This window comes from Janthinobacterium sp. SUN176 (assembly GCF_030587335.1).
Taxonomy (GTDB): Bacteria; Pseudomonadota; Gammaproteobacteria; order Burkholderiales; family Burkholderiaceae_D; genus Janthinobacterium; species Janthinobacterium kumbetense.
Genome location: NZ_JAPWIA010000001.1, coordinates 1 through 57,275, shown reverse-complemented (window position 1 = coordinate 57,275; position 57,275 = coordinate 1). Strand labels below are relative to the sequence as shown.

The 57,275-nt window shown below is 63.7% G+C and carries 53 protein-coding genes and 2 pseudogenes (1 of these 55 running past the window's edge); 37 read left to right on the top strand and 18 right to left on the bottom strand.

The window, feature by feature from the left end:
• The 4 genes and pseudogenes from O3299_RS00275 to O3299_RS00260 form a co-directional block, all read right to left on the bottom strand.
• Positions 1 to 244, bottom strand: partial view of a PEP-CTERM sorting domain-containing protein gene (locus O3299_RS00275; RefSeq protein ID WP_305061242.1) — the start only. The gene continues 440 nt to the left of window position 1, outside the view; 244 of the gene's 684 nt are visible here — the first part of the coding sequence; its start codon is at positions 242 to 244; the stop codon falls past the left edge of the window.
• A gap of 240 nt (positions 245 to 484) precedes the next feature.
• A pseudogene (locus O3299_RS00270) lies at positions 485 to 652 on the bottom strand (transposase); the annotation flags it as partial.
• A gap of 130 nt (positions 653 to 782) precedes the next feature.
• Positions 783 to 1,414 (bottom strand): annotated as a pseudogene (locus O3299_RS00265) (IS5 family transposase); the annotation flags it as partial.
• Positions 1,415 to 1,649: 235 nt separating this feature from the next.
• The gene (locus O3299_RS00260; protein WP_370385257.1) at positions 1,650 to 2,453 is read right to left on the bottom strand and encodes a helix-turn-helix domain-containing protein; all 804 of its coding nucleotides are present in this window, start codon (positions 2,451 to 2,453) and stop codon (positions 1,650 to 1,652) included.
• A 66-nt stretch (positions 2,454 to 2,519) separates the two neighbouring features.
• Between O3299_RS00260 and O3299_RS00255 the strand changes: the two genes are divergently transcribed.
• Together O3299_RS00255 and O3299_RS00250 are read left to right on the top strand one after the other, a co-directional pair.
• On the top strand, positions 2,520 to 2,777 hold the full coding sequence (locus O3299_RS00255) for a hypothetical protein (protein ID WP_305061240.1): 258 nt from the start codon (positions 2,520 to 2,522) through the stop codon (positions 2,775 to 2,777).
• A 67-nt stretch (positions 2,778 to 2,844) separates the two neighbouring features.
• Complete coding sequence (locus O3299_RS00250; protein ID WP_305061239.1) at positions 2,845 to 3,453, top strand: YigZ family protein; 609 nt, start codon at positions 2,845 to 2,847, stop codon at positions 3,451 to 3,453.
• 260 nt (positions 3,454 to 3,713) lie between these two features.
• Here O3299_RS00250 and O3299_RS00245 read toward each other — a convergent pair whose 3' ends face one another.
• The 3 genes from O3299_RS00245 to O3299_RS00235 are packed head-to-tail and all read right to left on the bottom strand — an operon-like array spanning position 3,714 to position 5,133.
• A complete protein-coding gene (locus O3299_RS00245; protein WP_099664985.1) occupies positions 3,714 to 4,319 on the bottom strand; it encodes a hypothetical protein in 606 nt (201 codons plus the stop codon).
• Between the two features lie 33 nt (positions 4,320 to 4,352).
• Complete coding sequence (locus O3299_RS00240; protein ID WP_305053556.1) at positions 4,353 to 4,742, bottom strand: hypothetical protein; 390 nt, start codon at positions 4,740 to 4,742, stop codon at positions 4,353 to 4,355.
• 13 nt (positions 4,743 to 4,755) lie between these two features.
• Positions 4,756 to 5,133: a nuclear transport factor 2 family protein gene (locus O3299_RS00235; protein ID WP_305053557.1), complete on the bottom strand. Its 378-nt coding sequence runs from the start codon at positions 5,131 to 5,133 to the stop codon at positions 4,756 to 4,758.
• A gap of 262 nt (positions 5,134 to 5,395) precedes the next feature.
• Between O3299_RS00235 and O3299_RS00230 the strand changes: the two genes are divergently transcribed.
• The 6 genes from O3299_RS00230 to O3299_RS00205 all read left to right on the top strand — a co-directional run bounded on the left by O3299_RS00230 (position 5,396) and on the right by O3299_RS00205 (position 11,423).
• Positions 5,396 to 6,796: an L-cystine transporter gene (locus O3299_RS00230; RefSeq protein WP_251350914.1), complete on the top strand. Its 1,401-nt coding sequence runs from the start codon at positions 5,396 to 5,398 to the stop codon at positions 6,794 to 6,796.
• Between the two features lie 75 nt (positions 6,797 to 6,871).
• Positions 6,872 to 7,048 carry a histidine phosphatase family protein gene (locus O3299_RS00225; protein WP_257218695.1) on the top strand — a complete coding sequence of 59 codons (177 nt, stop codon included), beginning with the start codon at positions 6,872 to 6,874 and terminating at the stop codon, positions 7,046 to 7,048.
• A gap of 47 nt (positions 7,049 to 7,095) precedes the next feature.
• On the top strand, positions 7,096 to 7,293 hold the full coding sequence (locus tag O3299_RS00220; protein WP_251350957.1) for a histidine phosphatase family protein: 198 nt from the start codon (positions 7,096 to 7,098) through the stop codon (positions 7,291 to 7,293).
• 112 nt (positions 7,294 to 7,405) lie between these two features.
• Positions 7,406 to 9,919, top strand: a complete 2,514-nt coding sequence (locus O3299_RS00215; protein ID WP_305061238.1) for a TonB-dependent siderophore receptor — start codon at positions 7,406 to 7,408, stop codon at positions 9,917 to 9,919.
• 20 nt (positions 9,920 to 9,939) lie between these two features.
• Entirely contained in the window at positions 9,940 to 10,863 is a 924-nt protein-coding gene (locus tag O3299_RS00210) for an S-adenosyl-l-methionine hydroxide adenosyltransferase family protein (RefSeq protein ID WP_305061237.1), read from the top strand.
• Between the two features lie 236 nt (positions 10,864 to 11,099).
• Complete coding sequence (locus tag O3299_RS00205) at positions 11,100 to 11,423, top strand: hypothetical protein (RefSeq protein WP_305061236.1); 324 nt, start codon at positions 11,100 to 11,102, stop codon at positions 11,421 to 11,423.
• 100 nt (positions 11,424 to 11,523) lie between these two features.
• Here O3299_RS00205 and O3299_RS00200 read toward each other — a convergent pair whose 3' ends face one another.
• The 3 genes from O3299_RS00200 to O3299_RS00190 form a co-directional block, all read right to left on the bottom strand.
• Complete coding sequence (locus O3299_RS00200) at positions 11,524 to 14,745, bottom strand: efflux RND transporter permease subunit (protein ID WP_305061235.1); 3,222 nt, start codon at positions 14,743 to 14,745, stop codon at positions 11,524 to 11,526.
• Between the two features lie 3 nt (positions 14,746 to 14,748).
• Complete coding sequence (locus tag O3299_RS00195) at positions 14,749 to 15,921, bottom strand: efflux RND transporter periplasmic adaptor subunit (protein WP_077401247.1); 1,173 nt, start codon at positions 15,919 to 15,921, stop codon at positions 14,749 to 14,751.
• A 240-nt stretch (positions 15,922 to 16,161) separates the two neighbouring features.
• Complete coding sequence (locus O3299_RS00190) at positions 16,162 to 16,587, bottom strand: divergent PAP2 family protein (RefSeq protein ID WP_289899324.1); 426 nt, start codon at positions 16,585 to 16,587, stop codon at positions 16,162 to 16,164.
• Between the two features lie 234 nt (positions 16,588 to 16,821).
• Between O3299_RS00190 and O3299_RS00185 the strand changes: the two genes are divergently transcribed.
• The 11 genes from O3299_RS00185 to O3299_RS00135 all read left to right on the top strand — a co-directional run bounded on the left by O3299_RS00185 (position 16,822) and on the right by O3299_RS00135 (position 27,456).
• Entirely contained in the window at positions 16,822 to 17,904 is a 1,083-nt protein-coding gene (locus O3299_RS00185; RefSeq protein ID WP_305061234.1) for a DUF475 domain-containing protein, read from the top strand.
• A gap of 225 nt (positions 17,905 to 18,129) precedes the next feature.
• Positions 18,130 to 18,705: a TerD family protein gene (locus O3299_RS00180; RefSeq protein WP_086146096.1), complete on the top strand. Its 576-nt coding sequence runs from the start codon at positions 18,130 to 18,132 to the stop codon at positions 18,703 to 18,705.
• A 131-nt stretch (positions 18,706 to 18,836) separates the two neighbouring features.
• A complete protein-coding gene (locus tag O3299_RS00175) occupies positions 18,837 to 19,553 on the top strand; it encodes a TIGR00266 family protein (protein WP_070224704.1) in 717 nt (238 codons plus the stop codon).
• A gap of 99 nt (positions 19,554 to 19,652) precedes the next feature.
• Entirely contained in the window at positions 19,653 to 20,690 is a 1,038-nt protein-coding gene (locus tag O3299_RS00170; RefSeq protein ID WP_305061233.1) for an ATP-grasp domain-containing protein, read from the top strand.
• Positions 20,687 to 21,844: a phosphoribosyltransferase domain-containing protein gene (locus O3299_RS00165; protein ID WP_305061232.1), complete on the top strand. Its 1,158-nt coding sequence runs from the start codon at positions 20,687 to 20,689 to the stop codon at positions 21,842 to 21,844. Before O3299_RS00170 ends, O3299_RS00165 begins: the two co-directional genes overlap by 4 nt.
• Positions 21,822 to 22,574, top strand: a complete 753-nt coding sequence (locus O3299_RS00160; RefSeq protein ID WP_305061231.1) for an HAD family hydrolase — start codon at positions 21,822 to 21,824, stop codon at positions 22,572 to 22,574. The genes O3299_RS00165 and O3299_RS00160 overlap by 23 nt, the downstream gene beginning before the upstream one ends.
• Entirely contained in the window at positions 22,571 to 23,671 is a 1,101-nt protein-coding gene (locus tag O3299_RS00155) for a cysteine protease StiP family protein (protein ID WP_305061230.1), read from the top strand. Before O3299_RS00160 ends, O3299_RS00155 begins: the two co-directional genes overlap by 4 nt.
• Positions 23,664 to 24,650, top strand: coding sequence for an HpcH/HpaI aldolase/citrate lyase family protein (locus tag O3299_RS00150; protein ID WP_305061229.1), 987 nt, complete (start codon positions 23,664 to 23,666; stop codon positions 24,648 to 24,650). The genes O3299_RS00155 and O3299_RS00150 overlap by 8 nt, the downstream gene beginning before the upstream one ends.
• Entirely contained in the window at positions 24,647 to 25,885 is a 1,239-nt protein-coding gene (locus tag O3299_RS00145) for a TerD family protein (protein ID WP_305061228.1), read from the top strand. The genes O3299_RS00150 and O3299_RS00145 overlap by 4 nt, the downstream gene beginning before the upstream one ends.
• Before the next feature lie 33 nt (positions 25,886 to 25,918).
• Positions 25,919 to 26,293, top strand: coding sequence for a hypothetical protein (locus O3299_RS00140; RefSeq protein WP_046682297.1), 375 nt, complete (start codon positions 25,919 to 25,921; stop codon positions 26,291 to 26,293).
• Between the two features lie 209 nt (positions 26,294 to 26,502).
• Positions 26,503 to 27,456, top strand: a complete 954-nt coding sequence (locus O3299_RS00135; protein ID WP_305053567.1) for a hypothetical protein — start codon at positions 26,503 to 26,505, stop codon at positions 27,454 to 27,456.
• A 123-nt stretch (positions 27,457 to 27,579) separates the two neighbouring features.
• Here O3299_RS00135 and O3299_RS00130 read toward each other — a convergent pair whose 3' ends face one another.
• Both O3299_RS00130 and O3299_RS00125 read right to left on the bottom strand, forming a co-directional pair.
• Complete coding sequence (locus O3299_RS00130; RefSeq protein WP_305061227.1) at positions 27,580 to 30,027, bottom strand: hypothetical protein; 2,448 nt, start codon at positions 30,025 to 30,027, stop codon at positions 27,580 to 27,582.
• Positions 30,028 to 30,259: 232 nt separating this feature from the next.
• Positions 30,260 to 31,273, bottom strand: a complete 1,014-nt coding sequence (locus tag O3299_RS00125; protein WP_305061226.1) for a serine/threonine protein kinase — start codon at positions 31,271 to 31,273, stop codon at positions 30,260 to 30,262.
• 104 nt (positions 31,274 to 31,377) lie between these two features.
• On the opposite strand from O3299_RS00125, the gene O3299_RS00120 reads away from it, so the two are divergent.
• From O3299_RS00120 to O3299_RS00095, 6 genes are all read left to right on the top strand, one after another.
• Positions 31,378 to 32,076, top strand: coding sequence for a UPF0149 family protein (locus O3299_RS00120; RefSeq protein WP_034785080.1), 699 nt, complete (start codon positions 31,378 to 31,380; stop codon positions 32,074 to 32,076).
• 78 nt (positions 32,077 to 32,154) lie between these two features.
• Positions 32,155 to 33,075 carry a LysR family transcriptional regulator gene (locus O3299_RS00115; RefSeq protein WP_305061225.1) on the top strand — a complete coding sequence of 307 codons (921 nt, stop codon included), beginning with the start codon at positions 32,155 to 32,157 and terminating at the stop codon, positions 33,073 to 33,075.
• Positions 33,076 to 33,177: 102 nt separating this feature from the next.
• On the top strand, positions 33,178 to 34,713 hold the full coding sequence (locus O3299_RS00110) for an MFS transporter (protein ID WP_305061224.1): 1,536 nt from the start codon (positions 33,178 to 33,180) through the stop codon (positions 34,711 to 34,713).
• A gap of 27 nt (positions 34,714 to 34,740) precedes the next feature.
• The gene (locus O3299_RS00105) at positions 34,741 to 35,811 is read left to right on the top strand and encodes an HlyD family secretion protein (protein WP_305061223.1); all 1,071 of its coding nucleotides are present in this window, start codon (positions 34,741 to 34,743) and stop codon (positions 35,809 to 35,811) included.
• Positions 35,808 to 37,247 carry an efflux transporter outer membrane subunit gene (locus tag O3299_RS00100; protein WP_305061222.1) on the top strand — a complete coding sequence of 480 codons (1,440 nt, stop codon included), beginning with the start codon at positions 35,808 to 35,810 and terminating at the stop codon, positions 37,245 to 37,247. Before O3299_RS00105 ends, O3299_RS00100 begins: the two co-directional genes overlap by 4 nt.
• Positions 37,244 to 37,678, top strand: coding sequence for a hypothetical protein (locus O3299_RS00095; RefSeq protein ID WP_305061221.1), 435 nt, complete (start codon positions 37,244 to 37,246; stop codon positions 37,676 to 37,678). The genes O3299_RS00100 and O3299_RS00095 overlap by 4 nt, the downstream gene beginning before the upstream one ends.
• Positions 37,679 to 37,703: 25 nt before the next feature.
• On the opposite strand, the gene O3299_RS00090 is transcribed toward O3299_RS00095, so the two are convergent.
• The 5 genes from O3299_RS00090 to O3299_RS00070 all read right to left on the bottom strand — a co-directional run bounded on the left by O3299_RS00090 (position 37,704) and on the right by O3299_RS00070 (position 42,700).
• Complete coding sequence (locus O3299_RS00090; RefSeq protein ID WP_305053575.1) at positions 37,704 to 38,492, bottom strand: ATP-binding cassette domain-containing protein; 789 nt, start codon at positions 38,490 to 38,492, stop codon at positions 37,704 to 37,706.
• A gap of 10 nt (positions 38,493 to 38,502) precedes the next feature.
• The gene (locus O3299_RS00085) at positions 38,503 to 39,555 is read right to left on the bottom strand and encodes an iron ABC transporter permease (RefSeq protein ID WP_305061220.1); all 1,053 of its coding nucleotides are present in this window, start codon (positions 39,553 to 39,555) and stop codon (positions 38,503 to 38,505) included.
• Complete coding sequence (locus O3299_RS00080) at positions 39,552 to 40,490, bottom strand: hemin ABC transporter substrate-binding protein (RefSeq protein WP_099665009.1); 939 nt, start codon at positions 40,488 to 40,490, stop codon at positions 39,552 to 39,554. The genes O3299_RS00085 and O3299_RS00080 overlap by 4 nt, the downstream gene beginning before the upstream one ends.
• Positions 40,478 to 41,575, bottom strand: coding sequence for a hemin-degrading factor (locus O3299_RS00075; protein WP_305062931.1), 1,098 nt, complete (start codon positions 41,573 to 41,575; stop codon positions 40,478 to 40,480). Before O3299_RS00075 ends, O3299_RS00080 begins: the two co-directional genes overlap by 13 nt.
• Before the next feature lie 225 nt (positions 41,576 to 41,800).
• Positions 41,801 to 42,700, bottom strand: coding sequence for a DMT family transporter (locus O3299_RS00070; RefSeq protein WP_305061219.1), 900 nt, complete (start codon positions 42,698 to 42,700; stop codon positions 41,801 to 41,803).
• Between the two features lie 303 nt (positions 42,701 to 43,003).
• On the opposite strand from O3299_RS00070, the gene gcvA reads away from it, so the two are divergent.
• Together gcvA and O3299_RS00060 are read left to right on the top strand one after the other, a co-directional pair.
• Entirely contained in the window at positions 43,004 to 43,948 is a 945-nt protein-coding gene (gene gcvA / locus O3299_RS00065; protein WP_099665012.1) for a transcriptional regulator GcvA, read from the top strand.
• A complete protein-coding gene (locus O3299_RS00060) occupies positions 43,945 to 44,283 on the top strand; it encodes a hypothetical protein (RefSeq protein ID WP_305061218.1) in 339 nt (112 codons plus the stop codon). The genes gcvA and O3299_RS00060 overlap by 4 nt, the downstream gene beginning before the upstream one ends.
• 138 nt (positions 44,284 to 44,421) lie before the next feature.
• Here the strand turns inward: O3299_RS00060 and orn are convergent, their stop codons facing one another.
• On the bottom strand, positions 44,422 to 45,018 hold the full coding sequence (gene orn, locus O3299_RS00055; protein WP_289899341.1) for an oligoribonuclease: 597 nt from the start codon (positions 45,016 to 45,018) through the stop codon (positions 44,422 to 44,424).
• Positions 45,019 to 45,074: 56 nt separating this feature from the next.
• Here orn and O3299_RS00050 point away from each other — a divergent pair, with 56 nt between their 5' ends.
• From O3299_RS00050 to O3299_RS00005, 10 genes are all read left to right on the top strand, one after another.
• The gene (locus tag O3299_RS00050; RefSeq protein WP_305061217.1) at positions 45,075 to 46,355 is read left to right on the top strand and encodes a M48 family metallopeptidase; all 1,281 of its coding nucleotides are present in this window, start codon (positions 45,075 to 45,077) and stop codon (positions 46,353 to 46,355) included.
• Positions 46,352 to 46,717: a 4a-hydroxytetrahydrobiopterin dehydratase gene (locus O3299_RS00045; RefSeq protein WP_305061216.1), complete on the top strand. Its 366-nt coding sequence runs from the start codon at positions 46,352 to 46,354 to the stop codon at positions 46,715 to 46,717. Before O3299_RS00050 ends, O3299_RS00045 begins: the two co-directional genes overlap by 4 nt.
• A complete protein-coding gene (gene rsgA, locus O3299_RS00040) occupies positions 46,714 to 47,619 on the top strand; it encodes a ribosome small subunit-dependent GTPase A (protein ID WP_099665016.1) in 906 nt (301 codons plus the stop codon). The genes O3299_RS00045 and rsgA overlap by 4 nt, the downstream gene beginning before the upstream one ends.
• A gap of 282 nt (positions 47,620 to 47,901) precedes the next feature.
• Positions 47,902 to 48,318 (top strand): hypothetical protein, encoded by a 417-nt coding sequence (locus O3299_RS00035; protein ID WP_305061215.1) that lies wholly within the window; start codon positions 47,902 to 47,904, stop codon positions 48,316 to 48,318.
• Positions 48,319 to 48,558: 240 nt separating this feature from the next.
• Positions 48,559 to 51,408 (top strand): ATP-binding protein, encoded by a 2,850-nt coding sequence (locus tag O3299_RS00030; RefSeq protein ID WP_251350943.1) that lies wholly within the window; start codon positions 48,559 to 48,561, stop codon positions 51,406 to 51,408.
• Between the two features lie 285 nt (positions 51,409 to 51,693).
• A complete protein-coding gene (gene argF / locus O3299_RS00025) occupies positions 51,694 to 52,614 on the top strand; it encodes an ornithine carbamoyltransferase (protein WP_077401165.1) in 921 nt (306 codons plus the stop codon).
• A gap of 69 nt (positions 52,615 to 52,683) precedes the next feature.
• On the top strand, positions 52,684 to 53,919 hold the full coding sequence (locus O3299_RS00020) for an argininosuccinate synthase (protein WP_034759383.1): 1,236 nt from the start codon (positions 52,684 to 52,686) through the stop codon (positions 53,917 to 53,919).
• 187 nt (positions 53,920 to 54,106) lie between these two features.
• A complete protein-coding gene (locus O3299_RS00015) occupies positions 54,107 to 55,918 on the top strand; it encodes a methyl-accepting chemotaxis protein (RefSeq protein WP_305061214.1) in 1,812 nt (603 codons plus the stop codon).
• A 4-nt stretch (positions 55,919 to 55,922) separates the two neighbouring features.
• Complete coding sequence (locus O3299_RS00010) at positions 55,923 to 56,378, top strand: chemotaxis protein CheW (RefSeq protein ID WP_099665020.1); 456 nt, start codon at positions 55,923 to 55,925, stop codon at positions 56,376 to 56,378.
• Positions 56,375 to 57,275, top strand: a 901-nt coding sequence (locus O3299_RS00005; RefSeq protein ID WP_305061213.1) for a protein-glutamate O-methyltransferase CheR, incomplete at its 3' end; no start/stop codon positions are given. The genes O3299_RS00010 and O3299_RS00005, both read left to right, overlap by 4 nt.

Genomic DNA, 57,275 nt, shown 5'->3' with positions numbered 1-57,275 from the left:
TGAACTGGGTACTCTCAACGCCACTCGGAACTATTCCATCATTCAACGATCCTTTACCTCCACTGTAATCATAAATCAAATCCAATGTGGGATGAACTCGCGTTAGCGTTCCATCGTAATTATTATTCCAGTTCCCTGCATCCTTTGCACGCCCATTTTTTATATCATATGTGACAATTGTTTGAGCATTGGCAGAAGCGCATGTCAGTGCTAAAAAAATCGCCGCAACTCTCAAAAAAATCATAGTATACATTTCCTTATATTTACATTAACAAATATATGTTAACTGAAATGAAACACACTATCAATTATTATTTCAACACTACCGATTTTTAAAAATACAACCTCACTTGATAGCTTCCACACACTCACTATCCTATCGCCGCAGGAAAATACTTCACTGAACTCAATTAAATACGATAATTTTCCAAAAAAATATGAATTAACCAAATAAAAAACAAACCTGGATTGAGACTTAGAACGCCTAACAAAACCTCTGAATGTATCTCCAGCAGATGAGTATGCAGGCAAGCGAGAGGAATGCCTGATGGATATCGGCACGGCGCTCGTAGCGGATGCGTAATCGGCGAAAGCGGTGCAGCCAGCCCATTGTGCGTTCGACCACCCATCGCCATTTACCTAAGTAATTCTCAGGAAATTATTGTGAATTTATGACGAACAGAACTGGATGCTATGCAAGGCGCCCGCTGCGACGCAGAGCGCCGGTTATGGAAGTCAGAAATCACAATAATTTATTGGGGGTTACTTAGGCGTTCGCGCGACTCAATGCCGTAGCGGGCTATGCGTGGAACGATGCCACGGCTGCGCAACCAGGCCCGATGGGCACGCGAAGCGTAGGCCTTGTCGGCATGCAGTTTGGCAGGACGTTTGCGTGGACGGCCAGCAAGACCTGCTACTGGAAGGACGGCATCAAGCAGGGGAATGAGCATTCGGGAATCATGTACCTGAGCCCCCGATATGCTCGCCACCAGAGGCAGACCGCGTTGATCGACGAGCAGATGGTGCTTGCATCCGAGCTTGCCGCGGTCGGTGGGATTGGGGCCGGTATGCTGTCTGCCGAGGGGGATGGCACGCTGGCCGAGTCGACACTGGCGCGTTCCCACTGAATTTTGTCGTATTCCCGCAAGTGCTGCAGCATGGCGTCATGGATGCGTTGCCACGTGCCGGTTTGTTGCCAGGTATGTAGACGCCGCCAGCAACTCATGCCGCTGCCGCAACCGAGTTCACGGGGAAGATATTCCCAAGGCAAGCCGGTCTTGAGGACGAACAGGATGCCGGTCAAGGCGGCACGGTCGTCAATACGAGGACGCCCGCCTTTGGGAGAGGGACGATGTGCTGGCAGCAAAGGCTGAATCAGCGCCCACAGGTCATCAGGAAAAAGTGCTTTGGCCATGGCGCGGCCCTCGAAAATGATGTCAGGTAGGTTTGACCAGCATCGGTGCCCTTTGTTTCCGGGGACGACGTTTTGTTAGGTGCTCTTACCCTCTCTCAAACGATCAAAAGACAAGCCGTCGAGCGTCAACATCGGAACAGCACAAAATCAGGAAGGACGAGGGATAGGGATCAAGTCCGGCATTCGCACACGACATCAGCCTTGGCCGCCTCTATCAACAGCAAGGTGCGCTTTATCAAATACCGATATTGCTCGATTCACCGCCATGTCCGTCCCCATACCTGCCCGGCGTCACGCCCATCACGCGCTTGAACATGGCGATGAAGGCGCTGACGGTGTCGTAGCCCAGGTCCAGTGCAATCGTCGTGACGGGCTGGCCGGTGGCCAGCAGCTCCAGGGCGCGCAGGATGCGGGCGCGCTGGCGCCAGGCGGACGGAGTAAAACCGGTCTCGATCGTGAAACGGCGCGCCAGGGTGCGCGGCGAGACGCCGGCCCAGGCGGCCAGCGCTTCCACGCCCCGTTCGTCGGCCAGGTCATCGAGCACGGCGCGCGCCACGCGCAGCAGGCGCGGGTCCGTGGGTAGCGGCAAACCGAACGGCTCGTGCGGCGCCGCGGCGATCTCGTCGAGGATCACGCCCGCCACCCGGGTCTGCCTCGCGTCCAGCGCACCGTCGTCCCAGGCGCTGGCGCGGCCCACCGCTTCGCGCAGCAAGCCCGAGACGCGCATCACGCAAGGCGCGGCGGGCAAATCGCCGCAACTGGCCTCGTCCACATACACGCTCCAGCCCGCAAACGGTCCATGCGAACGCAGCGCATGGACGTGATGGGGCGGCATCCACACGCAATGGCTGGCCGGCACCACCCACTGCCCGCGGTCGGCAGCCACGGAGAGCAGGCCCCGCTCGGCGCCGAACAGCTGGCCGCTGGCATGGCGGTGCGCCGCCGTCACCCTTTCCTGCGGCTGGGACAAGCGCATGGCGCGCAGCGGCGATGGCGGCGACGCTGGAAAAATTGGCGGATTTGACGTATCGATAGTCATAAACAACGCAGGCAAGACAATCCGTCCATCATACAGTGGAATCTTTCCAACATTGAGGAGTGCACCATGCGAGCAGAAGACGTATTGCCGGATCAACAAAACCAGGGCCAGTTCAATGGCGTCACCGTGCGCAAGGGAACGGTGGGCGCCTTCCTGGCGAATGCCAGGCTATGGCTGGACGACGCCAGCAGCGACGCCGAGCGCAGCATCGCTGAACGCGACATCCTCGACGCCCTCCCCGCCCTGCACGCGCTGGGGCTGTTCGACATCGTGCAAGTGCGCGATGCTGCGCTGCGCGAACTGGTATCGCCATCGGCCGCGTAGGCGGCACTGGCTCGTCGCGGGCGCGCATTTCCTCTATCATGCTGCTTTGCCCGCCTCCGCACCCGCCATGCCGTTTACCATTGCCGCCCCCGTCCACAGCGAACTGATCATCAAGAAAAGCCGTTTCATCGGCTGCGTGCAGCCGATGACGGACCGCGCCAACGCGCAGCAAGTGGTCAACGATTTGAAGGCGCAGCATCCGGGCGCCTGCCATGTGTGCTGGGCGCTGCTGGCGGGCGGGCAATCGGCAGCCGTCGACGATGGCGAGCCGAGCGGCACGGCCGGGCGGCCCATGCTCGACGTGCTGCGCCACCAGGACCTGGAAGGCGTGCTGGCGACCGTCGTGCGCTACTTTGGCGGCATCAAGCTGGGCGCGGGCGGCCTCGTGCGCGCCTACACGGACAGCGTGGCGCAAGCGTTGTTGCAGGCGGAAAAGACGGCCATCGTGCGTCAAAGGTCCCTGCGCTGCACGGTGCCGTATGCGATGGAAGGCATGCTGCGCCGCGAACTCGACGGCGCCGGCGCCACCCTGCTGAACGTGGAACACGGCGCAGACGTACTGTTCGACTTCAGCTTGCCTGAAACGGCGGCCACCGCCCTGCTCGCCCACCTGCTGGAGGCGGGGAATGGACGGATACAGTGGCTGGACGCGCAGGATTGCGACGGCCAGTCATAGTCAGCGGGTGCAGTCTGGCCGACATGATGGACGGCGATAAGCGCCCCATGGAAAACATATCCGCTTTTGCCGGAATACGCTGATCCACGACCACGGCGAAATCGCCTTCACTCCCGGGCATGTAATTTCCGCAGTCTGTACAGATGCCCGCACCGGCATGCCCGCTCGCCCACGCTGCATTGGCGTCCACCACATCTGTCCCACCATAATACAGATGCCACATGTGTTTTTTCATGGCCTTGCCTTAAAAACCACCATCGTCATGGATAGCGCTGCTCCTGATATCCATTCGCAAACACATGGAAAATATTCTCCATCTGTCCGCCCACATAGCCGAACAGGATCTGATATCCGGTATGGTTTTCCTGGCCATGCTCTCTCTGCCGGACCACGATGGAATGGAGGCGATCATCCTCATACAGGTAATCGTAAGTCCCTTCGCCAAATTTTCCGAAATTAATGTCCTGCGCGATGCGTGCCCCGTCAAGAAAACTGAGCATGACATTCCTCAAGCTCCCTCCCGCATTGAAATGCACGCTTTTCAGTTCGCCGCGCTCATGAAAATAGAAACTCCTGTTGATGACGGCAGCAGATCCGCCATAGCTTTCCACCAGGATGACCCTGCCTTCCCCATCGAAATAGTAGACATGAGTATCTTTCAGCGTCGCGGGCAGCGACTTCAGCTCTTTTCCCGGCTTGAAGCCGGCCCTTTGGGCATCGAATGGCCTGACGTTACATAACGGCCCTTTGCTGATCTGCGTTCGCGCCACGCGCAGTTTGACGGCATCCACATACGTCGCCATGAAAAAGTCGGATTTCGACGCTATCGCGTGGAATTGCTCGCCCAGTTTTTGGATTGCACTCATGCTATATCGCTCCCGCTACGACACTTCCAGCAATCAAGCCTTGCGCGGGCGCTTGATCTGCAACAAGATGAAATGCGTCCACGCCAGCGCCGGCAGCATCATCAGCAACAACATCAGTCCGGCCGGCATGTCCGGCACGAAACGCACGAAGCAGGCGAGAAAACTGGCGATGGCCAGCCAGAAGCGCCAGTTGAACGCGTATGCCTTGCGCGCCACCGTCGCCAGGGCGATGCGCCAGAATTCCAGCAAGGCCCACAGGCCGCCCGTCAGCAGCAACGCGGCCAGCGCATTGGCGCCGGGGGCGTCGGCCCAGGTGCGCACCAGGTTGTACAGCAGCACGGGATAGCCGGCCGTGATGGCCAGGGTGGCCGGGCCGGCGGCGATGACAGCTTCCAACAGCTGCCCTTTGGAACGATGATCCACTAAATCTTGCTCCTCAAGCCACGACGCCGGAATGGGCGGCGATCACTTGCAGCGCGCCGGCCGCATTGTGCGCCCAGACGCGCGTAAAACGGAAGTCGCCATGCGTTTCCACGTCGTGATAGCTGCCCGTCAGTTGCATGCGCACGGAAACGACGGCCACGTGGCCGTTGACGCGCACATGGCGCTCGGAGGCGCGCAAGTCCGTGATGGTCAGCAAGCGCTGCTCATGCGCGGCCAGGTCCGCATGCTTGCTCAGCAAATGCCCCAGGTGATTGGTGAACAACAAGTCATCGGCCAGCAAATCTTTCAGTACCGCAACGTCGGAGGCCATCATGGCCAGGCGCAAGCGTTCTTCCGCATCGAGTACCTGCACTTCCGTTAAAGCATTCATCTTTTTCCTTGAAATAATTGGCACGATATTAATAAATAGGCAAAACATGCTGGCATGAAATCATGTTTTTCACAATCCGCCGGAAGACTTATGCCTGTGGAGCATATTCATATAGCGTAATATTCGCAGCGGTATTGCGCAAAACGCCACCATAGTACTGTACAGTGCTTGCCCTTTCGCCCGGGGCAAGAACGAAAGTTACTGGTAGCAAAGTTCCACGCGCTCTCCGCAGTCTCGAATAAAACCAAGATAAGGCCCACTTATGGCAATTAACATCATTCTGAACCTGCTCGTTGCGCTGATCGTCTTCGCCTTCATGTTCCACCAGCAACGCAAACACGCGACGTTTACCGTGCGCGTCTTCACGGGCCTGGGCCTGGGCGTGCTGCTCGGTGCGGCCGTACAGTGGCTGTACGGCGCTGGCTCGCCCATCATCGCCGGCACCAATGAATACATCGACATCGTCGGCAGCGGCTATGTGAAATTGCTGCAAATGATCATCATGCCGTTGATCATGGTGTCCATCATCTCCGCCATATTGAAACTCAAGGACGCGAGTTCCCTGGGCAAGATCAGCGCGCTGACCATCGGCACCCTGCTCATCACCACCACGGTCGCGGCCGCGCTGGGCATTTTGATGGCCAAGCTGTTCGGCCTGACGGCTGTCGGCCTGACGTCGAGCGCCGCCGAAGTGGCGCGCGGCGTGCAGCTGCAAGGCTCGCTGGAAACGGCGAAGGCCCTGTCCCTGCCGAAACTGCTGGTCAGCTTTGTGCCGACCAACCCCTTCCTCGACATGACGGGCGCGCGCAAGACGTCGACCATCGCCGTGGTCGTGTTTTCCATCTTCATCGGCATCTCGGCCACGGGCATTGCCGCCAAGAAGCCGGAAATTTTCGCATCCTTCGAAAACTTCATGAAAGTGGCGCACGCCATCGTCATGCGCATGGTCACCCTGGTGTTGCGCCTGACGCCGTACGGCGTGTTCGCGCTGATGTTTGAAGTGGTGGCCTCGTCGAGCTACACGGACATCTTGAAATTGATCAACTTCGTCGTCGCCTCGTACAGCGCGCTGATCTTGATGTTCCTCGTGCACCTGGCCATCATCGCCGGCGTGGGCCTGAACCCGCTGCGCTTCGTGAAAAAAGTCTTCCCCGTGCTGGCCTTCGCGTTCACCTCGCGCACCAGCGCCGGCTCGATCCCGATGAGCGTGCAGACGCAAACCCAGCGCCTGGGCACACCGGAAGGCATCGCCAACTTCGCCGCCTCGTTCGGTTCCACCATCGGCCAAAACGGCTGCGCCGGCATTTATCCCGCCATGCTGGCAGTCATGATCGCCCCCACCGTCGGCGTCGACCCGTTCACGATCAGCTTCCTGCTGCCATTGCTGGCCATCATCACCATCGGCTCCGTCGGCGTAGCCGGCGTGGGCGGCGGCGCCACGTTTGCCGCCCTGATCGTGCTGTCGGCGATGGACTTGCCCGTCGCGCTGGCCGGCTTGCTGATCTCCGTCGAACCGCTGATCGACATGGGCCGCACGGCCCTGAACGTGAGCGGTTCGATCACGGCGGGCACCGTCACCAGCCGGGTCATGGGACAAACCGACCTGGCCGTCTACAACAGCGACGACGCGCCCGACCTGGACGAAGCGGAACACGCCGCCTAGGAAGTTATCCAGCGCCGCGCCTTGCCGCCTCCCTCTATATTGATTGACAATAAACATGGAGGAAGGCGCAAGGCGATGAAACAGAAATGGCCGCAGCACATCTGGATCGTGCGTCACGGCCAAAGTGCCGGTGACGTGGCGCGCGATGCCGCTGAAGCGGAAAAACAGTTACTGATCGCCATCGCCGAGCGCGATGTCGATACCCCCCTCTCCCAACTGGGCGCGCGCCAGGCGCAAGCCCTGGGCGACTGATTCGCCCCCCTGAACAACAGGCAACTGTCGTGCTGTACTCGCCCTACATGCGGGTGCAGCGGACAGCACAAGCCGTGCTGGCGCGCATCGGTGCGGACAGCCTCCCCTGCGTGGTAGCCGACGAGCGCCTGCGTGAAAGGGAGTTCGGCATCCTCGACCGCTGGAAGCGGCCGGCACACAAGTCACGGCCCAGCCCGACATGCCGGCCGCGCCGAAATCCTGAGCGCGGGGTCATAACGGCATAAAAACAACAGCATAAGCATATCCAGAAAGAATCGTTAGCGCGGGCGGGCGCCTCCCTTAAGCTCATGGCAACTGTTTCCACACTGACACTAATCGAGCCCAAAGGACACCGCCTTGCATCCGCGCCATTCATCCGCCCCCGCCCCCCTTCCCGCCACGCCGCTGCGCGCCATCGTGCTGGCCTGCGCCATGCTGGGCGCACCGTCCGCCTGGGCCCAGGACGCGCAAGCCACCGCCGGCACAGGTGCTGCCGCTGAAACGGCGGGCGCCGGCATCGACCAGGTCACCGTCGTCGGCTCGCGCGCGCGCAACCGCACGGTGTTCGACAGCAGCGTGCCCATCGACCGTTTCGGCGCGCGCGAAGTGAGCAATGCGCTGGCGACGGGCGACGTGGGCGCGGCCCTGCAAAACCTGTCGCCTTCGATCAACTTCCCCCGCATCGAGTCGAGCGGCGCGTCGGACTCCGTGCGCGGCATCCAGTTGCGGGGACTGGCCCCGGACCAGGTGCTGGTGCTGATCAACGGCAAGCGCCGCCACACGAGCGCCGTGCTCGACACGGAAAGCAGCTTTGCCGGCACCGTGCCGGTGGACATCAACGCCATTCCGCCGAACGCCATCGACCATATCGAAATCCTGCGCGACGGCGCCGGCGCCCAGTACGGCAGCGATGCCGTGGCGGGCGTGATCAACATCGTGCTGAAGAAGGCCCGCACGGGCGGCGCCGCGTCCATCAGCTATGGCGCCAACCACACGCATTTCGACCCGACCGATCAAACCCTGACGGATGGCCAGACCGTCATCGTCAACGCCGACTATGGCGTACCGCTGGGCGAGGCGGGATTCTTCCGCTTCGGCGCGGAAACGCGGCGCCGCTCGCCCACGGAACGTGCCGGCCCCAGCGACGCGGGCTGGACTTCCTACAACTTCACGCCAGCCGACCAAGCGCTCGACGGCAAGGTGGTATTCAAGTCGGGCGACTCGCGCCAGCGCAACCACTATCTGTTCTACAACACCCAGCTCACCCTGGATAACGGCCTGGACCTGTATTCGTTTGCCACCCTCAACGAGCGCACATCGGACGGCAGCGCCTACTTCCGCTATCCGGGCGACCCGTCGAATGTACTGGCCCTGTATCCGAACGGCTACCGCCCCGTCACCAACGGCGACAAGCGCGACCTCAGCATCGTGGCCGGCGTGCGCGGCAGCTGGGGCGAGTGGAACTGGGACGCCAGCGCGCGCCACGGCAGCGACCGCTTTGACTACGGCGTGAGCCACTCCGTCAACGCTTCGCTGGGCGCGGCCAGCCCCACGCGTTTCAACCTGGCCGGCTTCGACTTCCGCCAGAACGCCTTGAATCTCGATGCCACGCGCAGCATCGACATCGGCTTGCCCGCCCCCTTGAACCTGGCGGTGGGCGCCGAATGGATGCGCGAAACCTACACCAGCTCGGCCGGCGATCCTGCTTCGTATGCGGCCGGCAGCTTCACGGACGCTCCGCCGGGCGCGCAGGCGGGACCGGGCTTGCGTCCCTCGGACGCCTATGACGGCAGCCGCCAGATCCGCTCCGTGTATGCGGACGTGGAAAGCGACCTCACGCCGCGCCTGCTGGTGGGCGCCGCCGCCCGCTATTCCCACTACAGCGACTTCGGCAGCGCCAGCACGGGCAAGCTGTCGACGCGCTATAAAGTGACGGATAACTTCCTCGTGCGCGGCTCGCTGTCGAACAGCTTCCGCGCGCCGGCCCTCGTGCAGACGGGTTTCCGCTTCGCCACCCTGAACTTCAATGCCGATGGCACGGCCCTGCAAACGGCGGCCCTGCTGCCGGCCAGCGACCCGCTGGCGCGCAGCTTCGGCGCGCAACAGCTGAAACCTGAAAAATCGACCAACGTCTCACTGGGCCTGGCCTGGAAACCGGCCGCCGCCACCAGCGTGACGGTAGACGCCTACGTGATCCGCATCCGCGACCGCATCACGCGTTCGAGCGACTTGCAAAGCGACGCCGTCACGGCCTACCTGGCCGCGAATGACCGCAGCGACATCCAGTCCGTCGCCTACCTGGCCAACCTGCTCGACACCCGGACCAAGGGCCTGGACGTGGTGCTGAACCACGACCTGGCGTTCACCTCAGGCAAACTGAACCTGAATGCGGCGCTGAACCTGAACAAGACCAGCCTCGACAAGGTACGCCAGAGTTCCGCTGCGCTGGCCAACATCGATCCCAGTCTGACCCTGCTGACGGAGACGAGTTTGTTCCGCATCAAACATGCGTCACCCTCCAGCAAATTAATCCTCGGCGCCGACTGGCAGGCGGCCGGCTGGGGCGTGCAAGCGCGCGCCACGCGCTTTGGCGAGCTGAAAGACTTTTCGTATGACAGCGATGCGCCCTTGATCGACGGCATCCCCGCACAACGCTTCGGCGCCGTCTGGTCGCTGGACCTGGAAGGCCAATTGAAACTGAGCAAGCAACTGACCTTGAGCGTGGGCGGCAACAACATCCTCGACCGCTATCCGCAGCGCGTGCGGGAAACGAATAACGCCACGTATGGCGGCGCCCTGCCCTACAATTTCATCAACCCCATCGGCGTCAATGGCGCGTACTTTTACGCTAAATTAAGCTACACGTTCTGACACTGGATACAAAGGAAATCATGATCATCAAACGCCTCTCCCACCTCGTCGCCGGCACCTGCCTGAGCGCCCTCCTGCTGTCGTCCGCCCAGGCTGGCGCGCCGCTGGTGCTGATGACGGACTTCGGCACGGCCGATGGCGCCGTGTCGGCCATGCATGGCGTGGCCTATGGCGTCGATCCGCAGCTGACCATTTCGGACCTGACGCACCAGATTCCCGACTACGACATCTGGCTGGGTGCCTACCGCTTGTACCAGACGGCAAATTACTGGCCGCAAGGCACGGTATTCGTTTCCGTCATCGATCCGGGCGTGGGCACGGCGCGTAAGTCGGTGGTGCTGAAAACCAAGGGAGGGCGCTACTTCGTGGGGCCGGACAATGGCCTGTTCACCCTGATCGCCGAGCGCGACGGCGTGGCCGAACTGCGCGAAATCGATGAAAAGGTCAACCGCCTGGCTGGCTCCGCCGAGTCGTACACCTTCCATGGCCGCGACGTGTACGCGTACGTGGGTGCGCGCCTGGCGTCAGGCGCCATCAGCTATGAACAGGTGGGGCCCCAATTGCCGAGCGAATCCGTGGTGAAGATCGCGTATCAAAAGCCTGTACGCGACGGCAGCACGATTCGCGGCATCGTGCCCGTACTCGACGTCAAATATGGCAATGTGTGGACGAACATTCCGAAATCCCTGCTCGACGAGTTGCAGGTAAAACTGCACGACCCGCTGCAAGTACGCATCTTGCACAAGGGCAAGCAAGTGGCCAAGGTCACGGCGCCGTTCGAGCACACGTTTGGCGGCGTCGCCAAGGGCAAGCCCCTCGTCTACCTGAACAGCCTGCTCGACGTGGCCGTCGCCATCAGCCAGGGCGACTTTGCCGCCAAGCATCACGTCGAGTCGGGCGTGGATTGGGAAGTGGAAGTGAGCAAGGCCCCTGCCGCCAAATAAATCGTCTTGCGCGGCCAGGACGTCCTGTCCTGGCCCACCCCGTATCCCTTGCGGATTTGCGCTGCGTCAAACGCAGCGCGCTCCCTGTCTCCGCCAGCACCGCGCCTGTGCAAGTCCGGTGAACCAGTACCGGCCCGCCTACTCTAAACCTTGCAAGCGATGCCAGCCTTGTTCCAGATGCGCAATCTGGCGAGGCATGCGTTTCCACGACAGTCTTTCACTGAAAAGGAACAATCATGACGGCTCCACTCCTGACCACCAGCAAGCTCGTCCTCGGCAGCGCCATCGTCTGTGCGCTGCTGGGCGGTTGTAACAAGCGCAACGATACCAGCACCACCGCCACGCCCGCCGCCACCGCGCCGGCAACGCCGCCCGCCACCAGCGGCACGTCCGGCACCACGGGCACGACCAATCCGGACGCCACCACGCCGGCCACGCCAGGGATGACACCGGGCACCACCACCAACCCCGATGGCACGACCACCCCGCCCTCCACCACGCCGCCTGGCAATGGCACAGGCACGGGTACAGGAACCACGCCGCCACCGCGCAACAGCTAGCGCGCCGCGTCCTGGCCAACCGGGCAGGCAAAAAAAAAGAGCCCTCCGCGGAAGGCTCTTGAAATACCACGGCGCAGCGCAAGCTGGCCTTGGCCCGGTTTTACTTTTGCAGGCTGACCGACGCCGCCTTCGGCGTGCGGCGTCCCATCAGGAACAGCACGGCCTTTTTCAGCATGCGGTAAGCGAAGCGCACCAGCAGCAGGGTCAGCACGCACTCGATCAAGGTCAAGAGCATGGCTACGGCCACGGGCATGCGCGTAGCGCGGCGGTGGAACTTGGCCACGGCGCCATCGCGGGCGATTTCGATGCTGTCGTAGAAGGTCGGCACGACCAGCAGGGTCAGAATCGTCGAGGTGATGGTGCCGCCGATGATGGCGATCGCCAATGGACGGTAGAACTCGCCGCCCTCGCCCAGGCCCAGCGCCACGGGGAACATGCCGGCGATCAGCGCGAACGTCGTCATCAGGATGGGGCGCAGACGCATGCGGCCCGCATACATCAGCGCGTCTTCGCGGCCATGGCCCTCTTCCTCGCGCTTGCGCGCCGCGTCCAACAGCAGGATGGCGTTCTTGGCGACCAGCCCCATCAGCATGATGATGCCGATAAAGCTCATCAGGTTGAGGGTGTTATTCGTGATCACCAGCGCCACCACCACGCCGATCAAACTGAGCGGTAAGGACATCATCACGGCCACCGGCGCGGTGAAGGAACCAAACTGCATCACCAGGATCAAATACATCAGGCCGATACCCATCACCAGCGCGATCAGCATTTCCGTGAACAGCTCTTGCTGATCCTGGCCGGCGCCGCCCAGCGCCAGGCCGTAGCCGGGCGGGAAGTCGATGGAGTTGGCCAGTTTCATGGCGTCGCTCGTCACTTCGCCATTCGAGCGGCCTTGCGCATTGGCCGACACGGTAATCGTGCGCTTGCCATTCTTGTGTTCGATGCCGGAAGGGCCCTTGCCCATGGTGATGGTGGCGATCTGGTCGAGCGGGACCATTTGCGAAGTCCCCGTCACGCTGATCGGTAGGCGCTCGATGTTTTCCGATGCCACGCGGTCATCGGGATGCAGGCGCACGGCCACATCGCGCGTTTCGCCCGTCGGATCGACCCAGTCGCCCACTTCCACGCCGGCGAAGGCCACGCGCAACGATTGCGCCGCGTCATTGACGGAAATACCCATCGAGTTGGCCAGGCCACGGTTCAGCTCGATCTGCAGCTCGTTCTTCGGGTCTTGCTCGGACAGGCCCACGTCGACGGCGCCGGGAATGGCACGCAGCTTGTCCATATAGGCATTCGTGATTTCCATCAGTTTGCGCGAATCCGGGCCCGTGAATTCCACCTGGATCGGTTTTTGCGAACCGTTGCTCAAGTCATCCTGCACCACGTATTCGGCCCCCACCAGGCGGGACATCTTTTCGCGCAGCTCGACGGCGATTTCCTTGGCCGAACGCTTGCGGGTATTGCGCTTGCCGATGTCAACATACACTCTTCCGCCGCCTGCATTGATGGAACTGTTGGTATCCTTGGTTTCAGGCAAGGTACGCGCCAGCACGGCCGCCGCTTCCAGTTTCAAACGCGAATACTCAATGCTGCTCGATGATGGGGTGCGCACATTGATCATCAAGTTGCCCGAATCGGATGCTGGCAGGAAACTCGTGCCGCCATGGGTAGCGTGCAGGACGATGGCGCCCACCAGGCTGCCGAAGGCGATCACGGCCATCCAGCGGCGATGATGCAGGGCCCAGGCGATCACGCGGCCATAACGGTCGGCCTGGTGGTCGAACCAGTGGTTGAATTTTTCCAGTACGCGGCCGATGCCTTTTTTCGGCGCCGAGTGTTCCTCGACCGGGTCGCCCCAGTAAGCCGACAACATCGGATCGAGCGTAAACGAGATGCCCAGGCTGACGAGCACCGAACACGTCACCGTCAAGGCAAACGGACGGAACCATTCGCCGGAAATGCCGGGCATGAACGCGACGGGAATGAAGACGGCGATGATGGAGAAGGTCGTGGCGGCCACGGCCATGCCGATCTCGGCCGTGCCTTCCAGCGCGGCCGTGCGGCGGTCCTTGCCCATCTGCATGTGGCGCACGATGTTTTCACGCACCACGATGGCATCATCGATCAGCACGCCAATGGCCAGCGACAAGCCCAGCAAGGTCATGAAATTCAGGGTAAAGCCGCACAGCCACACGGCAATGAAGGCGGCAATCACGGAGGTAGGCAGGCTCAGCGCCGTGATCAGGGTCGAACGCCACGAGTTCAGAAAGGCGTAGACGACGAAAATCGTCAGCACGGCGCCCAGTACCAGCGATTCGATCACGTTGTTCAAGCTATGCTGGGCGTTTTCGCCGCCGTCGCGCGTCACTTGCAGGATCGTGCCTTTCGGCAAGGTCTTGTTGATTTCCGCCACCATGTCGCGGATCTTGTTGGCCACGCTGACGGTGGAGGCGTCGCGCACGCGGGTGATCGAAATGCCCACGTTGGGCTTGCCGCTGCGCATGCTCAGGCTGTTGACTTCGGCAAAGCCATCTTCGATGGTGGCCACTTGCGCCAGACGGACGATTTCCTCGCCGCGGCGCTTGATCACCACTTTTTCGAAGTCGCTAGGCGACTCGATGCGGCCAACGAGGCGGATGCTTTTCTCGTCCAGGGTGCCGCGCACCTTGCCCACGGGCGCATTCGTGTTCTGGTTGCGCAGAGCGGTGACGACGTCGCTGACGGAAACATTGTATTCACGCAACTTTTCCGCCCGCAGCAGCACGGACAGTTCGCGCTTGAGCGAACCGCCCACGTTGACCAGCGCCACGCCATCGACGGTGCGGAAGCGGTCCGACAGCACGTCCTCGGCCAGGCGCGAAATTTCCGCATGGCTTTGCGTATTCGACGACAGGGCCAGCTGCATGATGGGCTCGGCAGCCGGATCGATGCGCTGCAGGATAGGTTCGCGCATTTCCGTCGGCAACTTGTAGCGCACGGCGGCAATCGCATTGCGGATATTGTCGGACGCTTCGATCAAATTGGTATTGAAGGAAAACTTCAGGAAGATGCTGGCCGAACCTTCATTCGAATCGCTGTTGACTTCGGTCACGCCGGAAATGCTTTGCAAGGACTTTTCCAGGCGGTTCACCACTTCGCGCTCGACCGTGTCGGGCGACGCGCCAGGGTAAGGAATGCTGACGACGATGAACGGTACCTCGACGTCCGGGTTCTGGTTGACGCGCAATTTCTTGAGCGCCAGCAAGCCGACGCACATCATGGCCAGGATCAGGACGATGGTGGCGGTGGGCCGCTTGATACTGAAATCGGAAAGGAACATGGCTTAGTTTCCTTTACCGGCAACGGCGGTGCTGCTGCTGGCCACGGCGGCGGCTGGCACGGCCTTGGCGGCCGTCAATTCCACTTTCTGGCCATCCTTGAAGGTCGAGCCCGGCGTGCGCAGCACGGTATCGCCGCTGGCCAGGCCGCTTTGCACTTCCCACTGGCCCGTGCGCACGTCGCGCGCGCCGATGCGCAAGTTGACTTTATGCAAGGCCTTGTCCTTGACTTTCCACGTGTACGTGACGTCGCCCGCTTTCACCAGGGCCGAGTCGGGGATCATCAGCGCGCTGACGGTTTCCGTCTCGATACGGCCTTCCGCATACAGGCCGGCCACGCGCGGTTGTTCCTTGTCATTGAAATCGACGAGCACGGCTACCTGGCGCGTGACGGCGTTGGCGGCCGGATCGACGCGGCGCACCTTGCCAGCGAAATCCTGTCCCGGATAACCATTGATGCGGAACAATACGGGCTGGCCCACCTTGACGACGCCGATCTTGTCGGCCGACACCAGGCCTTCCAGGCGCATGCTGGTTGGATCGATGACCTTGATCAATTCCTTGCCGATTTGCGCCGTATCGCCATTCGATACCTTGCGCTCGCTCACGATGCCGTCGAACGGCGCGCGCACGAGGGTGCGCTGCAACTGCTGGCGCGCTTGCACGGCGCGGCTTTTCGCGGCGGACAGATCGCTTTGCGCATTGTTGCGGCGGATTTCCGCGTCTTCCAGCGCCTGCGTCGACGTCATGCCCGAAGCGCGCAGGGTTTTCATGCGCTGGAACATACGTTCGGACTGCTCCAGCACCTGGCCGGCGGCGCGGCTGGCTTCCTCGGCCGAATTGAGGCCGTCGCGGATGGACGTTTCGTCCAGGCGCACCAGCACGTCGCCCCGCTTGACGATTTCACCATTTTCCTTCATGACCTGGATCACCACGGCCGACACTTCGGCGCGCAAATCCGCGTTGCGCTCGGGTTGCACGGAGCCGGTGATGACCGGCCCCGACGCCAGCGCATTGCTCTGGATGGTCAGCAAGTCTTCCGGGGACACGAGCAAATTGGCGGCAGCGCCCGCCTGTTCCTTGGCATTCTTGCCGCCCTTGCCGGGATCTTTGGACTCTTTGCCGCAGGCGGCCAGGGCAGAAGCGATTGCCAGAACAAACAGGGTTTTGCGCAACATGGGTAATTCTCCGGATAGATAGCACCACTACCGTTCCCGCGGCCCGGATAGGGCTGCAAGCGATAGCAGGCATAATATTTTTATTAAAACCACAAGCGCCAAAGTATCCATGAGCGCATCCGGGCATGTCAATCGGCGGTTTCCTGTAATGCTTTAATCAATGGATGAAACGTAGTTTTTACGCCCTGAAACGCAAAACCCCGCCTTGAAGCGGGGTTTTGCGTTTCAGGGGAAGCGAACTTAGCGGCCGAAAACGGTGTTGATCAGGAAACCGATGGCCACGCCCGTGCACAGGCCGCCGGCGATTTCCACCAGGGTATGGCCCATGCGCTCGCGCAACCAGGTATGCGCGGGGCTGGCCGCTTCCTTGGCCAGGCGGTTGATGGCGGCCGCCTGCTTGCCCACGTGCTGGCGCAGGCTGTTGGCGTCGATGATGACGATGAAGGCCAAGGTCACGGCCACGCCGAAGGCGGGATGGCCGATGCCTTCGCGCAAGGCGATCAGGGTCGCCATGCTGGACACGACGGCACTATGGTTGCTGGGAAAGCCGCCATTGCCGACCAGGCCGAACGCCCATTGCCGCGTGCGGACACTGTTGATCAGGAATTTGATCGGTCCGACCAGGATCCAGGTGATCAGGGGCGTGACGAGGTAAGCGATATCCACGGGGTATTCCTTCTTATATATGTATAGGGTGTGTCAGGGGAGACAGGCGCGCCGCAATTATCGCAGAACATCCGCGCCAGCAGAACTGTCTGTCGTCAGCCTATAAAACGCCGCCCCCGGCGGCAACTAATATAAAATCATGGCATATACAACAATTGACGTATATCAACACTCAGTGCGGCGCACACAGCGGCGCGGATAATCAAACGTCTTCATATTTGCAACGGGGTACTCATGCGGCATTTCAGAATTTCCTTTTTAGTCACTTTTATCCTGATGGCTGTATCAGGCTGGTGGGGTTACAGCCATAGTGGCATGCCGGGCCTGATCCAGGCGCTGTGGATCACGGGCGTGCTGGGCATCATGGAAGTGTCGCTGTCGTTCGACAATGCGGTGGTGAATGCCTCGGTCTTGCGTCACTGGAATGAATTCTGGCAAAAACTGTTCTTGACGGTAGGTATCCTCGTGGCCGTCTTCGGTATGCGGCTGCTGTTTCCATTGGTCATCGTTTCCGTCGCCACGGGCCTGGGCCTCGTCGACGTATGGACCATGGCCACCACGACGCCCGATGTGTACGCCAAGCACCTGACGGACAACCATGCGCAAGTGGCAGCCTTCGGCGGCGCCTTCCTGCTGCTGGTGTTCCTGAACTTCCTGTTCGACGACGAGAAGGAATTGCACTGGCTGGGCTGGGCCGAGGAAAAAGTCAACGCGCTGGGCACGGAAAGCCTGGCCGTGCTGATCACCATGGGTGCCGTGGCTGCCTGCGTGGCCATGGGCCCCGTGGAACAAAAATACAGCGTGCTCGCGTCGGGCATCGTCGGCATCGCCGTCTACATCGGCGTGAACTGGATCAGCGGCTTGCTGGAAGAAGGCGAACCGGACTTGCAGGATGACGCAGAAGAAAACGCCGCGCCGGCCAGGAACGGCAATGGCGACCTGGTAAAAACCGTGGCGCGCGGCAGCATCGGCGGCTTCCTGTACCTGGAAGTGCTGGACGCCTCGTTCAGCTTTGACGGCGTGATCGGCGCGTTCGCCATCACCAACGACGTCGTCATCATCATGCTGGGCCTGGCCATCGGCGCCATGTTCGTGCGCTCGATGACGGTATACCTGGTGCACAAGGGCACGCTGGACGAATTCGTCTACCTGGAGCACGGCGCCCACTATGCGATCGGCATCCTTGCCTTGATCATGCTGGCGTCCGTCAAGTACCATATTCCGGAGTGGTTCACGGGCCTGTCGGGCGTGGCCTTCATCCTGGTCTCGCTGTGGTCATCCTTGCGTTATCGCAAACGGCACGCGGCACAAGCTTGAAATCGGGGGTTCCGCCCCCATTTGAGGAAGTAATGGCACGAGCGCCTTGCGCTCATCCCATGAAGGCATGTTTAACAACGCCTGACAAAACCGTAGCGAGTGGAAGGAAGTTGTGGCAGAGAAGCGCAACTGTACGAAGGTACAGTGAGCATCGCAGGCCGCAAATTACGACGCGCAGTAGGTTTTGATTGGCGTTTTGAGTTAATTACTGAAAAGGAGCACCACATGGCAATCAGTTTGCAAAAAGGCGGCAACGTCAACCTGAGCAAGGAAGCACCGAACCTGAAGAAGATCATCGTCGGCCTCGGCTGGGATCCTCGTTCGACGGACGGCGCCACCTTCGACCTTGACGGTAGCGCTTTCCTCCTGAAAAGCGACGGCAAAGTCCGTGGCGACTCTGACTTCATTTTCTACAACAACCTGAAGTCGACCGACGGCTCCGTCGTCCACACGGGTGACAACACCACGGGCGAAGGCGAAGGCGACGATGAGCGCATCGAAATCGACCTGACCCGCGTGCCAAACGACATCGACCGCATCAGCATCACCGTCACCATTCACGATGCCGACGCGCGCCGCCAGAACTTCGGCATGGTTTCGAAAGCCTTCATCCGCTGCCTGAACGCGGAAGGCGAAAAAGAAATCGCCCGCTACGACCTGTCCGAAGACAGCTCGACGGAAACGGCGATGATCTTTGGCGAAATCTACCGCTACAACGGCGAATGGAAGTTCAAGGCTATCGGCCAGGGCTTCAACGGCGGCCTGGGCCCCCTCGCCCGTTCGTTCGGCGTCAATGCCTAACATTCACGCTCGTTAAACCTGCTGGCCGCTCATTGAGCGTGCCCGCTACGGTTTTCCGGGGTGAATTGTATAAATGTCATATCATCACTGCCGCCTGCACAGTTCAGGCGGCTTTTTTTTGGAGATTTATCATGCCAGTATTTAGTGTCACGGGCGACGTCGATCCTTTCCTCCACGTCAGCATGAAACAGGGAGAAACCATCTATTGCGAATCCGATGCGATGGTGATGATGGAAACGGCGTTGGACTTGAAAGGCAAGATGACGGGCGGCCTGGGCAGCGCCATCATGCGCCGCTTCGCCAACGGCGAATCGTTCTTCCAGCAGCACATCGAAGCGGTGCGCGGCAGCGGCGACTGCCTGCTCTCGCCCACCCTGCCGGGCGCCATCGAAGTGGTCGACGTGGGCGCGCGCCAGTACCTGCTCAACGACGGCGCCTTTGTCGCCGCCACCTCGGGCACGGAAATGAAGGTGCGCACGCAAAGCATCGGCAACGCCTTGTTCGCCCAGTCGGGCGGCTTCTTCGTCATGGAGACGGCCGGCACGGGACAAGTGGTGGTGTCGGGCTTCGGCTCCATGTTCCAGCTCGACGTCGAGCCGGGCAAGGATGTCGTGATCGACAATTCCCACGTCGTGTGCTGGGACAATAGCCTGAAATACGAGATTTCCGTGACCACGGGCGGCGGTTCGGGCGGCGGCGGCATCGGCGGCTTCCTCGGCAATATCGTCAACAGCGTGACCAGCGGCGAAGGCATCGTGCTGCGCTTTTCCGGCTCGGGCAAGGTGTTCATCTGCTCGCGCAACCGCGACGCCTTCCTCAAATGGACGGCATCCGGCAAGGCCGGCTGATTCCCCCTCCTTTCTAAGGCCAGGTTAAGTCTGGCCGCTTAGAATCCCCGCGCGCGCACCTGCGCGCGGCTTCCCCCTATTTCCACCCGGTCCCCGTACATGCAAAGAGTCTGGTTCAACAAAACATTTTCCTCGGTCGGCACGGCCATGCGCCTGATCCGCGAGGCCGATATGGCCGCGACAAACGGTGCGCCCCGCTATCACCTCGTATGCAGCAATACGAACGCGCACGCGGCCGCCTTCCTGGCGGCCCACGAATACGCGGTCGAACCGTCCGGCCTCACGGGTCTCGATTATGTCGCGTGGTGCCTGGAATTTTGCCGCGACCGGGGCATCACGATTTTCTGGCCCGGCAAGGAAGCTGGCCTGATCGGCAGCGCCAGCGCGCGCTTCGCCGCCATCGGCACGCGCGTGCTCAGCGTGGCCAGCGAAGAGACCTTGACCCTGATGCATGACAAGGCGCGCTTCTGCGACGGCCTCGATCTGCCCATGGCGCGCCCTGCCGACTACCGCGCCGTCACAAACATCGCCGAATACGACGCCGCCTGCGCCGAACTGCGTCCGCTGCATCGCAAGCTGTGCATCAAGCCGTCCGAATCCGTGTATGCCCTGGGCTTTGCCATTCTCGATGAAGAGCGCACCAGCGCCCAGCTGCTGCTGGCCGGCGCCGCCTACCAGATCAATGCGCAAGAGCTGCGCAACGGCCTGGCGCAGATGGCATCGTTCAAGACCCTGCTGCTGATGGAATACCTCGATGGCCACGAATACAGCGCCGACTGCGTCGCCGACCAGGGCAAGCTCATTTGCGCCGTGCCGCGCAAGAAACTGCACGGGGGCGGCAGCGGCCAGCTGATCGAGCTGCGCGCCGACTTGCTGGCGGCCTGCGACAAACTGGCGCGCGACTACCGCCTGAATGGCGTCTTCAACATCCAGTTCCGCGAAGGCGCGAATGGCCTGGCCTTGTTGGAGATCAACCCGCGCATGTCGGGCGGCATCGGCATGGCGTGCGCGGCCGGTCCCAACCTGCCCTACCTGGCGCTGGCCGGTTTCGACCAGGGCTTTGACAAGCTCACCGTGCCCGCCATCCAGGAAGGCATGCGCGTGGGCGAAGCCGCCTACGCCGTGGAGCTGCCATGAACCTCGTCAAGCAGCAGATGCCCACGGGCGAACTGACCTTGAAAGTGGACGAGGCGCGCTTTCCGCTGGATTGGCTGATCGGCTTTGCCGCGCGCGCCAACGCCAAGCGGGGCTTTTTGTTCCTGTCCAAGGTGCTGGGCAAGCACTGGCCCGTCACGCCGCGCGCCATGCAAACCATCCACGACGACCTGGCCGCGCAGATTCCCCCCAGCCTGCCCGGTCCCGTGGTCTTCATCGCCATGGCGGAAACGGCCGTCGGCCTGGGCCAGGGCGTGTTCGAGGCATGGCTGCGCGCCAATCCGAATGGCAAGGCCCTGTTCTTGCACAGCTCGCGCTACCGCGTGGGCAGCGTGCCCTTCTTCGAATTCGAGGAATCGCACAGCCACGCGCCGCGCCAGTTCCTGCATTTGTCGGACGCGGCCAGCGCCCTGTTTTCCACTGCGCGCAGCCTGGTGCTGATCGACGATGAAGCGTCGACCGGCAACACCTTCGCCAACCTGGTGCAAGTGTGCCGCGCGCGCTATCCGCAGCTGGAAAAACTGCACCTGGGCGTGATCACCAATTTCATGGGCCAGGCAGCCAACGCGGGCTTGAGTGAGCGTTTCGGCCTGCCCACCAGCATAGGCGCAGCCTTGTCCGGCCACTACGCCTTCCAGGCCGGCGCTGCGCCGGCACCCGTGGCGGCCAGCGCGCAGCGCTTCGAGGCGAATGCGGAACGGGGCGCCAGCCCCGCGTTCGGGCGCATCGGCGTGGGCCGCGCCTTGAATCCGCCGCAAGGCCTGGCGGTGCAGCTGGCGCAGGAAATCGGCGCCGGCGATTCCGTGCTGGTGCTGGGCACGGGCGAATTCATGCATCCATCGTTCCTGCTGGCGCGCGAATTGGAAAGCCTGGGCAAGAACGTGGTGGTGCAATCGACCACGCGCTCGCCCATCCTGTCGTGGGGTTCCGTCGGCCACATCGTCCGCTGCGACGACAATTACGGCGAAGGCATCGCCAATTACCTGTACAACGTGGCGCCTGGCCAGTACCAGCACGTTTTTATCTGCCATGAAACCCCGGCCAGCCCGGCCCTCATGCAACTCGCCGGCCAGTTGAATGGCCGCCTGTTCCACTTTCAGTCAGAGACCAAAATTGAAGAAATTCCTGTTTGTTGATCTGGACGACACACTGTTCCAGACCCCGAAAAAATGCGCCGGCGAGACCGACCTGCAGCCTGCCGCCTATCTGAAAAATGGCGACGCCTGCTCGTTTACGACGGCGCGCCAGCGCGCCTTCTTTGACTTTGCGCAAAGCGGCATGACCCTGATTCCCGCCACGGCGAGAAATGGCGACGCCTTCCGCCGGGTCGACCTGCCGTTTACCAGCTACAGCGTACTCGATTACGGCGGCATCGTGCTGCAGCCGGGCGGCGCACTCGATGCGGGCTGGCTGTCCCTGATGCAGGACGACATGCAGACGGCCTTGCCCGGCCTGCGGGACGCCATGCGCATCATCGACGATTTCCAGGCCAAAACGGGCATGCCCTCGCGCGCGCGCCTGATCGAGGACTACAACACGCCGTTCTACATCGTCGTCAAGGACCATGAAGCGCGCGGCGAGCGCCTGGCCGACATTGAAGAGCAGGTGCTGCAGCAGTGGATCGCCACGGAAGGCAGCGACTACTTCATCCACCGCAACGGCAACAACCTGGCCGTGCTGCCGAAGACCCTGAACAAGGCGCGCGCCGTGGCTTACCTGCGCGCGGAACTGGAAGCCGAACACGGCCCCATCGTCAGCTTCGGCATGGGCGACAGCCGTTCGGACGCCCGCTTCATGGCCGCCTGCGACTACGCCATCATCCCCAACGGCACCCAGCTGGCGGCACTTACGGTGGCGGCGCTATGACCAGGCAGCATTTCAGCGGCAGCTACCGGCAGGAAGACGTGGAATTTTTGCTCACGCCGATGGCGCTCGAACCCATCCTCGACCTGGCCGAAAAGGAGCGGCTGATCCAGTCGGGCCAGCGCCACTACAGCGAAATGCTGTCACCCGAGTCCTTGCCCTCGCCCGCCTACCTGGCCCTGTTCCAGAGCGCGTTCGCGGCCAACCGCCTGCAGATGGCGCGCGACTGCCTGCGCCTGGCGGCCCTGATCGCGGCGCGCCGCACGGGGCCCATCACCCTGGTGTCGCTGGCGCGCGCCGGCACGCCCGTGGGCGTCATCCTGGGCCATTTGCTGCGCCAGGTGTTCCAGCGCGAGTGCCAGCATTATTCCGTCTCCATCATCCGCGACCGCGGCATCGACGCGAACGCCCTGCAGCACATCCTGGCGCAGGGCCACAGTGACGCCTCTCTCGTCTTCGTCGACGGCTGGACGGGCAAGGGCGTGATTTCGCGCGAACTGCGCCAGACCGTCAACGACTTCAACGCGGCGCATGGCACGGCCATCGACGGCGGCCTGTTCGTGCTGTCCGACCTGGCCGGCACGGCCGCCTGCGCCGCCTCGGCCAGCGACTACCTGATCCCGTCAAGCATTTTGAATGCCACCGTCTCGGGCCTGGTCAGCCGCTCCGTGTTGAATGAAGCCATCGGCCCGGACGACTTCCACGGCTGCGTGTACTACGCGCAGTTCGAACAGCACGACCAGTCGCGCGCCTTCGCCGACGGCCTCGTGGCCGACGCCGTGGCGATTGCCGCCAGCAGCGGCATCCCGCTGGCCGAAGCGAGCGATGCGCCAGCCATGGCGGCCCGCTCGCAAGCCTACATGGCCGCGGCACAGCAAGAGTACGGCATCAGCGACATCAACCTGATCAAGCCAGGCATCGGCGAAGCGACCCGCGTGCTGCTGCGCCGCGTGCCCGAGCGCCTGATCGTGCGCGACACGAATGCGCCGGACGTGGCACATTTGCTGCTTCTGGCGCAGGAAAAAGCCATACCCGTCACAGTAGAACCGGCGCTGCCTTACCAGGCGGTCGCCCTTATCAGGAGCGCAGTCGATGGATAACAACTCCCTACACCCGCAAAGCAAACACAAGGCGGCGCTGGGCGCCTCCATGTATGTGCCGACCACGCACAAGGACTTGCTGGCGATCGCCAATGGCGACAAATTCAGCCATTTGCGTTCGGTCATACTTTGCACCGAAGACGCCATCGCGGAACGCGACCTCAGTTACGCCCTGTTCAATTTGTCGCTGGCGCTGCAAAACATGGGTGCCGAATCGGATACCTTGCGCTTCGTGCGCGTACGTAATCTCGAAGTGCTGGCGCGCGTACTGTCCATGCCCGGCGCCGACAAATTGAGCGGCTTCGTGCTGCCCAAGTCCACGCGCCACAACTTCGCCGCGTATTTCGAGCTGGTGCGCCACACGCACCATTTGCTGATGCCGACCCTGGAAACGGCGGAAGTGTTCGACGACGAGGAGATGAAGCAGTTCCGCCTCCTCCTGTCGGCGCCGGAAGTGCGCCGCCGCATCCTGGCCCTGCGCATCGGCGGCAACGATCTGCTGGCCCTGCTGGGCTTGCGCCGCCCTACCAGCGGCACCATCTATTCAACCCCGCTGGGACAGGTCATCGGCCGCCTGGTGACCATCTTCAAGCCGCACGGCTTCCAGCTGACGGCGCCCGTCTTCGAGCACCTGTCGCAAGGCAGCTGGCTGGACGCGGAAGTGGCGCAGGACATGGCGCACGGCATGATCGCCAAGACGGCCATCCACCCGGACCAGGTGCCGCAGATCGAACGCCACTACCAGGTGGCGCAGTCGGACATCGAACTGGCGCTGCGCATCATCGATCCGGACAGCCCGGCCGTGTTCCGCATGCAGGAATCGATGTGCGAAGTGGCCACGCACAGCAGCTGGGCGCAGCGCATCATCGAGCAGGCGCGCCTGTTCGGCATCCGCCACGCGGCCGACACGGCGCCGGCGCACGCACCGACTACCTCATTGACTCAACTCTCAAGCGACGAAGGGATTGCACGACCATGACCAATTTCACACGCGGACAAAAAGGCAAACTGGCTGACCTGGGCTTGAATGGCCCGTTTGCCGTCACGCTCGATATCGTATCGGGTTCGATGGAAGTGGACGTCAGCTGCTTCGGCGTCGATGCGGCCGGCAAGCTGTCGGACGACCGCTACATGGTGTTCTTCAACCAGAAAAGCGCGCCGGACAACGCCATCACAGTGGAGCTGAACGGCCCCCGCTCCACCTTCCAGGTCGACCTTTCCCGCCTGCCCGCCTCCATCGACAAGCTGGTCTTCACGGCGGCGACGGAACAGGGCAGCATGCGCGCGCTGGGAAATTCCAGCATGGCGCTGGGCCAGGCGGCCACGTTTGCCTTCACGGGCAATGACTTCCAGGACGAAAAAGCCGTCATCATCGGCGAACTGTATCGCCGCGACGGCAGCTGGCGCTTCGGCGCCGTGGGCCAGGGTTTCGCGGGCGGCCTGGCGGCGCTGCTGAAGCACTTCGGCGGCAGCGAGGCGGCGCAATCGTCCCCGGCGCCGGTTCCCGTGCCTGCGCCAGCGGCCCCGCCGGCGGCGAATAAAATCTCGCTGTCGAAGATCCGCCTGGAAAAGCGCGGCGACAAGATTTCGCTCGACAAGCGCGACAGCGGCGGCTATGGCCGCATCCGCGTCAACCTGAACTGGAACCAGAACGCGTCGCAGGGCCAGGCGCCCGCCTCGAAGCTGGACACGGGCTTCCTCGGCAAGCTGTTCAACAAGCCGGCCGGCCGTGCGGGCGGCATCGACCTCGATATCGGCTGTCTGTTCGAAATGAGCAACGGCGCCAAGAGCGCCGTGCAGGCGCTGGGCAACAGCTGGGGCGCATATGACCGTCCGCCGTACATCCACCTGGAAGGCGACGACCGCACGGGCAGCGTCAGCAGCGGCGAAAACATCTTCATCAACGGCACCCATTTCGACCAGATCAAGCGCGTGCTCGTGTACGCGTTCATCTACGAAGGCGTGCCGAACTGGGCCGCCACGGATGGCGTCGTGACGATCGAGATTCCCGGCCAGCCAACCGTGGAAGTGCGCCTCGACAGCGACAGCCAGCACGCCATGTGCGCCATCGCCATGCTGGAAAACCACGGCGGCAACCTGCAGGTGACAAAATTGGTGGAATACTTCGGCGGCCAAGGTAAAATCACGGCGCACCAGGCGATGGACGAGCGCTACAACTTTGGTCTCAACTGGAAAGCCGGACGGAAAGATTAATTCTTTCTCCAATTAAACAATTCACCTCCCAACATGACCCCAACGACCAAAAAAGTCACCTTCGCCTTCGCCATCTTCCTCGTGGCCGGCTTCCTGCTGCTGGCAGCCTACACGTGGATGGCCCTCAGCTTCTCGTACTCGGAAGGCGAACGGGCGGGCTACCTGCAAAAGTTCTCCAAGCGGGGCTGGATCTGCAAGACATGGGAAGGTGAATTGCTGCTGACGGCGCTGCCGGGCACCATCCCGGAAAAATTCCAGTTCAGCGTGCGCGATGAAGAAGTGGCGAAGCAATTGACGGCGGCCGCCGGCAAGCGCATCCTCGTCACCTACAGCCAGCACAAGGGCGTGCCCACGCAATGCTTCGGCGAGACGGAATATTTTGCCGATAAAGTCGTATTGAGCCAGTAATAAGACAGCAATACGCCCGCAAGTCCAGCAATCCCGCGCCGGCCAGCCCTTCCAGGCCGGCGCCTCACACATTCTCACTTTCTTGTACACTTGTGACGAGTTCTGGCTGAACAGTTTACAAATGTAGTCAATGTGCAAGATTCTTGTGCCATCGCATGTCGCTCCGCCAGCCGATCGTTAGCGTGTATTCACCCGTCACTGGAAACGTCATGCGCATACCATTCATCGCCCTGGCGCTGCTGGCCGCCTCGCACCCCCTGTCCGCCCGGGCACAGGACTTGTCCGGCATGGCCGGCGCCCTGAAAGTCAGCTCGACCAGTGAGCGCACCTTTGTGGCCGCCGTCAGCTACACGCAGCCGGTGGGCAACTACAATGCCGTCAGCCTGTCCTACATCAACGAGGGCCATCCGCAAGACCATCACCGCGACGGCATGGCAGGCCAGGCCTGGCTGCGCACGAAAAAAGTGGAGCAAGGCCTGATGCTGGGCGCCGGCGTGGGCCGCTACTTCTTCTTCGACACGGCCAGGACCGACGACGGCCTGCATAACTTCGACAATGACCACGGCTGGGGCTCCATCGTCAGCCTGCAGGCACGCTGGCAATTCGACAACCGCTGGTATGCGCAAGCGCAGCTCAACCGCATCAAGCCGGACGGCAAGGACAACACCACGCACCTGCTGCTCGGCGCCGGCTACCGCTATGACGGCGTGCCGGGCGCCAAGCTGCACTTGCAAAACTGGGCGTACGACGACACCTTGACCTTGGCGACGGGCCACACCATCGTCAACAGCCTGCGCTCCGAGTCCTCGCGCCCCTTCACCCTGGAATACCGGCGCGCGGCGGGAAAATACGTGGACTGGACCATCACCGCCCTCGATGAAGGCAACACCGACCTGGCGCACCGGCGCGGCGCGGCCGCCCAGCTGTGGCTGATCCGCTCGCTCAATGAAAAGGTGGAATTCGGCATGGGCGGCGGCCCCTACGTGGCGTGGGACGGGCGCGACAGCCAGGGCCACGGCACGCGCCTGACAGGCTTGCTGTCGGCCGTGGCCCGCTACCACGTCGACCGCCGCTGGGTGGCGCAAGTGGCGTGGAACCGGGTCATCACCGATTATCACCGCGATGCGGATGTGCTACTGGTGGGGGTGGGACGGAAGTTTTGAGGGAGATGCAGACGTAACCCAAACCTGGGACTGGGGTCGGTCGCAGCGCGATTGGAACGCAGTCCATTGGACTGCGTTTCCCCGTTAAGGTCCGACCCCGGGTGTTATCGGGTTTTCAGGCCTTCAACGTGAGCGCCAGACGGCTCCCGCGTCATTCGGCTGCGTCAGGCGCTCGATCACTTCGCGCGTCAAACTGGCCGAACTGACTTGTTCGGCTTTCGCGCGGGCGGCGCTCAAGGAGCTGGAAAACGCGCTTTGCGGCTGCTCCAGGCTGGCGCGCAGGGCGGCCAGTTCGCGCTCCTGCTGCTGCGCGCGCGCCGTTTCCATCTCCAGCAATTGCTGCTTGGCCTCGGCCATCGCGCGCGTGGTCTCCGCCGCCTTGCGCTGCAGGGCGGCGTGGGCCTGGGCGCTGGCCAGCAAGGCTTGCTGTGCAGCAAGCTTCTCACTGGCGGCCTGCTGCGCGGCCAGTTCCAGCTGCTCGCGCTGGCGCATGGCGTCCAGCGCCTGCTGTTCCAATACGGCGCGCGCGTCGGCTGCCGCCGTCGCCTGCTTTTCCGCTTCCAGACGACCCGCGATGGCTTGCGAGGCGCGCTCTTCGGCGCCGCTGGTCTGGCGCTGCTGCACCAGTTTTTGCGCAATCAGCGCCAGCGACTCGCGTTCGGCCGCGACGAAATCGCGCTCGGACGCCAGCAGCGCTTCGGCGGCTTGCGCCTTGTCTTCTTCCACGCGGGCGCGCTCGCTGTGCACCTGCCCCAGTTCCACGGCCAGGCGCGCCTGCGCCTGCACGGCTTGCGCGGCGGCGGCTTTCTGCTCGCCTTCGACCAGCGCCTGGTCCATCAGGATGCGGATCGCGTCGGCTTCTTTTTGCGCCGCTTCCTGCAAGGCCAGTTCGGCCGCATGCTGGCCGCGCAGCAGTTCAGCCTGCGCGCCTTCGGCAGCGATGCGTTCCTGCGCCGCGTTGCACGCCAGCGCTTCCGCTTCCAGTTTCTCTTTCAAGGCGGCGATGGCAGCTTGTTCGGCGGCCAGGCGTTCCTGTTCCGCCTGCAGCAGCTGCTCGGCCTGCAAGGCTTTTTCCTGCGCCAGTTGCGCTGCCTGTTCCTGCGCGGCTAAAGTTGCTTTCCCGGCATCGACCTCGGCCTGCTCGGCGTCGTTCTGGCTGGCCGCCAGTTCCGCCGCCTGGCGCGCCAGTTCGGCTCGTTCATGCGCCAGGCTGGCGGCGCGCTGCTGCTCTTCCAGTTCGCGGGCCGCCGCGACGGCAGCTGCCTGCTCGGCCGCTTCGCGTGCCTTGGTCTGTTCCAGTGCGGCCGTTTCCGCCTCCAGCTTGGCATGGCCGGCGATTTCCGCATCCTGTTCGGCGGTGACGCGGGCCAGCGCCACGGCGCGCAGCTGGCGGTCCACCTCGATGCGCGCCTCGGTGGCGGCCAGGATACGCACGTCGGCATCGCGGCGCGCTTGCGCGCTGGCCACGGCGACCATTTCCAGGCGCTCGCGGTGGATGGCCGCGTCGCGCAATTCCTTTTCCGTCTGCAGGCGCAAACGCAGGGATTGCGCCGCGTGGCGTTCCGATTCCGCCTGCGCCAGGGCGATGGCTTCGCGTTCCTGCTCCAGGTGCGCCAGCGCGCGCGCTTCTTCCAGGGCGCGCACTTCGGCGGCGGCGCGGTTGAAGGCCGATTCCAGCGCGATCTGGTCGGCGCGCTCGCGCTGCACCGTCAAGTCCAGCGCTTCGCTTTCCGCCTCGGCCAGCATCTGCGCCGTCTGGCGCGCACCGTGCGCATGGCGTTCGCGCTCGCGGGCCAGCACGGCGACTCTGGCGTCGGCCGAGGCGATGCCCACCATTTCTTCCTTGGCCGCCTGCACGGCGGCGACGCGCTCGACGGCCTGCAGGCGCGCCTGCTCCGTCTGCACCTGCAATTCTTCGGCGGCGCGGGCGGCCTGTTCGGCCAGTTCCGACTGCACGGCCACCTGCTCGCTGGCGCGCAAGCGGCTTTCCTGTTCGGCGCGCGCACGCTGTTCGGCGGCCAGGCGGATTTCATTGTCCGACTCCACGCGGGCGCGCAGTTCGGCCGTTTCCTGCTTGACGGCTTCCAGGCGGGCCACGCTGGCTTGCGCGGCGGCGCGCATGGTATCGAGACGTTCACGGTTGGCGGCAATCGCCTCTTCGGCCGCCTGCGCATTTTGCTGCGCGGCCGCAGCGGCGGCGGCGTCGATGGCGGCGCGGTCCTCGGCCAGCGAGCGCACGCGCGCCTCGGCCAGCGCCCGGCTTTCGGCGGCGCAGGTGGCCTTCGCTTCCGCTTCCACGCGGGCAATCGCCTCGTGGATGGCTTTCAATTCCATTTTCTGGCGTTCGGCGGCGGGCGCCCTGGCGTCGGTTTCCGCTGCCGGTTCGGCTTGCGGTTCGGGCATCGCGGCGACGGGAACCTCAGGAACAGCTGCTGGCGCAGGTACGTCAACCTTGCGCTCTAGGTCCTTGAAATCATGCAGCGAGACCATGCTGTCCTGGTCGAACTCGTCGTCTGCGGAATACGCGACGGTGAGGGAGGCGGCCTGGCGCTGATTTTGCTGTGCTTGCATGATTTCTCGCTTATTCGGGTGAATTCCGTTGCTTATGGGAATTTATTACCACCATTATCGAACAGGCATGCACAAATCAGCGCGGCAAGAAGAGCCTGTTTTACCGCTCTTTTCAGGATTTGCCAGGGATTTAAGCGTCCGAGAAAATGCTCAGGGCAAGGCGCATTGCCGAAGGCAGTACGAATAGTACGCCTAGGCAATGCAACGCCGCCATGGGTGTTTTATCGCGCGCTTAAACAGGCCACAATGGCGCTTCATCCATCAAGGCCACCTGTTCGCGCAACTCGAGGATGCGGTCCTGCCAGTAGCGCTGCGTGTTAAACCACGGGAAGGCGACGGGGAAGGCGGGATCGTCCCAGCGGCGCGCCAGCCAGGCCGAATAATGGATCAGGCGCAGGGTGCGCAGCGCTTCGACCAGGTACAACTGGCGCGGGTCGAAATCGCAAAAATCTTCGTAGCCGGCCAGGATGTCGCTCATCTGGCGCACCATGTCGCCCCGCTCGCCCGACAGCATCATCCACAGGTCCTGGATGGGCGGGCCCATGCGGCTGTCGTCGAAATCGACGAAATGGGGGCCCGCATCCGTCCACAGCACGTTGCCGCCATGACAATCGCCATGCGTGCGCAGCACGGCCACGTCGCCCGCGCGGTCATAGCAGCGCTTGACGCCGTCGAGCGCCTGCTGTGCCACGCTGGAATACGCAGCCAGCAGTTCGGGCGGCAAGAAATTACCTTCCAGCAAGAATTCACGCGGCTCGACGCCGAACGTCTGGTGATCGAGCGCCGGCCGCTCCTTGTAGGTGGACAGCGCGCCGACGGCGTGGATACGGCCGATGAAGCGCCCTATCCATTCCAGGGTCGCCGGGTCGCCCAGCTCGGGCGCGCGGCCGCCGTGGCGGGGGAAGACGGCAAAGCGGAAGCCCTGATACTGGTGCAGGGTGCTGCCGTTGATTTCCAGCGCCGGCACCACCTGGATTTCGCGCTCGACCAGTTCGGACACGAACGCGTGTTCTTCCAGGATGGCCGTATCGCTCCAGCGCACGGGGCGGTAGAACTTGGCCACCAGGGGCGCGCTGTCTTCGATGCCCACCTGGTAGACGCGGTTTTCATAGCTGTTCAGGGCCAGCAGACGGCCATCACCGCGCAGCCCCACGCTGTCGAGGGCGTCGAGCACGCAATCGGGGCTCAGGGCGGAAAAAGGATGGACGGGCCGGTCGTCCTCGTGCGGCTGGTTTTCATTGTGCATAAGCGACATTGTAAGGCGCGCGCGGGCCGCCGGTGCAAACACTTCGGTGATGAAGCGCCGCAAGGCGTATACTGGCGGCTTACATTCAATACAAAGAGCAAGCCATGCAACTCGAACAGCCATTATCAGAAAAAGAATTCGACGAATTAGACCAATTCCTGTTGTCGGAGCGCTGCTCCGAAGACGCGATGACCATGGATATGCTGCACGGCTATCTGACGGCCGTCGCCATCGGCCCGGAACCGATCATGCCGGCCGAATGGTTGCCGCGCGTGTGGGGCGAGGATGCCGAAGATGCGCCGAAATTCAAGAACAGCAAGGAAGAAGAGCGCATCGTCAACCTGATCATGCGCTTCATGAACGAAGTGCTGGTGACGTTTGAAGTGGCGCCGAAGGAGTTCGAAGCCCTGTTCGTCGAACACGACTACGAAGGCCAGACCCTGATCGACGCCGAAGCCTGGTGCTGGGGCTTCTGGGACGGCATGGAACTGCGTCCCGGTTCGTGGAACGAAATCTGGGATTCCGAAGTGGCCGAGCTGATGCAGCCTATCTACCTGCTGGGCGCCGACGAAATCAAGGAAGAAGAGCTGAAACTGGTGGAAGACCCGGTCAAGGCGCACAAGCTGGCGCAGGAACTGGAAGCGAACCTGCCGGCCATCCACCGTTTCTGGGTCCCGCGCCGCAAGGCCCCCGTGCAAACCATGAAGCGCGAAGAACCGAAAGTGGGCCGCAACGACGACTGCCCTTGCGGCAGCGGCAAGAAGTTCAAGAAATGCTGCGGCGCCGAGCCGGCAGCCGAGTAATCCCGCAGCAGCATCCCCTGATGCGCCGGCGTCCTGCCGGCGCATCGCCGACGTTGGCCCCCGGGCTATAATCGGCGCATGAAACTCCCCGACCTGAACCTGCTCGTCGCCCTCGATATCCTGCTCGAGGAAGGCAGCGCCGTGGCCGCGGCGCGGCGCATGAATTTGAGCGCGCCGGCCATGAGCCGCACCCTGGCGCGCATCCGCGACGCCATCGGCGACCCTGTCTTCGTGCGCTCCGGGCGCGGCCTGGCGCCCACCCCGCGCGCGCTGGAATTGCGCGAACAGGTGCGCGGCGTGGTGGAACAGGCGCACGCCATCTTCACGTCCGGCCGCGAAGTGGACTTGCGCACCCTGGAACGCACCTTCAGCCTGTGCGCCAACGACGTGTTTGTCGGCGCCTACGGCGGCAAGCTGCGCGACCTGCTGGCCAGCCATGCGCCGCTCACGGTGCTGCGCTTCGTGCCCGAAGGCGATGGCGCCACGGAAAACGACGCCCTGCACGCGGGCCGCGTCGACCTGTACATCAGCGCGCGGCGCGCCTTTGCGCCCGACATCAAGCTGCAGCAGCTGTTTACCACCGGCTTTGTCGGCATCGCCCGCAGCGACCACCCGATCTTCGACGGCCCCGTCAACCTGGACAGCTTTACCGAGTACGAACATATCAGCGTCTCGCGGCGCGGCCTGGCGCGCGGCCCCTTCGACACGGCCCTGGCCGAGCGGGGCTACATGCGCCGGGTGTCGCTGATCAGCCCCAACTTCCAGTCCGCCATCTTCGCCGTGGCCGATTCGCGCCTGCTGCTGCCGCTGATGCCCACGCCCCTGCTGGCCATCGTCGAGCGCCTGGGCTTGAGGCTGCGCACCTTCCAGCTGCCCATCCCCGTCGACAGCGTGGACGTCTTCCAGGCCTGGCACCCGCGCCTCGACCACGACCACGCGCACCGCTGGCTGCGCCGCATGATCAAGGAGCTGTGCGCCAGCGCGCCGCCGGACACCTGAATCATTGCGCCAGACGCAATTCAGACTTCATTAATTATCAATTTTCACAAGATTAACGGCTACCTATACTGCGTGGACTGATTCTCATCCACGGAGTTCCCTGTGTCCGCTGTACTACTACCCGGCGCCGTCCCGACGGCGCCGCCTCCCCCTTCACCGCCCGCGCCCCCCGTTTTTGGCCTGCGCCTGGCCACGGGCCTGGCCGGCGTGCTGCTGGCCGTACTGGTGTCCGGCCTGAATGAAAACATCACCAAGGTCGCGCTGGCCGACATCCGCGGCGCCATGGGCATCGCGCGCGACGACGCCAGCTGGCTCGTCGCCCTGTATGCGGCCGCCTCGGTATCGGCCATGGCGTTCGCGCCGTGGTGCTCCGTCACCTTTTCGCTGCGCCGGCTGACGGCCGCCGCCATCCTCGTCTGCATGGCCGCCGGCGTACTCTGTCCGTTCGCGCCGAACCTGTCCGTGCTGATGGTCCTGCGCGTGGTGCAGGGCGCGGCCGGCGGCGCCCTGCCGCCCATGCTGATGACGGTGGCGCTGCGCTTCCTGCCGCCGAACATCAAGCTGTATGGCCTGGGCGGCTACGCGTTGAGCGCCACCTTCGGTCCCAGCCTGGGCACGCCGCTGGCCGCCTTCTGGACGGAATATCTGGGCTGGCAATGGGCGTTCTGGCAAGTCGTCCCGGGCAGCATCGTCGCCCTGCTGATGGTGTCCTGGGGCTTGCCGCAAGACCCGCTGCGCCTGGAGCGCTTGCGCCAGTTCGACTGGCGCGGCTTGCTGCTTGGCTTGCCCGCCATCAGCATGCTGGTGGTGGGCTTGCTGCAGGGCGAGCGCCTGGCGTGGTTCGCCTCGCCGCTGATCTGCGTGCTGCTGGGCGGCGGCCTGTTGCTGCTCGTCTTGTTCTTCATCAACGAATGGTCGCATCCGCTGCCGTTCTTCAAGCTGCAGCTGCTGTCACGGCGCAACCTCAGCCACGCCCTGCTGACCCTGGGCGGCGTGCTGTTCGTGCTGCTGGCCGTGATCCTGATTCCCTCGTCCTACCTGGCGCAGGTGCACGCCTACCGCCCGCTGCAAACGGCGCCCGTGATGCTGATGGTGGCGCTGCCGCAGTTGATCGCCCTGCCGCTGGTGGCCGCCCTGTGCAATATCCGCGCCGTCGACTGCCGCTGGGTGCTGGCCATCGGCCTGGCCCTGCTGGCCCTGTCCTGCGTGCTCGGCGCGCGCATGTCGCCGGACTGGATCCGCACGCATTTCTACCTGCTGCAGGCGGTGCAGATCTTTGCGCAACCGATGGCCGTGATTCCCTTGCTGCTGCTGGCCACCACGGGCCTGGCGCCGCAGGACGGCCCTTTCGCCTCGGCCTGGTTCAACACCATCAAGGGCATGTCGGCCGTCGTCGCCACCGGCGTGCTCGATGCGCTGATCACGCGCCGCAACCATTTTCATTCGACGGTGCTCAGCGAGCGCCTGGGCAACCTGCCGGCCGGCGTGGACATGGCGGGAATTGCGCAGCGCATGCATGCGCAAGTCGTCACCCTGACCTCGTCCGACCTGTACCTCACCGTGGCCGCCATCGCGCTGGCCATGATCCTGATCATTCCCATCCTGCCGACGCGCGTATTCCCTCCACGCGCCTCCTGATTTCCATTTTTACGAAAGAGCTTCACCATGCAAACACCCATACTGCGCTCACGCGCATTTCTTCTCGGCCTGGCCCTGCTGGCCTGCGCCCTCGCCTTTTGCGCCTGGCAACTGCTGTTCGCCCGTGGCGACGAACAAGCCACCGACGACGCCTTTGTCAGCGCCGACTACACCGTGCTTTCCCCCAAGGTGGGCGGCATCGTGCGGGAAGTGCTGGTGGAAGACAACCAGACTGTCAAGGCAGGTCAGCTGCTGGCCCGCATCGACGACCGCGACTACCAGGCCGCCGCCGCCTCGGCCCGCGCCGAGGTAGCCGGCGCCGAAGCGCAACTGGCGAATGCCCGCGCCACCCTGCAGCGCCAGCAATCGGTGATCGAGCAAGCCACGACCCTGGTCGACGCCAACCAGGCGGAAGACAAACTGGCGCAGCAAGAGCTGGCCCGCTCGCAGCACCTGGCAGGCCAGGGCGCAGGCAGCGTGCAGAATGCGCAACAGGCGCAATCGCGCTTCGACGTAAGCCGCGCGCGCCTGGCGCAAAACCGCGCCGCCCTCGTCTCCACCCGCAAGCAGACGGACATTCTGCAGGCGCAGCAAGGCGCGGCCGAAGCGGCCCTGCTGCGCGCCCGCGCCAGCCTGCAACGTGCCGAACTTGATCTGTCGCATACGCAGCTGCGCGCCCCCATCGACGGCATCGTCGGACGCCGCGCCGTGCGCGTCGGCGCCCTGGTGGCGCCCGGCGCCAGCCTGATGGCCGTGGTGCCATTGAACCGCAGCTTCGTCGTCGCCAACCTGCAGGAAACCCAGCTGACCCACGTGCGCCAGGGCCAGCGCGCCAGCATCGCCGTCGACGCCTATCCGGACGTGCTCCTGCGCGGCACGGTGCACAGCATCGCGCCCGCCACGGGCGTGACGTTCGCCGCCATCGCGCCGGAAAACGCCACCGGCAACTTCACCAAGGTGGTGCAGCGCATTCCCGTCAGGATCGCGCTCGATCCCGGCCAGGATGGCGACGCCCGCCTGCGCGTGGGCATGTCGGCCGAAGTGCGCATCGATACGGCCATGCGCCATCCACAGCTGCAACAGGTGAGCGCGCGATGAAAGCACTGATACTCTTCACGGTCCTGGGCCTGGCCGGCTGCGGCAGCGTCGGCAGCGACTTCCAGCGCCCGCGCAACGACTTGGGACAGCAATGGCGCCAGGCGGAAGATGCCCGTTTCGCCGCCAGCCAGGATGGCGCCATCGAGCAGCGCTGGTGGGACAGCTTTGGCGACGCCACCCTGTCTTCCCTGCTGCAGCGCGCCGCCGGCGCCAACCTCGAGGTGCTGGCGGCAGGCAGCCGGCTGGAACAGAGCCGCGCCGCGCGCGGCGTGGCCGGCGCCGCGCAAGGCCCGTCCCTGGGCGCGAATGGCAGCTATGGCCGCGCGCGCAACAGCGAACAAGGCTTGAGCGACCCGTCGCGCCACAACGGCCAGTCCGCCTACAGCCTGTGGCAAGGCAATCTCGATGCGGCCTGGGAGCTGGACTTGTGGGGCCGCGTGCGGCGCGAAGTGGAAGCGGCCGACGCGCGCGTCGACATGGCCGTGGAAACGCAGCGCGGCGTGCTGCTGGCCGTGCTGGCCGAGACGGCGCGCGACTACATCGAGTTGCGCGGCGCGCAGCAGACCTTGGCCATCACGCAGCAACTGCTCGATATCGCCCGCCATACCTTGGACCTGACGCGCATCCGCCTGCGCGAAGGCGCGGCGACGCAACTCGACGAGGCCGAGGCGGCGGCCCACGTGGCCACCATCGAAGCGCGCCTGCCCCCATTGCAGCAGCGCGAAGCGCGCCTGGGCAATGCCCTCGCCCTCTTGCTGGCGCTGCCGCCGCAAGCCTTGCAGGCGGAACTGGCAGCGGGCAAGGACATTCCGGGCGTGGCCCTGCAAGTGCAGCTGGGCGTGCCGAGCAGCCTGGCCGAGCGGCGTCCCGACATCCGCCGCGCCGAGGCGCAGCTGCACGCGGCCACGGCCAGCATCGGCGTCGCGCAAGGCGACTTTTATCCGCGCATCACCTTGTCGGGCAGCGTCGGCCTGCAGGCGATGCAGCTATCCGACATCGGCTGGGACGCCAAGCGCTTCGCCTTCGGCCCCGGTTTCAGCGTGCCCCTGTTCGATGGCGGCCGCCTGCGCGGCAAGCTGCAATTGCGCGAAGCGCAGCAGCAGGAAGCGGCCATCGCCTACCGCCAGACAGTGCTGGCCGCCTGGCACGAGGTGGAAGACGCGCTCTCTGGCTACCAGGCCAACGCTCGCCGCCAGGCCAGCCTCGATGAAGCCGTCAAACAGGGACGCCGGGCGCTGGGCAGCGCGGAACTGCAGTACCGCCAGGGCGGCACGGACCTGATCAACGTGCTGCATGTGCAAAACACGCTGTTGAACAACGAAGCGGCGCTGGTCGACAGCCGCGCCACCGCCTCGCTGTCGCTGGTCCAGGTCTACAAGGCGCTGGGCGGCGGCTGGCAGGCATTTTCAACCCCATCGCAAGGAAGCACGCCATGAAACCGAATCCCGCACATTTTTCCATCCACGACGTCAGCGATTTTCCCATCGTGCGCTTTCGCCCTGAAACGGCCGTCGCCGGCTATGCCCCGCTGTGGGAAAACGACATGGACGCCCTGCTGCGCCATGGCATACCGTTCGTCATGCTGTTCGAAGAGGAACGCGGCGATGAAGCGCACATCGACCGCAAGCGGCGCGGCCTGTGGCTCAAGCACAACAAGGCAGCGCTGGCCGCCCTGTGCCGGGGCCTGGTGTCGGTCGAGGCGGACGCGCAACAGCGCGCGCGCCTGCAGGCGATGGCGGCCGGCGCCATGAAGGCGTTCGGCATCCTGCAGGAGGTGGTGGCCACGCGCGAACAGGCCGACGCGCTGATGGTGTGGCTGCTGGGCAGCGGCCAGATGGCGCGGCCGCGCACGACGGACGTGTGGTGACGAATTGATTCAGTGAGTGAGTCGGTCAGGCGGCCCTGCGCACGGCGCTTCTGGCAGGGATGACGCACACGTCGCCATCGCTGCTGGTCGCCGTCGTCAGGGCAATGCCGTACAGCGCCGCCAGGGCGGGCACGGCGCCGGCATCGCTGGCGATGTCGGCGACCAGCTGGCCCGAACGCACCAGCAGCAGGCGCTCGAAGCCCAGCAAGGCGTGATTGATGTCGTGCAGGATAGCGACGACGGCGTGGCCGCGCGCGGCGCAAAACTGCTGCAGGCTGTCGAGCAAATCGAACTGCAGGCCGGGATCGAGCGCCGCCAGTGGTTCGTCGACGAGTATCAAGCCATCGTGTACGTCCCACATCTGCGCGAAGATGCGCGCCAGCTGTACCCGCGCCTGTTCGCCGCCGGACAGGGTGTCCAGGCGGCGGCCCAGCAAATGCGCGGCGTGCGCCAGGGCGGCCGCGTCCTGCACGATCTGTTCCAATTGCGGGTCGACCAGGCGCGCCACCCGCCCCAGGCCGATCACCAGCTCGCACTGCAGTCCGAAGGCCACGTTCGAACCTTGCGGCAGGACGGCGCGTCGCCGGGCCAGTTCGGCCAGCGGCCACTGCGCCAGCGGCCGGCCCGCGAACGCCACCTGGCCCGCCTGCGGAGGCAGTTCGCGCGCCATCAGTTTGAGCAGGGTCGACTTGCCCGCGCCGCTGGGGCCGAGGATGGCGATGCGCTCGCCCGGCGCTACCTGCAGATTGAAGGGGCCGAAATACTGCTGGCCCAGTTGCGTGGTGGCGAAGGAGAGTTCCAGCAGGGGCGTCATGCGCATCCTTTCAGGCGGTGCCGTGGCGGAAGCGCCGCAACAGCATCAGGAAAAATGGCCCGCCCAGCAAGGCCGTAAAAATGCCGATGGGGACTTCCGCCGGAATGGCCACCGTGCGCGCCAGGGTGTCGGCCAACAGCAGCAGCAAGCCCCCCATCAGCATCGCCAGCGGCAATACCTTGCGCTGGTCAGCGCCCAGCCAGGTGCGCACCAGGTGCGGCGCGATCAGGCCGATGAAGCCGATGCCGCCGCACCAGGCGACGGCAAAACCCGTCAGCACGGCCACCAGCACGATCACCTGCGTGCGCAGCCGGCCCACGTCGATGCCCACGTGCAGCGCCTGCGCCTCGCCCAGCGCCAGCGCATTCAATGAGCGCATCAGGAAGTGCGTGGCCCACAGCGCGCCGGCCAGCACCACCAGCAAGGCCGCTACCTGGCGCCAGCTGCCGGCCGACAGCGATCCCAATGTCCAGAAAGTCAGGGTGCGCAATTGGTCGTCGCTGGCCAGGTAGATGCACAGGCCCATGACGGCCACCGTGATGGCGTTCAGCGCCACGCCCGTCAGCAGCAGGCCGACGATGGAGCCGGGCGTGGCCCAGCGGGCGACCCGGTCGAGCAGCACGCAAATGAGCATGGCGCCGGCAAACGCGGCGGCCGGCAGCAGCCACACGCGCAGCTCGGGCCCCACGTGCAGGCTGGCGGCAAAGACGATGGTGGCCGCGCCCGCGCAGGCGGCGCCGCTGCTCACGCCCAGCAGGCCCGGATCGGCCAGCGGATTGCGGAACAACCCTTGCGTCAAGCCGCCGGCCAGCGCCAGCGCGGCGCCGATCAGGATGGCAAACAGGGCGCGCGGCAGGCGGATATGCCACAGCACATACGCGCCGCCGGACAGCGGCTCGCCGCCAGCCTGCAAAGGCGCGAGCCAGTCGGCCAGCGCCACCGGCACGGCGCCCGCCTGCACGGCGATGAGCAAGCCGCACGCCAGGGCGGCGGCCAGCAGCCCGCCAGCGCCCCAGCGCGGCCAGCGCCAGGGAGCGACGGACGCCAGGGAGGCCACGTTCATGCGGCCATGGCTTTGGCAAACGCGGCATCGAGTTCGGCCAGCGCCTGCGGCATACGCGGGCCAAAGCCCAGCAGCAGCATGGCTTCCAGCGAGACGATGCGGTGCTTGCGCCCGGCCGGCGTCTGCGCCAGCCCTGGCAGTTTCAAGATGCCGTCCACGCCGCCCGAGGCCTTCAAGCCCTGGTCCGTGACGAGCACCAGGTCGGGCCGCGCGGCGATCACGGCTTCCGGCGTGAGCGGCTTGTAGCCGGCAAAGCCGCCCTGCCCGCCCATCACGTTGACGGCACCCGCATACGCGAGCATGGCGTCGGCGCCCGTCTCGCGCCCGCCCACCATTACCTGGTTCGGCGCATGGGCGAGGATGAACAGCACGCGCACCGCTGATTGTGCCGGTGATTGGCTGCGCTGGCGCACCTTGCCCAGGGCGCCGTCCCACTGCTGTTGCAAGGCTTGCGCCAGGCGCGCGGCGGGGTCGGCGCGTCCCGTGATCTGGCCCACCTGTTTTACCCGTTCGAGCAAGCCTTCGAATCTGTTATTCGCGTTCAGTACCGCCACCGGCACGCCCGCGTCGCGCACTTGGCGCAGCACCGTTTGCGGCCCCGCCTCCTCGGTGGCGATCAGCTGTGTGGGCGCCAGCGACAGCACGCCCTCGGCCGACAAGGTGCGCGCATAACCGACCTGCGGCAGCTGCTGCGCCACGGCCGGATACAGCGAGGTGGTATCGACGCCCACCAGTTCGCCCTGCGCCTCGAGCGCGTAGACGATTTCCGTCAGAGCGCCGCCCACGCTGACGATGCGCCGCGCCTTGACAAGCGGCTTGCCGGCGTCGCTGACGGCGGCCAGCACCTGCATCGGCGCGGCCAGGGCCAGGGCTCCCGCCCCCATTTTTTTCAGCGCGATGCGGCGCGCCACGCTGGCGGCGATCATGCGGCGCATAGTTCGCCCTCCTGCAGCACGCGCTCGACGACGTTGCGCCACTCACACAGTTCATGCACGCCCGGCTTGCGTTCGCCGAAGAACATGACGATGGTATCGCCCTTGGCGTCGAACAGTTCCACCGACGTCACCAGCCCGTCGACGGTAGGCTTTTTGACCACCCAGGCGCTGGCGATATGGTCTTCGCGCAAATGCAGGTTGAAGCGCGCATCGAGGACATTGATCCACGGCCCCATCACGGCGATCTTGTGCACGGGCCCCGAATGGATCTGGATCATGCCGGCATTGCCGACGAAGGCCATGATGGCGACTTTTTCGAGGGCGGCGCTGTTGAGCAGATCGAGCACGCAGGATTTGTCGAGCTGCTGCACGAAGCGCGCCTCGGCCAGGCGCATGCCCTGCAGGCGCGAGACCGAATATTTTTTCAGCAGGGTGAAAAATTCATGCGTGTCGCGCAAATCGGCCCAGGCGGCGCGAAAGCCGGCCACGTCGATCTGCGCGTCGGGCAGTTCGGCCGGCGGCGCAGCCGGCGCCGTCACGGCGATGCCGGCCGCCTGGTCCGCGTCGGCAAAATGCGCCACCAGCGCGTCATAGGCGGCCAGGTCGCTTTGCGGCTTCATGAATATCTTGTGCACGGCATGGCCGGCAGCATCGAAAAATTGCAGGCTGCGCTGCACTTCCTTCCCGCCCCCTTTTTCGCTCACTTCGCGCACGGCAAAGCCATGCGCCCACTGGCGGTAAAACACGCGCAAGTCGATGTCGCCACCAAGCACCAGGCCCACGTGGTTGTTGTGACTGGCTTTTCGATAGACACCCGTCTTTTCATGCACGCACGAAGCGTTGCGCGTCAGCGCCATGACTTCGCCCAGCGGTTCCAGCGCGGCGATGATGGCGGGCCAGTCGGCCTGCAGGCGCTCGGCGCCCAGCAAGGCGCCATCGGCCAGCGACAAGCCGGCATGCGCGGCGATCAACTCGCCTTCGGAAATGGCCAGTTCCTCGGCGATGTCGCGGTGGCGGGCTTTCTTCTCGCGGCGCAGGCGGGCAAATTCGCTGGCGACCAGCTCGGTGTTGCAAATAGGGGGCATGCTCGTCACGGTGTCTCCTTTCAAGGCGAACACTGGCTGGCATGGGCTGGCTGGTGGTGGGGGAATCTTGAAGTTAATTATAAATGAGAATCATTCGCAATCAAGGCTTATTTATGTGAAAAAATTACGCGCAAAAAAAAAAGCGCCGCGACAGGAAACCCGTCGCAGCGCAAAGGAGACCGATCGATACAACTGATCAGTGTTGAGAAAATGTCAGCGTTGAACTCAGGCGCTGGCCTGTACCGCCGGCATGGATGCCGGTTTCGCCGTCGGGCGCTGCGCCAGCAATACCACGGCGGCCAGGACCATGGCGCCGCCCAGCAATTGCGTGCCGCTGACGGATTCCTTCAGCAGGGTCACGCCGAACGCCATCGTGATGACGGGTTCGAACGTGGAAATGATGGATGCCTTGGCCGCGCCGATTTGCGCCACGCCGGCAAAGAAGGCGGCAATCGCGATGGCCGTCGAGAACAGGGCGATGGCGCTGACGGCCAGCCAGCCCGTCGTCGTGCCCGGCAAGGACACGCCTTGCCACAAGGCAATCGCACTGTTCGACAGGCCTGCCGTGCCCAGGATCACCACGCAAGCGGCCAATGGGTGAATATTCTCGCGGCTTTTCGACAGGCTGTTACCAAACAGAATGTACACGGCGTACACGCCGGCGGCCATCAAGGCCAGGGCGATGCCGATGGGCTGGCCCTGCAGCTTGCCGCCCAGGGTGATGGCCATGCCGGCAATCGCCAGCGCCATCAGCACCAGCATGCGGCGGTCCAGCTTTTCCCAGCCCAGCGCCAGCGCCAGGATCGTCACGAGCACGGGATACACATACAGCAACATGCCGCACAGGCCGCTGCTGGCATACATGAGGGCATTGAAATAACCTTGCGACTGGGCCGTGTACATCAAGCCCATCAGCATGTAGCCGGCCAGCAGGCGGCCGCGCGGCAAGCGCCAGCCACCCAGCCACACGAGCGGCAGCAACAGCATGGCGGCGATAACGAAACGCAAGGCCAGCATGGTCGACGGGTTGACCCCGGACGCATACGCCGCCTTGGCAAACACTGCGGAACTGCCGAAACCGGCGGCCGACAGCAACACCAGCGCAACAGCGCGGCGATCAGACATGACTAAACCTCTTTGAGTACGCCAGGGCAAACCTGCTGCGCGTCGCGCTTTGCGGCCTGCGATGCTCACCGTACTGAAGTACGGTTGCGCTTCTCAGCCACAAATCACTGCCGCTCGCGACGGTTTTCCCAGGCGTTGTAAATATTAATGCCAAGCAAGGCCGGAAGATGTTCATGCGTGAATCCTATTGTGGGTCACTTCACGCAGTGACGGCATCATATTCGCTTGCGCAAAATGAAACAAACCAATATTCTTCACGGATAGGCCGAATATTACTGAGGCTCAATTCATTTGAAGAGTGCCATGTCACGTCCCTTGCCCCCGCTCGCCGCCCTGCACGCCTTCGAGGCGGCCGCCCGCCATGAAGGCTTCCAGCGCGCAGGCGAAGAATTGCACGTCTCGGCCGGCGCCATCGGCCACCACGTAAAACAGCTGGAAGCGTGGCTGGGCATCGTGCTGTTCCAGCGCATGCCGCGCGGCGTGGTGCTCACCAGCGCCGGGCAGCGCTATGCGGCTTCGCTGGGGCCGATCCTCAACCAGCTGGCCGACGTCTCCGAGCAGGCGCGGCGCCAGGGCGACGACAAGGTGGTGACGGTGACGGCCACCAGTTCGCTCGTCTCGCGCTGGCTGATGCCGCGCCTGGGCCGCCTGCGCGACCGCTATCCGCAGATCGAGCTGCGTGTGCTGGCCTCGATGCACCCGGTCGACCTGGCGCGCGATGGCGTGGACGTGGCCATCCGCCTGGGACCGGGCCGCTATCCGGGCCTGAAAGTGGATTTATTGATGGAAGAATGGTTTTCCGCCGTCTGCAGCCCCGATTTCCGCGCCAACGCGGCCAGCCTGCGCCAGCCCGCCGACCTGCTGCGCTACCCGCTGCTGCACGACGAACCGGAAGTGCACCTGCCCGGCGAAATCGACTGGACGCGCTGGCTGCACAGCTGCGGCGTGCATTACAGCGGCAATAGCGGCAACAGCGGCGCGCGCTTTTCGCACACATATTTATGCCTGGACGCGGCCGCCAGCGGCCAGGGCGTGGCCATCGCCGCCAGCCCCCTGATCGGCGACGATTTGCGCTCGGGCCGCCTGGTGCGCGTGTTCGAGCACGCCGTGCGCGGCCCCCACTGCTATTACCTGCTGCGCTCGCCCCAGGCGGAAACGCGGCCCCTCGTGCACGCCTTCTGCGAATGGCTGATCGCCGAGGCGCGCGCCGACCAGGAAACCGTCTGGCCCACCGTGGAGACAGCATGACGAGCAGGGAACTGGCGCGCAGCGCCCGATTTATTGTCCAGCATGAATATGAACACGCCAAGGTGACGGCGGCCGATGGCCGGCAAGCCAGCCTGGGCGAGTTCTATGGCGACCCGGCCGTGGCCTTGATCGACATCAATGAGCAATGGTGCGCCGTGGCGGGCGAAGGATTGGTGCTGTGCCGGCTGGAGCAGCCGTTCGGCCTGTGCGCGGCCTATTTCCGCGAACCTGGCGAGACAGTGTGGATCACGGGATTGCGGCAAACGGGACCGTTTGCGCTGCAGTGGCAAGGCGAGGATGGCGCTTGGTCCACCTTTGACTTGGATACGATGTAACAGATCCTTCGCGACGCCTCGCAAAACCGTAGCGAGCGGAAGGGAGAGGTGGCTGAGAAGCGCAACCGTACTCAAGTACGGTGAGCATCGCAGGCCGCCTATACCGACGCGCAGTAGGTTTTGCGAGGCGTCATCACATTACAGCTTGATGAAGTGTTCGCGGTAGTACTTCAGCTCTTCGATCGACTCGAGGATATCGGCCAGTGCCGTGTGCTTCTGGTGCTTCTTGAAACCGGTGGCGATTTCCGGCTTCCAGCGCTTGCACAGCTCTTTCAATGTCGATACGTCAACATTGCGATAGTGGAAGAACGCTTCCAGCTTCGGCATGCCGCGCACCATGAAGCGGCGGTCCTGGCCGATGGTGTTGCCGCACATGGGCGACTTGCCAGCTGGCACGTATTTTTTCAGGAACGCGATCAATTCCGCTTCCGCCTGCGCTTCCGTCACGGTCGACGCCTTGACCTTGTCGATCAGGCCCGAGCGGCCGTGCGTGCCCTTGTTCCAGGCATCCATCTTGTTCAGGGTTTCATCCGATTGATGAATCACAAACACGGGGCCTTCGGCCAGCAGGTTCAAGTGCATGTCCGTCACCACCACCGCCACCTCGATGATGCGGTCGGTATCGGGCTCCAGGCCCGTCATTTCCATATCGACCCAGACCAGATTCATCTCATTGGGACGTGCCGGAACAATCGGTGCGGGGGTGGATGCAGTTAAGTCGGTCGCTTGTGACATAATTCTCTCTTGGCCTAATCAAACTAAATAATCAGCCATTTTCTCACAGGCACAGAATGTATTCACTCGCGTTTTCGATTTTGTTTGTATCCGTCCTCGTTTTGACCCTGGCCGTGCGCTTCTGGCTCGCTTCGCGGCAGATTCGCCACGTGCTGGCCCACCGCGCCGCCGTGCCCGCCGAATTTGCGGAAAATATCCCGCTGGCCGCGCACCAGAAGGCGGCCGACTACACGGTGGCGAAGACCAAGTTCGGTTTGCTGACCCTGCTGGTCAACTATGCCGTGCTGATCGGTTTTACCTTGCTGGGCGGCTTGCAATGGCTGGCGCTGCACCTGAATGAATGGATGGGCTCGGGCTCGCCCATGCTGTACCAGATCGGCCTGATCGCCGCCTTTGCCGCCATTTCCGGCCTGATCGACCTGCCCTTCGATTATTACCGCCAGTTTGTGCTGGAACAACGTTTCGGCTTCAACACCATGGCGCGCAAGCTGTTCTTCACGGACATGCTCAAGGGCGTGGGCCTGGGCGCCGTCATCGGCCTGCCGCTGATCTGGGTCGTGCTGACCCTGATGGCCAAGTCGGGCGGCCTGTGGTGGCTGTACGCGTGGTTCGTCTGGAGCGGCTTCCAGTTGCTGATGATGGTGCTGTTTCCCACCGTCATCGCCCCCCTGTTCAACAAATTCACGCCGCTGGCCGACGAAGCGCTGAAAAGCCGCATCGAAGGCTTGATGCAGCGCGTCGGCTTCGCCTCGAAAGGCTTGTTCGTCATGGATGGCTCGAAGCGCAGCGCCCATGGCAATGCGTATTTCTCGGGCTTTGGCGCCAACAAGCGCATCGTTTTCTTCGACACCTTGCTGTCGCGCCTGGCGCCGCAGGAAATCGAAGCCGTGCTGGCGCATGAACTGGGCCACTTCAAGCTCAAGCACATCGTCAAGCGCATCGCCATGATGTTCGTCATCTCGCTGGGCTTTTTGGCGCTGCTGGGCTTCCTGAAGACGCAGCCATGGTTTTACGCGGGCCTGGGCGTCGACCCGGTCGCCCTGGCGCTGACGGGCCAGCCGACGGATGCGCTGGCGCTGCTGCTGTTCATGCTGGCCTTGCCCGTCTTCACCTTCCTGCTGGGCCCCTTGACCTCGCTCAGCTCGCGCAAGCATGAATTCGAAGCGGACGCCTTTGCCGCCACGCACACGCAGGCGGACGACCTGGTCTCGGCGCTCGTCAAAATGTATGAAGACAATGCGTCGACCCTGACGCCCGACCCGCTGCACTCGGCCTTCTACGATAGCCACCCGCCGGCCAGCGTGCGCATCCGCCACCTGAAAGGGGCTACGACATGAATACGCCATCGACTTCGCAAGACCTGTCCCAACTGTCCTGCACGCCGCGCCAGCAGGCGCTGGGCGACACGGACATTGCCACCCTGCACGCCCTGCTGCCGCAATGGAACTTGCAAAATGGCAAGCTGTGCCGCGACTTCGGCTTCAAGAATTACTACCAGACCCTGGCGTTCGTGAACGCCCTGGCCTATATGACCCATACGCAAGACCACCATCCGGAGCTCATCATTACTTACAAAACCTGCGCCGTGCGCTACGACACGCACTCGGTCAACCATGGCGCCGGCGGCCTGTCCGAAAACGACTTCATCTGCGCCGCCAAGGCCGACCTCATCTACCAGAGCAGCCAGGTGGCCCCATGAGCGAAGGCAAGTTGACGGGCATCATCATCGCCGCCCACGGCCGCCATTACCTGGCCGACGTGGACGGCGCCAAGCTGCAATGCGTAACGCGCGGCAAGAAAACCAATGTGGCCGTGGGCGACATCGTGCACCTGACGCGCACCTCCAACGACCAGGCCGTCATCGACCGCATCGAGGAACGCAAGACCCTGCTGTACCGCTCGGACCAGTACAAATCGAAGTTGCTGGCCGCCAACCTGACGCAGCTGTTCATCGTCGTGGCGACGGAACCGGGCTTTGCCGACGACCTGATCTCGCGCTCGCTGGTGGCGGCCGACGCGGCCGGCATCGAGGCGCGCATCATCCTCAACAAGACGGACGTGACCGCTTCGCTGGAGCGCGCCCGCGAACGCCTGCTGCCGTATTCATCGATGGGCTATCCCGTCGATGAAGTGTCGGCGCGCGCCGAACCCGAGCACGCGGTGGCCACCCTGGCGCCCCTGCTGGCGGGGCAGTCGTCCATCCTCATCGGCCAGTCGGGCATGGGCAAGTCGTCATTGATCAACCTGCTGGTGCCGGACGCGGACATCGCCGTGCGCGAAATCTCGGCCGCGCTCGACACGGGCAAGCACACGACGACCTTTACGCGCCTGTACAAGCTCGACGAGCTGGGCGCAAACAGTTCCATCATCGATTCGCCCGGCTTCCAGGAATTCGGCCTGTATCACTTGTCCGAGGGCATGCTGGAGCGGGCCTTCCGCGAATTCCAGCCCTACCTGGGCGGTTGCAAGTTCTATAACTGCCGCCACCTGATCGAACCGCAATGCGCCATCCTGCAAGCATTGTCTGAAGGCAAGATCGCCAAGATGCGCCATACCCTGTATGGCCAGCTGCTGCACGAATCGGCGCAAACGCTGTATTGATCGCGTCTGGCGCCCGTCGTCGAGGCGGACGCCAAACCGATAAAAAGTTCACCACCACAAATTAAACAGAATTAAATTCTGCCGCAGAGCCTGCTTTCTCCCATTCATTCCAAAACCATCCGTCGCCTGATTTCGCGTTTCAGCGCCGGATTCCGGCGTTTCATCGCTTTGCGCTGGCATGGCATCCCTCCGCTTGCTACCTTGGCATTGTCCCCGCCAGCGAACCTGCTGGAGACAACATTGGTCTAACTCCAACCAGCATCTCGATCACAAGGTGAAATCATGAAAGCATCGTTCTCGCGTACCCTCGCCCTCGGTAGCGCCGCCCTCGTCCTCGGCCTGTCTTGCCTCAGCGCCAGTGCGCTGGAAATCGGCGAACAGGACAAGGTCCAGGTTTCCGGCAAGGTGTATAAACTGGCCCCGCAGGAATTCAGCCAGTACGGCAACAGCTACCAGCTCGACACGGGCGAGACCTTGCTGCTGCGCCAGCAAGTCAACCGCTATTTCACGCAAATCAAGGGACAGCCCGAAGTGGAGCTGTTCGGCCGCGCACCGGGCGTCTTTGAAACGGCCAGCGGCACCCACATGGAATTTCGCAACGATGGCGACGTCATCGCCATTACCGGGCTGAACAATATTCCGGGCGCCGTCGCCAAGGCTGGCGAAACGGCCAGCACCGTGCACTTCGCCGGCCGCTAGCACAGGCGGCACGGCACAGCACGGCAAACGGGCGGCAAGCCGTGCCAGGCTGTCCACGTGCATCAGCCGGCAGGGGCTGGTGCACGCCCCGCCTGCTTTGCGCAGCCTGAAAGGGCACGCGTAAAAAAATACTGTCGAGTCGACCAAACAACTGCATCCGATGCAGCTTACAATGCGATCCAATAAGGTGTCACTGGCCGCTGGCCAACACCATCGCCTTGCGGGAGATTTCGGATGGAAATGTTCGCACTCGAACATGACATTGCACAGTGGGAAGATACACTGCGGCCATTGCGCGCCCTGGAGCGCCTGCCCTTGCTGATGCTGCTGGCATGGCATTTGCGCCAGCGCAACTGTGCCCAGGCGCTGCACCATGCGGCCGAAGCGGCAGCCTTGCTGCCCCAGGCCCAGCTGCCGGCCCACGCCCTGGCCATCGCGCAGGCGCGCCTGCAACTGGTGCAGGCGGAAGTGGCCTGGCTGCAAGGTGCGCTCGATACGGCGGAAAGCCTGGCCATGGCGGCGCACGCCATCCTGTGCGCGCACGGCGACGGCGCAGCCTGCGCCGACGCGCACTGGCTGCTGTCCTCGATTGCCGTCGACCGGGGCGACCATGCCCGCTGCGATGCCGAACTGCTGGCCGCTGCCGAGCAGGCGCGCAGCGCCGGCGATACGATGCGCGCCAGCCTGGCCGACGCGGCCGCGGCGCGCTGGGCCGTGCTGCGCGATGCGCCAGCCGCACAGGCGCGCTGGGGCAGCCATTTCCAGGCCGACAGCGCCAGCGGCAAGCTGCCCGCGCCGCTGGCCGCCTGGGTGCATGACTTCCGCGGCTTGCTGGCGCACACCTCGCGCGACCTGGGCACGGCCGCCGGCCACTACATGCAAAGCTACGAGGCGGCGCTGGAAAGCGGCCAGCTGCGCGGCGCCATCACGGCCGCCATCAATATCGGCGACTGTTTCGCCAGCCTCAACGACAACGAATCGGCCCTGGAGTGGATGCAGTGCGCACTGGATCTGGCGCGCCCCACCGGCTGGCCGCGCAGCATCGGCGCTTGCCAGACGCATACGGCCGAAACCATGCGCAAGCTGGGCCGCCTGGCCGCGGCCGAAGACTTGCTGCGCCAGGCGCTGCTCATCCTGGCGCCCGTGGCTGGCGCGCGCACCTATGCCAACGCCCTGTTCCACCTGGGCGAACTGAGCCTGGACAAGGGCGACTACGACACGGCGCTCGACGCCTTCAGCCGGCTGGCGCAGCGCGCCGAAGCGCTGGGCCAGGCCGATTTCCGCAGCATGGCCCAGCGCGGCAGCGCCCACGCGCTATCCTACCTGGACCGCCCGGACGAGGCGCTGCAGGCGGCCGAGCGGGCTTGCCAGCTGGCCACCGCGCAGGGCGACGCCATGCACCAGGTGGCGGCGCTGCGCGTCTTGTCGATGTTGCATGCGCGCCATGAGTTGCCGCCGCCCGCAGACATGCTGGAACGCAATCCCGCCCTGCATTTCCTGCACCAGGCGCTGCAGGTAGCCGCCTCGATCGACGGCTATTCGCCGCCCGGCGAACTGCTCGATGCGCTGGCGCGCGAATACGCGCATGCGGGCGATTATGCGCGCGCCTACGATATCGCCCTCGATGCGGGCATGGCGCGCGAAAAAAGCCATACCCAGCAAGCGAGCAACCGCGCCACCGCCATGCAGGTCTACCACCAGACGGAACATGCGCGCTCGGAAGGCTATCACCACCGCGAACTGGCCGCTTCCGAAGCGCGCCGCGCCGAAGTGCTGCAACAGACCAGCGACACCCTGGAACGGCTGTCGGCCATCGGCCAGGAAATCACCACCCACCTCGACGCCAGCGCCGTGTTCCAAGTGCTCGACCGCCACGTGCATGCCTTGCTGCCAGTCAACACCTTCGCCGTCTACATGCTCGACGCCGCAGGCACGGCGCTGCGCCGCGCGCATGGCATGGAAGCGGGCCGGCCCCTGTCCGACAACGCCATTCCACTGAGCAATCCACGCGCCTACTCCGTGCGCTGCCTGCTGGGCCGACGCGAAGTGTATATCGACCAGGTGCCGCCGCGCCGCCACGCCTACACGGTGCCCGGCACGCTGCATAACCAGAGCGTGCTGTACGTGCCGCTGATGGTGGGCGAGCGCGTGCTCGGCGTGATGACGGTGCAGGCTTGCCACGCCAACGCATATGGCGAACGCGAGCGGCTGATCTTCCGCACCCTGTGCGCGTATGGCGCCATCGCGCTCGACAACGCCAGCGCCTACCGGCAATTGCAAGATGCCCAGGCGCAACTGGTATCGCAGGAAAAACTGGCCGCCCTCGGTTCGCTGATGGCCGGCGTGGCGCATGAACTGAATACCCCGATCGGCAATAGTCTGTTGATCGCCAGCACCATGCAGCAAAAGACGGAAGACGTGGAACGCCTGATGAACGGTCCCGGCCTGCGCCGCTCGGACCTGGCCGCCTTCATCGACGATGCGGGCAAGGCGTCGGCTCTGGTGATGCGCGGCCTGCGCAGCGCGGCCGACCTGGTCAACAGCTTCAAGCAGGTGGCCGTCGACCGCACCACCGAGCAGCGGCGCCGCTTTGACTTGCAACAAGTCAGCAATGAAATCATCGCCACCGTCATGAACCGCATCCGCAGTTCGGGCCACCGCATCGAAATGGAAATAGCCTTCGGCATCGCCATGGACAGCTATCCCGGCCCGTTCGGCCAGGTGATCACCAATCTGATCAACAATGCCCTGCTGCACGCCTTCGCCCCCGCGCCCAACGATGGCGGCGTCGGCACGGGCTGCATGCGCCTGTCCGCCACGGCGGACGCGACGCGCGTGCGGATCGTCTTCGAAGACAATGGCGGCGGCATCGCGGAACAGCATTTGTCGCGCATCTTCGACCCCTTCTTTACTACCAAGCTGGGCCAGGGCGGCAGCGGCCTGGGTTTGTCGATCAGCTACAACATCGTCACGGCCCTGCTGGGCGGCACCATCCAGGTGGCCAGCAGCCCCGCCGGCACGCGCTTCACCCTGGACTTGCCGCTGGTGGCGCCCCAGCTGGACGGCGCCGCGCCCGCCAGCATCTATTAATCCACCGCCCCGTTGCCCGGGCGCAGGCTTGCCTATACAAGTACGCGCCCGGGCAGTCTTTCCAATCTAAAAGCAAAACCCTTATAATTGAACGGCTGAAGTACTTGCCATTGCATTATTTTCAACTTGGCAAACCGCATCGTACCGCGCGACAGGCGTCGCGCTGGCACCGATCAACACAGCAGCGCGCCGGGCGAGGCAGTCATCAGACGAGATGTTGTACGCTGATGCAACCCGGCGGGAAAGGCACGCCGCCGGCGGCCTGCGCATCTTCAAGTGGTCATTATGTCGACAAAAAAACCGATCAAGCACTACCTCCAGTTCTCCGATTTCACGTTGGAAGAGTACGAATATGTGATCGAACGCGCCCATCTGATCAAGCGCAAGTTCAAGAACTACGAAATCTACCATCCACTGATCGACCGCACCCTGGTGATGGTCTTTGAAAAGAACTCGACCCGCACGCGCCTGTCGTTCGAAGCGGGCATGCACCAGCTGGGCGGCGCCGCCATCTACCTGAACACGCGCGATTCCCAGCTGGGCCGCGGCGAGCCGGTGGAAGACGCGGGCCAGGTCATGTCGCGCATGTGCGACATCATCATGGTGCGCACGTTCGGCCAGGAAATCATCGAGCGCTTCGCCGCCAATTCGCGCGTGCCGGTGATCAATGGCCTGACCAATGAACACCACCCGTGCCAGGTCTTTGCCGACATCTTCACCTACATCGAACACCGCGGCTCGATCGCCGGCAAGGTGGTCGCCTGGATCGGCGACGCCAACAACATGCTGTACTCGTGGCTGCAAGCGGCCGAAGTGTTCGGCTTCCATGTGAACGTGTCGACGCCGAAGGGTTACGACATTGACCTGGCGCAAGTCAAGACCGAGCGCTACACCTTCTTCGCCAATCCATCGGACGCCTGCGAAGGCGCGCACCTGGTCAACACGGACGTGTGGACCAGCATGGGTTACGAAGCGGAAAACGCGGCCCGCATCGCCGCCTTCGACGGCTGGATCGTCGATGGCGCGAAGATGGCCCGCGCCGCGCCCGACGCCCTGTTCATGCACTGCCTGCCCGCCCACCGCGGCGAGGAAGTGGCCGCCGAAGTGATCGACGGCCCGCAATCGGTGGTGTGGGACGAGGCGGAAAACCGCTTGCACGTGCAAAAAGCGCTGATCGAATACCTGTTACTCGGTAAAATCAACTAATTCGCCAGGCACTGCATAACTCCTGGCAGCATCGCAATACATACATCGACAACGACAACTGGAAGCAATATGAGCGACATTAAAAAAGTAGTCCTGGCCTATTCCGGCGGACTCGACACCTCCGTCATCCTGAAATGGCTGCAAGATAACTACCAGTGCGAAATCGTCACCTTCACGGCCGACCTGGGCCAGGGCGAAGAACTGGAACCGGCGCGTGCCAAGGCCATCAAGTTCGGCATCAAGCCGGAAAACATCCATATCGAAGATGTCCGCGAAGAATTCGTGCGCGATTTCGTCTTCCCGATGTTCCGCGCCAACACCGTGTATGAAGGCGAATACCTGCTGGGCACCTCGATCGCCCGTCCGCTGATCGCCAAGCGCCTGATCGAAATCGCCAACGCCACGGGCGCCGACGCCATCTCGCACGGCGCGACCGGCAAGGGCAACGACCAGGTGCGCTTCGAGCTGGGCGCCTACGCGCTGAAGCCAGGCGTGAAAATCATCGCCCCATGGCGCGAGTGGGATCTGCTGTCGCGCGAAAAACTGCTGAAGTACGCGGAAGACGCCGGCATCGAAATCGACATGAAGCACAAGAACGGCGGCGCGCCGTACTCGATGGATGCCAACTTGCTGCACATCAGCTTTGAAGGCCGCCACCTGGAAAACCCGAGCGCCGAAGCGGAAGAAACCATGTGGCGCTGGACCGTCAGCCCTGAAAAAGCGCCGGACGAAGCGGAATACCTGGACATCGAATACGAAAAAGGCGATATCGTCGCCATCAACGGCGTGCGCATGTCGCCTGCCACCGTGCTGGCCGAACTGAACAAAGTTGGCGGCAAGCATGGCGTGGGACGCCTGGACCTGGTGGAAAACCGCTACGTCGGCATGAAATCGCGCGGCTGCTATGAAACCCCGGGCGGCACTATCATGCTGAAAGCCCACCGCGCCATCGAATCGATCACGCTGGACCGCGAAGTTGCCCATCTGAAAGATGACCTGATGCCGCGCTACGCATCGATGATCTACAACGGCTACTGGTGGGCGCCCGAGCGCGTTGCCCTGCAAACCCTGATCGACCACACGCAGGAAACCGTGAACGGCTGGGTACGCATCAAGCTGTACAAGGGCAATGTGATCGTCGTGTCGCGCGATTCGAAGACGGATTCGCTGTTCGACATGAACATCGCCACCTTCGACGAAGACGGCGGCGCCTACAACCAGGCCGACGCCGGCGGCTTCATCAAGCTGAACGCCTTGCGCATGCGCATCGCCGCCATCGCCCGCGAAAAGCGCGGCCAGAAGTAATTAGTTACTGGGAGGCACTACCTCCCGCGCCCGCCAAAAGCCGCCTCCGGGCGGCTTTTTTACGTTTGAAACGCACTCGGCAGCGATTTACCGCCCCGCGCGTCCCCAGATCGCCCCCATTTTGCTGTCCTCATGGCAAAATGCTACAGTGCAATTGTGCTGACCTTCCCGCTTCCGGAGCCTTCCCATGTTCAAAGACCTGAGTATCAAGAATAAACTGTACCTGGGCTTCGGCTCCATCGTGGCCATCATCCTGATCCTGCTGGGCGTGGCCTACAACAGCTTTTCGCGGCTGTCGGAAGCCAATGCCTGGGACAGGCACACGATGGAAGTGCTGGTCGAGATCGACAAGATTCACAATTCCATCCTGCAAATCCAGGTGGAGGCGCGCGGCTTCATTCTGACCGGCAACGAAGCCTCGCTGACGCCGGAAACCGATGAAACAGGGGTGCTGAGCCAGCACACGCAAAAAGCCATCAGCATGACGGTGGACAACAAGATACAGTCGGAACGCTTCCGCAAGATCGACCAGCTGAGCAGCACCTGGGTCAAGGAGTGGATCACCCCCCTGATCGAGAAACGCCGCGCGCTGGGCAATGCGCCGGGCGCCACGGAAACGGTGGCGCGCCTGCTTCCGCCGGCGGGCTCGCCCGGCATCGTGCAGGCCAACAAACTGCTCGACGAAGCCGCCGCCGAAGAAAACCGCTTGCTGGCCGAGCGCACGGCCACGTCAAGTCGCCTGCAGGAAACCATGCTGCTGACCCTGGCGCTGGGCGGCGTGCTGTGCGTGGTGCTGGCGCTGGGCATATCCTTCGTCCTGGCCAAGGCCATCCTCGGCCCGTTGAACAGCCTGACGGACGCCGTCGGGCGCATCGCCGGCGGCGAGCAAGGCGCACGCGCCGCCATCATTTCGCGCGACGAGCTGGGCAAGGTGACGGAAGAGTTCAACCGCATGGCGCAAACCATCCAGGACAACCAGGCCAATGAACTGGCCGCCACGAATAGCCTGCGCGCCAAGGTCGATTCCCTGCTGGAAGTGGTGTCGAAGGCGGCCTCGGGCGACCTGACGGGCAAGGTCGGCATCACGGGCAACGACGCCATCGGCCAGCTGGGCAACGGCCTGGCGAAGATGTTCGAAAACCTGCGCAGCCTGCTCAACAATGTGCAAAAGGCCGGCATCCAGGTGACGACCTCCGCCACGGAAATCGCCGCCTCGGCGCGCCAGCAGGAAGCCACGGGTATTGAGCAAGCGCAAACCAGCGTGGAAATTCTCAGCACCACCAAGGAAATCTCGGCCAACACGAGCCAGTTGCTGAAAACCATGGAAGACGCCACCGCCGTGGCCGACTACACGACGAATGCCACGGCCGAAGCGCAAAACAACCTCAAGCGCATGGATTCGACCATGCAGCACATGGTCTCGGCCACCGATTCCATCAACGCCAAGCTGGCGGCCCTGTCGGAAAAAGCCAGCAATATCAATAGCGTACTGATCACCATCACGAAAGTAGCCGACCAGACCAACATCCTGTCGCTGAACGCCGCCATCGAGGCGGAAAAAGCGGGCGAAGCGGGCCGCGGCTTTTCCGTCGTGGCGACGGAAATCCGCCGCCTGGCCGACCAGACGTCCGTCTCCACCTGGGATATCGAGCAAATGCTCAAGGAAATGCAGTCGGCCGTGTCCGCCAGCGTGATGGGCATGGATAAATTCTCGGAAGAAATTCGCCGCAGCGTGGGCGAAGTGCGGCAAGTGGCGGAACAATTGTCGTCCGTGATGGACCAGGTGCAAAAACTCACGCCGCAATTTGATGCCGTGCTGCAAGGCATGCAGTCGCAGGCGATCGGCGCGTCGCAAATTTCCGACACCATGATGCAGCTCAACGACGCCACGCAGCAGACGGTGGAATCGCTGAAGGCCACCAGCGAAGCGGTGCACCAGCTGCAATATGCGGCGGGCGACCTGCAGTCGAGCGTGTCGACCTTCGCCGTCACCATCTGATCCCATGAAAGTGCTGCTCTTTCACATCGGACGCGACCGCTATGGCCTGCCCCTGGCCGGCATCGTGCGCGTTCTGCCGCTGCTGGAGCTGAAACAGTTGCCGCTCACGCCAGACTACGTGGCCGGCCTGATGGACTTGCACGGCACGCCCGTGCCCGTGATCGACCTGTCGCGCCTGGCCGGGCTGCCGGCCGCCGCCGCGCAATTCGACACGCGCATCGTCATCGTCGACTACCGCGCGCCTGGCGGCGCCACGCATGCGCTGGGCTTGCTGGCCACGCAAGTGCGCGGCATCGCCGACATCGCGGCGGACAAGCTCGAGGATAGCGGCGTGGCCACGGCGCCCTTCCTGGGCCAGGTGGCCAGCGATGCCGACGGCATCGTGCAGCTGGTGGAACTCGAACACCTGCTGCCGCCGGACGTGCGCGCGCTGCTGTTTCAAGACGCGGGCGCGGCATGACGGCACAAGCCCTGCTGCGCCGCGCGACCGGCCTGTCCGTCTCCAAAGCCGTGGCCGAACGGGCCGTCGGCCAGCGCATGGAGCAAACGGGCTTCAGCGATAGCGAAGCCTACCTGCAAGCGCTCACGCCAGCCGAAATGACGCAATTGATCGAGCTGGTGGTGGTGCCGGAATCGTGGCTGTTCCGCGACCCGCAGGCGTTCTACGCCACCGTCGAACTGGTGCAGGAACGCTGGGCGCGGGGGCGCGCCACGCGCATCCTGTCGATCCCGTGCGCGGGCGGCGAGGAACCGTATTCGATGGCCATGGCGCTGCGCGACGGCGGCGTGCCGAAACAGGCGTTCAGCATCGACGCGTATGACCTGAGCCCCGGCTGCATCGAGCGGGCGCAGGCCGGCGTGTACGGCCGCAATGCCTTCCGCGCGCAGGACGTGGCCTTCCGCGAGCGCTATTTCACGCACGTGGCCGACGACGCCTACCGCATCATCGACTCCTTGCGCGAACAAGTCACCTTCAAGCAGGGCAATCTGCTGCAATTCGACACCGCCACCTACAGCCGCCATTACGACGTCATCTTCTGCCGCAACCTCTTGATTTACTTCGACAAGCCGACGACGCGCGCGGCCATCCACAACCTGTCCGCCCTGCTGGCCGACGACGGCATGCTGTTGGCCGGCTATGCGGAAGTGCCGTCGTTCTGCCAGAACGGCTTTGCGCCGCTGCAGTTCCGCCAGGCCTTCGCCCTGAAGAAGGAAACGGCGGCGCCGGCCAGCCCCGTGCAAGTGGCGCCGCTGCCGGCCGCGCGCCCCCTGCGCAGCGTGCCGCCCGCGCCAAGGCGCGCGGCCGCTGCCGCCGCCCCTGCCGCCGCGACAGCGCCGCGCACGCGCCCCGTGTCCG

Coding starts and splice junctions, on each gene's coding strand:
- O3299_RS00260 (WP_370385257.1), bottom strand. CDS start 2,453: ATGACTATCGATACGTCAAATCCGCCAATTTTTCCAGCGTCGCCGCCA.
- O3299_RS00255 (WP_305061240.1), top strand. CDS start 2,520: ATGCGAGCAGAAGACGTATTGCCGGATCAACAAAACCAGGGCCAGTTC.
- O3299_RS00250 (WP_305061239.1), top strand. CDS start 2,845: ATGCCGTTTACCATTGCCGCCCCCGTCCACAGCGAACTGATCATCAAG.
- O3299_RS00245 (WP_099664985.1), bottom strand. CDS start 4,319: ATGAGTGCAATCCAAAAACTGGGCGAGCAATTCCACGCGATAGCGTCG.
- O3299_RS00235 (WP_305053557.1), bottom strand. CDS start 5,133: ATGAATGCTTTAACGGAAGTGCAGGTACTCGATGCGGAAGAACGCTTG.
- O3299_RS00230 (WP_251350914.1), top strand. CDS start 5,396: ATGGCAATTAACATCATTCTGAACCTGCTCGTTGCGCTGATCGTCTTC.
- O3299_RS00225 (WP_257218695.1), top strand. CDS start 6,872: ATGAAACAGAAATGGCCGCAGCACATCTGGATCGTGCGTCACGGCCAA.
- O3299_RS00220 (WP_251350957.1), top strand. CDS start 7,096: ATGCGGGTGCAGCGGACAGCACAAGCCGTGCTGGCGCGCATCGGTGCG.
- O3299_RS00210 (WP_305061237.1), top strand. CDS start 9,940: ATGATCATCAAACGCCTCTCCCACCTCGTCGCCGGCACCTGCCTGAGC.
- O3299_RS00205 (WP_305061236.1), top strand. CDS start 11,100: ATGACGGCTCCACTCCTGACCACCAGCAAGCTCGTCCTCGGCAGCGCC.
- O3299_RS00200 (WP_305061235.1), bottom strand. CDS start 14,745: ATGTTCCTTTCCGATTTCAGTATCAAGCGGCCCACCGCCACCATCGTC.
- O3299_RS00195 (WP_077401247.1), bottom strand. CDS start 15,921: ATGTTGCGCAAAACCCTGTTTGTTCTGGCAATCGCTTCTGCCCTGGCC.
- O3299_RS00185 (WP_305061234.1), top strand. CDS start 16,822: ATGCGGCATTTCAGAATTTCCTTTTTAGTCACTTTTATCCTGATGGCT.
- O3299_RS00180 (WP_086146096.1), top strand. CDS start 18,130: ATGGCAATCAGTTTGCAAAAAGGCGGCAACGTCAACCTGAGCAAGGAA.
- O3299_RS00175 (WP_070224704.1), top strand. CDS start 18,837: ATGCCAGTATTTAGTGTCACGGGCGACGTCGATCCTTTCCTCCACGTC.
- O3299_RS00170 (WP_305061233.1), top strand. CDS start 19,653: ATGCAAAGAGTCTGGTTCAACAAAACATTTTCCTCGGTCGGCACGGCC.
- O3299_RS00165 (WP_305061232.1), top strand. CDS start 20,687: ATGAACCTCGTCAAGCAGCAGATGCCCACGGGCGAACTGACCTTGAAA.
- O3299_RS00155 (WP_305061230.1), top strand. CDS start 22,571: ATGACCAGGCAGCATTTCAGCGGCAGCTACCGGCAGGAAGACGTGGAA.
- O3299_RS00150 (WP_305061229.1), top strand. CDS start 23,664: ATGGATAACAACTCCCTACACCCGCAAAGCAAACACAAGGCGGCGCTG.
- O3299_RS00145 (WP_305061228.1), top strand. CDS start 24,647: ATGACCAATTTCACACGCGGACAAAAAGGCAAACTGGCTGACCTGGGC.
- O3299_RS00140 (WP_046682297.1), top strand. CDS start 25,919: ATGACCCCAACGACCAAAAAAGTCACCTTCGCCTTCGCCATCTTCCTC.
- O3299_RS00135 (WP_305053567.1), top strand. CDS start 26,503: ATGCGCATACCATTCATCGCCCTGGCGCTGCTGGCCGCCTCGCACCCC.
- O3299_RS00130 (WP_305061227.1), bottom strand. CDS start 30,027: ATGCAAGCACAGCAAAATCAGCGCCAGGCCGCCTCCCTCACCGTCGCG.
- O3299_RS00125 (WP_305061226.1), bottom strand. CDS start 31,273: ATGCACAATGAAAACCAGCCGCACGAGGACGACCGGCCCGTCCATCCT.
- O3299_RS00120 (WP_034785080.1), top strand. CDS start 31,378: ATGCAACTCGAACAGCCATTATCAGAAAAAGAATTCGACGAATTAGAC.
- O3299_RS00115 (WP_305061225.1), top strand. CDS start 32,155: ATGAAACTCCCCGACCTGAACCTGCTCGTCGCCCTCGATATCCTGCTC.
- O3299_RS00105 (WP_305061223.1), top strand. CDS start 34,741: ATGCAAACACCCATACTGCGCTCACGCGCATTTCTTCTCGGCCTGGCC.
- O3299_RS00100 (WP_305061222.1), top strand. CDS start 35,808: ATGAAAGCACTGATACTCTTCACGGTCCTGGGCCTGGCCGGCTGCGGC.
- O3299_RS00095 (WP_305061221.1), top strand. CDS start 37,244: ATGAAACCGAATCCCGCACATTTTTCCATCCACGACGTCAGCGATTTT.
- O3299_RS00090 (WP_305053575.1), bottom strand. CDS start 38,492: ATGACGCCCCTGCTGGAACTCTCCTTCGCCACCACGCAACTGGGCCAG.
- O3299_RS00085 (WP_305061220.1), bottom strand. CDS start 39,555: ATGAACGTGGCCTCCCTGGCGTCCGTCGCTCCCTGGCGCTGGCCGCGC.
- O3299_RS00080 (WP_099665009.1), bottom strand. CDS start 40,490: ATGCGCCGCATGATCGCCGCCAGCGTGGCGCGCCGCATCGCGCTGAAA.
- O3299_RS00075 (WP_305062931.1), bottom strand. CDS start 41,575: ATGCCCCCTATTTGCAACACCGAGCTGGTCGCCAGCGAATTTGCCCGC.
- O3299_RS00070 (WP_305061219.1), bottom strand. CDS start 42,700: ATGTCTGATCGCCGCGCTGTTGCGCTGGTGTTGCTGTCGGCCGCCGGT.
- gcvA (WP_099665012.1), top strand. CDS start 43,004: ATGTCACGTCCCTTGCCCCCGCTCGCCGCCCTGCACGCCTTCGAGGCG.
- O3299_RS00060 (WP_305061218.1), top strand. CDS start 43,945: ATGACGAGCAGGGAACTGGCGCGCAGCGCCCGATTTATTGTCCAGCAT.
- orn (WP_289899341.1), bottom strand. CDS start 45,018: ATGTCACAAGCGACCGACTTAACTGCATCCACCCCCGCACCGATTGTT.
- O3299_RS00050 (WP_305061217.1), top strand. CDS start 45,075: ATGTATTCACTCGCGTTTTCGATTTTGTTTGTATCCGTCCTCGTTTTG.
- O3299_RS00045 (WP_305061216.1), top strand. CDS start 46,352: ATGAATACGCCATCGACTTCGCAAGACCTGTCCCAACTGTCCTGCACG.
- rsgA (WP_099665016.1), top strand. CDS start 46,714: ATGAGCGAAGGCAAGTTGACGGGCATCATCATCGCCGCCCACGGCCGC.
- O3299_RS00035 (WP_305061215.1), top strand. CDS start 47,902: ATGAAAGCATCGTTCTCGCGTACCCTCGCCCTCGGTAGCGCCGCCCTC.
- O3299_RS00030 (WP_251350943.1), top strand. CDS start 48,559: ATGTTCGCACTCGAACATGACATTGCACAGTGGGAAGATACACTGCGG.
- argF (WP_077401165.1), top strand. CDS start 51,694: ATGTCGACAAAAAAACCGATCAAGCACTACCTCCAGTTCTCCGATTTC.
- O3299_RS00020 (WP_034759383.1), top strand. CDS start 52,684: ATGAGCGACATTAAAAAAGTAGTCCTGGCCTATTCCGGCGGACTCGAC.
- O3299_RS00015 (WP_305061214.1), top strand. CDS start 54,107: ATGTTCAAAGACCTGAGTATCAAGAATAAACTGTACCTGGGCTTCGGC.
- O3299_RS00010 (WP_099665020.1), top strand. CDS start 55,923: ATGAAAGTGCTGCTCTTTCACATCGGACGCGACCGCTATGGCCTGCCC.